This is a genomic window from Novosphingobium organovorum, from assembly GCF_022832435.1.
Classification (GTDB): Bacteria; Pseudomonadota; Alphaproteobacteria; order Sphingomonadales; family Sphingomonadaceae; genus Novosphingobium; species Novosphingobium organovorum.
On the sequence record NZ_JALHLF010000005.1, the window covers coordinates 1 to 55410 of the forward strand.

Here is a 55410-nt window from a genome sequence, read left to right on the forward strand (position 1 = left end):
GGCCGCGAGCGCGGCGCCCGGCCCCGAGGCCGCCGCCAGCAACCCCGTGGCGCCCGATACCGAACTGGCCGATACCCATTCGATCCCGCCGTTGCTGCGCGGACGCTGGGGGCTGGTCGCGGCCGACTGCACCAGCCAGCGCGGCGATGCCAAGGGCCTGATGACGGTGGGGCCCTCGCGGCTGCAATTCTACGAATCGGTGGCCGACCTTGGCCGCATCGAGAGTATTGCGGCCGATGCCGTGACCGCCGCCTTCGCGTTCGAGGGTGAAGGGCAGAACTGGACGCTCGACGTGACCCTCGCCACCAGGGACGCAGGCAAGACGCTCGTGCGCACCGATCGCGGCGCCGACGCGGCGCCCGGCCCGCTGACCTACACCAAATGCCCGTGACGGGCGCGCGACGATGAAGGACCCCACGAAGCGATGACCGCGACGACCCACCCCTTTGCCCTGAGCGACGATCAGCTGGCGATCCGCGCCATGGCCGAACGTTTCACCGCCGATCGCATTACCCCCTTCGCGGGCCAGTGGGACGACACCGGGCACTACCCCGTCGACGTCTGGAAGGCGGCGGGTGAACTGGGCTTCGGGGGGATCTACGTGTCCGAGGAGGGCGGCGGGATCGGGCTTGGCCGGCTCGATGCCGCGCTCATCATGGAGGCGATGGCCTACGGTTGCCCGGCGACGAGCGCCTATATCTCGATCCACAACATGGTCGCCTGGATGATCGACCGCTTCGGCGGGGACGAGCTCAAGGCGCGCTATCTGCCCGATCTTGTCGCCATGGAGACGATCGGTTCGTACTGCCTGACCGAACCGTCCTCGGGCTCGGACGCGGCGGCGCTGCGCACCAGCGCGCGGCGCCACGGCGAGGATTACGTGCTGACCGGAACCAAGCAGTTCATCTCGGGCGGCGGGGTCAACGACATCTACCTCGTCATGGCGCGCACGGGCGAGCACAAGACGCGCGGCATTTCGTGCTTCGTGCTGGAGAAGGGCATGGCAGGGCTCTCCTTTGGCGCGCCCGAGCGCAAGCTGGGCTGGAACGCCTCGCCCACCGCGCAGGTCATTCTGGAGGAGTGCCGGGTTCCGGCGAGCAATCTGCTAGGTGGCGAGGGCGAGGGCTTCAAGTTCGCGATGGCCGGGCTCGACGGTGGGCGGCTCAACATCGGCGCCTGTTCGCTGGGCGGCGCGCAGCGCTGTCTCGACGAGGCGATTGCCTACGTGAAGGAGCGCCGCCAGTTCGGGCAGCCGCTGGCCGATTTCCAGAACACCCAGTTCCGCCTCGCCGATATGGCGGCCGAACTCGAAGCCGCACGCGCGCTGCTCTATCTTGCCGCCGCCAAGGTCACGGCGGGCGCGCCCGACAAGACGCGCTTTGCCGCGATGGCCAAGATGATTGCCTCGGACACGGGTTCGTCGGTGGTCGACCGGGCGCTCCAGCTGTTCGGGGGCTACGGCTACTTGCGCGATTATCCGATCGAGCGTTTCTGGCGCGACTTGCGTGTCCATCGCATCCTCGAAGGCACCAACGAGGTCATGCGCATGATTATCGGTCGCGACCTGCTCCAGTAGGCGCTAGGACGGTTCCATGACCGATGAAGTGCTGACCCGGCGCGAGGGTGTCGCCGCCATTATCTCGCTCAACCGCCCCAAGGCGATCCACGCGCTGACGACGGCGATGTGCGAGGGCATGATTGCCGCGCTGCAGGCCTGGGCCGAGGATGACAGCGTGGGCGTGGTCATCATCGAACACGCCGAAGGGCGCGGATTTTGCGCGGGCGGGGACATCGCCATGCTGCGCCGCTCCGCGCTCGAGGATGGAGGGCTTTCGGGCCGCCGCTTCTTCCTCAACGAATACCGCCTCAACCATCTTTTGTTCACGTATCGCAAGCCGGTGGTTGCGTTCATGGACGGCATCACGATGGGCGGCGGGGTTGGCATATCGCAGCCCGCGCGCTTTCGCGTTGCGACCGAACACACCCGGTTTGCCATGCCCGAAAGCGGTATCGGGCTGTTTCCCGATGTTGGCGGGGGCTGGTATCTCTCGCGCCTGCCCGGACGCGTGGGGTACTTCCTGGCGCTGACCGGCGCGCGGCTCGATGGGGCGGAGTGCCTGTGGGCCGGGCTCGCCACGCACTACCTCGCCTCTGGCGATCTGGACGAGGCCAAGCGGCGCATCGCGGCGGGGCACGAGATCGAGGGCGTGCTTGCCGCGCTGGCTTCGAGCGCGCCCGAGGCGAAGATCGCCGCGCACGACGGCGCGATCCGCAAGCACTTCCGGTTTGCCACGCTCGAAGAGGTGATCGCCTCGCTCGACGGGGACAAGAGCGAATGGGCAATGAAGGAGCTTGCCACGCTGCGCTCCAAGAGCCCGCAGGCGTGCAAGGTGGCGCTGCGCGAGCTTGACACCTCGCTGACGCTTACGAGTTTCGCCGAGGAAATGGCGATGGAATACCGCATCGCCAGCCGGGTGCTCGTCCTGCCCGATTTTTCCGAAGGCGTGCGCGCGGTCATTGTCGACAAGGACAACGCGCCTAAATGGAACCCGGACACGCCCGAGGGTGTGCGCGAGGAAACGCTCGAGGCGATCTTCGCGCGCTTGCCCGCAACCGAGGAATGGAAACCGCTATGACCAAGGCCGCCACCTACGAAACGCTGCTTGTCGAAACGAAGGGCGCGGTCACCGTCATCACGCTCAACCGGCCCAAGGCGCTGAACGCCCTGAATTCGACCGTGATGGCTGAGATGGTCGCGGCGATGGCCGCGTTCGAGGCCGATGCCAGCCAGGGCTGCGCGATCGTGACCGGTTCGGGCGAAAAGGCCTTTGCCGCGGGCGCGGACATCAAGGAAATGGCCGAGATGCCCTCGGCGCAGTTCTTCGCGCAGGATTTCTTCGCCGACTGGACCTCCAAGGTCGTCAAGGCGACGCGCAAGCCGTGGATCGCGGCGGTGAACGGCTTTGCGCTGGGCGGCGGCTGCGAAGTGGCGATGATGGCCGACTTCATCATCGCTTCGGAGACGGCCAGATTCGGCCAGCCCGAGGTGACCCTGGGTGTCCTGCCGGGCATGGGCGGCTCGCAGCGCCTGACCCGCGCGGTGGGCAAGGCCAAGGCGATGGACCTGTGCCTGACGGGGCGCATGATGGGCGCCGAGGAAGCCGAACGCGCCGGGCTCGTCGCCCGCGTGGTCCCGGCGGCCGCGCTGATGGACGAGGCGATGAAGGCGGCCGAGAAGATCGCCTCGCTCCCTCCGCTCGCGATCAAGGCGAACAAGGAAGCGGTGAACCTGGCGTTCGAGACCACGCTCGACACCGGGCTGGTGATGGAGCGGCGCCTGTTCCAGGTGCTCACCGCGACCAGGGACAAGGAAGAAGGCATGGCTGCCTTCGTCGAAAAGCGCGCAGGGGTCTGGAAGGGCGAATAGTCGCTTGGCGTGCGCCCGGTTCCAAGGCGGGGCGCGCGCTCGGGCCTGAGCCGAAACGAAGGCGGGACGGGTCAGAACCTGCCGGCCAAGAGCGGGAGAGTACGCCATGAAGATCGCCTTTATCGGGCTTGGCAACATGGGGGGCGGCATGGCTGCGAACCTTGTGAAAGCCGGGCATGAGGTCGCCGCGTTCGACGTGTCCGAGGCCGCGCGGGCACGCGCGGCCGAGCAGGGCTGCACGCCGTTTCCCACCATCGGTGCGGCGCTGGCGGGGGCCGAGGCGGTCATCACCATGCTGCCCAACGGCGCGATCGTGCGGACGGTCTACACCGATGATGTGCTGCGCGTCGTCGCGCCGGGGACGGTGCTGATAGACAGTTCGACGATCGATCTCGATACCGCGCGCAGCGTCATCCAAATGGCCGCAGAGGCGGGCTGCGTCATGGTCGACGCACCGGTTTCGGGCGGGGTCGCAGCAGCAGCAGCGGGCACGCTGACCTTCATGGTCGGCGGGACGGACGCGGGGTTCGCGCGCGCGGCCCCGGTGCTTGAACCGATGGCTAAGGCGGTGATCCGCGCGGGCGAGAGCGGCGCAGGGCAGATCGCCAAGATGTGCAACAACATGCTTCTGGCGATCCACATGATCGGCACCTGCGAGGCGCTCAAACTGGCCGAGCGCGCCGGGCTCGATCCGCAGACGTTCTACGAGATTTCGTCGAGGTCGACCGGCTCGTGCTGGTCGCTCGATGCGTATACCCCGATGCCGGGGGTGGGCGCGGCGAGCCCGGCGGACAACGGCTATGCGGGCGGTTTTGCCTCGGCGCTGATGCTCAAGGACTTGCGGCTCGCGATGGCGGGCGCGGCGGGCGCGGGCGCGAACGTGGCGCTGGGCGAACACGCCACCGCCCTCTATGAAGCGTTCGTCGAGCAAGGGGGCGGCGCAAAGGATTTTGGCGCGATCTTCACCACCTTGTGAAGCCTTGGCTGTTTGAAAGGAGCATTGCGTAGGGGTGACGATTGTGCGTGACGATCCGGCCGCGCCGCATCTGGCCGCGCTGCTGGCGTTGCATGTCGGCGAAGTGCAGGCCGCGCTCGGCGAATTTGCTTACGCGCTCGACGCTTCGGGCCTGTCCTCTCCCGAGGTGACCTTCTGGAGCGCGTGGGACGGCGAGGAGCTGGCCGGGTTCGCGGGCCTGAAGCGCATCGATGCCCGCGCGTGCGAGGTCAAGTCGATGCGCGCCGCGCCATCGATGCGGGGCAAGGGCGTGGGCCGCGCGCTGATGGACCACCTGATCGCGGCGGCGCGCGAAGGCGGCTATGAAACCCTCTTCCTTGAAACGGCGGTAACGCCGATGCACGTGCCTGCGGTGGCGCTCTACCGCAGCGCGGGCTTCGTCGAATGTCCGGTGTTTGGCGACTATCGTCCGGGGCCGCACAGCCTGTTCATGCAGCTGGCGCTTTAGCGCCCCCTTGGCACCCATCTGTGAGCCCCGCCTGTCCCTCGCGGCTGTGGCCAGGAGAGGCGCGCTCTACAGTTCTGGGAGCCCGAGGGCGATGGCCCTCGGAAAACCGGTGTTGATCTGTTTGTCCCTTTGTTCAGGCTCACCCCCGGCCCCTCCCGCAAGCGGGAGGGGAGGAGTACGCGTTTCTAACCGTTCTTCGTGCGTCGGCGGGCGAGTTCGAAGGCGGGCAGTTTCATGCCCTTGGTGCGCGAGGTGAGATGGAACGCGCCGCACAGGCCGCAGCGGTAAGGGCGCAAGTGGAAGGGGGCCTTTTCGGCCACCGCCAGCGCCTCGGCCTCGCTCGCGAAGCGCTTCTTGCGCTGGCAGATACCGGGGCGGGTGCGCATGGCTCTTACCCGAGCCAATCGAGCAGCAGGATAGCGGTCCCGAGGGTGATTTGACCCACCCCTAGAAATCGCATGCGTCGGTCCGAGCGCGGGGGCGGATAGGCGTCGAGCGTGCGGCGTTCCTCGAAGTAGGTTTCAGGGGCTCCTGCGTCGATCGCAGCCATGCGTTCCGCGCGATCATGTAGGGCTTTTTCCCGGCGGCGGTGTGGCCAGACGGTCGGGGCAATGCCCGAAGCGATGGAACTTACTCCGATGAAGACGAAGAACACGTTTGCCATCGTGCGCGCGGCTTCAGACCCCCGCGGCCAGCAGCCCCGGCCCCAGCAGCGTGAGCAGTTTCACGTCCATCGCGTAGCCCTCGGCGCGAAAGTGGGCGATGGCCTCGGCGATACCCGAAAGCGGGATGCGGTGGACCAGGATGTCCTCGTCGTCCACCCCGCCGCCTTCGCCCACTTTGACGAGGTCGCGCGCGCGAAACAGCGTGAAGCTCTCGCTCACCATGCCGGGCGAGGAGAAGAACGTGCCGATCTTCTCCATCGTCCCGGCGCGGTAGCCGGTTTCCTCTTCCAGTTCGCGCGCGGCGGCGATCGCGGGGTCCTCGCCCGCGTTGGAGGTTTCATCGCCCACCAGTCCGGCGGGCAGTTCGAGACAGCGCGTTCCCAGCGGCACGCGGTACTGGTCGACGAGGATGACGTGATCCTCGGCGTCGACGGCGAGGATCACGGCGGCGTGGATGCCGCGCGCGCGGCCCACGAATTCCCAGCGGCCACGGGTCTTGGCGGTGATGAACCGGCCCTCCCACATGATCTGTTCGGGGGCATCATGGTCGGGGGGGAGTTTCATACTTCGATCAGCCTGTTGGGGAGTTCGTTGATTTCATCGTCGGCGCGCGGGAAGTGGGGGCGCACGATGTCGCCCACCTGTTCGACCGCGGCGCACAGGCCATCGGCGATGCGCCCTTCGCGCACGTGGGCGAGCATGGCCTGCATGGCATCGCCCCAGACCTGCGGGTCGACCTTGGTGGCGATGGCCTCGTCGGCGACGATTTCGGCGCGGTGTTCGCGCATCGAAAGGTAGATGAGCACCCCTGTGCGCCCGGTGGTGCGCCCTTGCGCGCCGATGCGAAAGGCGCGCACGGCGCGTTCGTGGACGCGCGCGGATTTGACGGGGCCAGGGATCAGCGCGAACTTGAGCGGGGGCCACAGCTGGATGAGCGCCATGCCCGCGAACTTGAGCGTGGCGATCGCGGCGGCGAGCGAAATGATCGCGCGCGGCGTCCATTCGTGCCCCCAGTCGGCCAGCAAGGCGTCGTAAGTGCCCATGAACGGCGCGGGGAAGGAAGCCATGACGCCGAGCGCGACGAGCGCGACGGCCGCGCTCCAGCTGAGCGCAATGTCGGTGTACCCGTCGGAGCGGTCGGCGAGGATTGTCACGATTTCGCCCGCGCTTTGCAGCTCGGCGCGGGTCACGGCTGCGCTGATCTTCTCGTGATCGGCCGGGGAAAGGGTGACGTGGGGCTGTTTCATGATCGTCCTTTCCTACCAGCTGCCGCTCGAGCCGCCACCGCCAAAGCTGCCGCCGCCACCGGAAAAGCCTCCACCGCCGCCGCCAAAGCCGCCACCGCCGCCCCAGCCACCGCCACCACCCCAGTGGTCGTCGTCATCGCCCCAGCCGCCGCCAGGCAGCCAGATGAAGCCCGGACCGCTCGACCGGCGCCGGCCGCGTCCGCCGCGCGCCTCGTTGATCATCGGGGCCACGACGAAGAAGACGATGAGCAGGATGAAGAAAATGGTGCCTGGCGAAATGCCGCCGCCGCTTTCGCTGCGCTTCTGATCGGCCTCCTTGGCCAGTTCCTTCGCCTGATCGGGCGGAAGCGTGAGCAGTTTGGCGATCGCCTGTACCCCGGCCGCGATGCCGCCGGGGTAGTCGTTTTCCTTGAAACGGGGCAGGATGGCACCGTTGATGATCTCATAACTCATGCCATCGGTGAGGATAGGCTCAAGCCCGTAGCCAACCTCGATGCGCACTTTGCGCTCATTCGGCGCGACGATCAGCAGGGCACCGTTGTTGGTGTCCTTCTGGCCGATGCCCCAGGCGCGACCAAGCTGATAGCCGTAGTCCGAAATCTCATAGCCATCGAGGCTGGGCAGCGTGACCACCACGACCTGCCGCCCCGACTGCTGTTCGAGCGCGGCAAGTTGCTGGGTGAGCTGGGCTTCCTCGGCCGGAGGGATGATGTTCGCATCATCGACCACCCGCCCGGTCAGCTTGGGAAACTGCGGTGCCGCTTGTGCGCCCTGCGGCAGGAGCAGGGCGCAGGCAAGCAGCGCAAAGAGGCCGAATAGCGCCTTGAAGCGGTTCACCGGATCACAGCTTGCCTTCGAGGGAAGGGGCCACTTCGGCGTTGGGGGTGGCCGCCTTGTAGGGCACCATCGGGCTCGCCCCGCGCAGTTGCGCACCGATCATCGTGGGGAAGGTGCGCACGGTGGTGTTGTAGTCCTGAACCGAGGCGTTGTAGTCGCGGATCGCGATGCGGATGCGGTTTTCCTGCCCTTCGAGCTGGCTTTGCAGCATCCGGTAGTTCTCGTTCGACTTGATATCGGGGTAGGCTTCCATGCTCACCAGCAGGCGCGAGAGGCCCGAGCCCAGCTCGCTCTGCGCGGCCGAGAACTGTTCCATCTTCTGCGGATCGTTGAGGTCATCGCCGGTGATCTGGATCGAGGTGGCCTTGGCGCGCGCTTCGACCACACCGGTCAGGATGCCCTTTTCCTGCTCGGCCGCGCCCTTGGCGACAGCGGCGAGGTTGGGGACCAGATTGGCGCGTTCCTGAAAGGCGGCCTCGACGTCGGCCCACTTGGCCTTGGCGGCTTCCTGCTTGGTCGGCACCGAGTTGAAGCCGCAAGCCGCCAGTGAAAGAGCGGCGAGCACGACGAAAAAGGCGCGTCCCTTGCGGGCTGCGTTCGACAGGGTCATGGGAAAGTTCATCCTCCACTGTGGCGCGCCGGAAGTCCGGGGCCTTGCGTTGCCTTACAAGATAGCGAGCGGTCGGGCCTCTTCAACGGTAAACCGTACCGGCGCGTGGTGACAAAGTGTGGTCGGGCGCGTTGCACCGGCCGCTGACCGGGGATGGAGCGGCATCAACAGCCGCGCTTCAAGCAGGGTTTATTTGCGCTCGCGCTTCATGCAAAGCCGGTCGGGTGCTTTCAGGAAAGGGCAAAGGCATGACACTTTTGGACGAATTCAAGAAATTCATCGCCCGAGGCAACGTGCTCGATCTCGCCGTGGGCGTGATCATCGGCGCGGCCTTCGGCAAGATCGTGACCGCGCTCAACGAGAACGTCATCATGCCGGTGATCGGCTGGCTGATCGGCGATCTCGACTTCACGCAGTACTTCATCCGGCTGAGCGACATTCCGGCCGGCTACACCGGCAGTCCTACCGATTACGTCGCGCTCAAGGCGGCGGGCGTGGCGATGATCGGCTATGGCATGTTTATCACCCAGATCATCAACTTCCTCATCATCGCCTTCATCCTGTTCATGCTCCTGCGCTCGGTGAACAAGGTCATCGACGAGATGGAAGCGAAGAAGAAGCAGGTCGAGGAAACCGCCGAGGCGCCCGCAGTGCCCACCGACCCGCAGCTCGACACGCTGCGCGAAATCCTCGCCGAACTGCGCAAGAACGAAGCCAGGTCCTGATCCGTGCAAGCCCGATCGTGCGGGGGCGGCGGGTTGCGGCGCCCTTCCACGATTGCGCGTGGGAAGGCGCATGCAGCCACTTCACATTCTGAATGAAAACCCTATATGGGCACTTGTCGGCTTCGGCCGACTATGACGATAAAGTGTGTCGTGCAATAGGCGCAGCGGACCCGGGGGCGGTACCCGGCGGCTCCACCACCACCCGTCCTGTCCCCTCGGCTGAGGGGCGGGGCAACCCAGTTGTCGCTGGGGTGATGACGGGGCCGAACTAGGATCGACGTGTGTTGAAAAGCGGTGCTTTCGTCCGGGCTGAGTAACCCGTTAAAGGCTCAAAACTCACAAGTGCCAACGACAACGAAGCACTCGCTCTCGCCGCGTAATTCTAGGGGCTAACGCCCTGAAGTTACAAAGCTAAAGCGCGGTTGGACCCACCGGGCAACAGAAGCGGATTCCAGGGGCCCGGGGTGAGCCTGTCAACAGAATCACCCCACCTTCCTTTTTCGCGTTCGATCCCGGCATTCGGGTCTTGGCGCACATGCGTTGCCTGCGGCGTGCGACGCTGTTAGCCTCCCTCGAAATGATGCGGGCAACCAAAGTCCGCGCAGGGCCTTGTCAGGCTTCGCCTTACGGTGCCGTCTATCGCCCGTGATCCGCTTCGTGCCGGAAGGATTTGCCGTGAGCCCGACTATTTTTGTCATCGTCCTGTGCGCCGCGCTGCTGCACGCAACCTGGAACGCCATGGTGAAGGGGGCCGGGGACAAGTACGTGTCGACCGCGGCGGTGGTGATCGGTCAGGCGCTCTTCGCGCTGCCCACGCTGTTCTTCGTGCCCGCGCCCGATGCGGCGAGCTACCCGCTGATCCTGGCCGGGATCGCGTTGCATCTGGGCTACCAGTTCTTCCTGATGGCAGCGTATAAGGTGGGCGATCTGACGCAGGTCTATCCGCTCGCACGCGGCAGCGCGCCGCTGATCGTGGCGCTGGTCTCGACCCTGTTCCTGGGTGTCGACCTCGCGCCCATGCAACTCGCCGCCATCGCGCTGATCGGGCTTGGCATCATGTCGATCACCTTCGTGCGCCGGGCCGATGGTATCCACAACCGCCGCGCGGCGCTGCTCGCGCTCGGAACGGGGCTGTTCATCGCCTCCTACTCGCTCGTCGATGGCTATGGTGCGCGCCACGCCGGGACCGCGATCGGGTTCTACGGCTGGCTGACGATCGGCAACGCGATCGCTTTCGTCGCGATTTCGGCTCTGCGCCGCCGCGATGCGCTGGCGCGGGTGGGCACCCAAGGCCTGCCGGTGCTGGTGGTGGGCGGAGCGGCGTCTTACGGCGCCTATGCGCTGGTCATCTGGTCGTTCACCCAGGCTCCCATCGCGCTGGTGACGGCGCTGCGCGAAACCTCGATCGTCTTCGCGCTGTTCATCGGGGTGTTCGCGCTGGGGGAAAAGCTGAACCTCGCCAAGGTCGTCTCGACGATGGCGACGCTCGCCGGGGTCATCCTGCTGCGTTTCAGCGCCCGGCAGGGCGGGTGACGCCGGAACGCGGGGCCAGGGGTATCTGCGCCTTGCTCCCGAAAGGGCGTGCTTCAGGCTGGCGTCGCGGTGGGGGCACTTCCCTTGCCCGTGCAGCACATCCGGTCTGCCCGCTTCAGGCGGCTTCCCGTCCGGTTTCGGCCATGGTCGGGGGCGGCGGGGACTGGGCATCGGCCCGTGCCAGCCTTTCGGCCTTTTCGTACTTGATGCAGTCGAGGATCTTGGCGCCGGCCATGAACACCGAGCCGGTGCAGGCGGCGAACAGCAGCTTGCCGCCAAAGCCGGGGAACTGCCCGAGGTAGACGCTGCCGCGCTCGATCGCGCCGGTCGCCAGGGCGTAGATGATCATGTACGCTTCCCAGTTGGTCTTGATTACAAACAGTCGGGCAACTTTGCGTAGCATTTTCATCCTCTTGTTCGAGACATGCCGCAGCAACGATCGTGCCAGTCGCGGGTTTGAGCCATTTGTAATGCCTAACAAACTCTTGTCTGTAAGCCATTCCGACTCATCGTGTAAGTGCAGGCTACACCATTCCGGTCGGATCCTTGCGCGAACCCGATCTGGCCTGTTGCTTTTGCCACCGCTTTGGGTCATAGCGCCCCTAATCCTCCCCAGGGCATCTATGGTAATGTCTCAGGCGCTTCGCACGATTCGCGTTCGCAGCCTGCAAATTGGTGTGAGGATTTATGACGAACAGGATCGAACGCTCCGGCCTGAAGGTCGATGCGGCACTGGCGCAGTTCATCGAGAAGGACGTTCTTCCCCCGATCGGTCAGGACGCCGAGGCGTTCTGGAACGCCTTCGCGATGCTCGCGGCCGAATTCGCCCCGCGCAACCGTGCGCTGCTCGCCCGGCGCGAGGATCTGCAGGCGCAGATCGACACCTGGCACACTGCGCGTGCGGGCAAGCCGCTCGATCAGGGCGAATACCAGGCCTTCCTGCGCGCGATCGGCTATCTCGTTCCCGAGCCTGATGATTTCACCATCGGCACCGACAACGTCGATCCCGAGATCGCGACGATGGCCGGGCCGCAACTGGTCGTGCCGGTGCTCAACGCGCGCTTCCTGCTCAACGCGGCGAACGCGCGCTGGGGCTCGCTCTACGATGCTTATTACGGCACCGACGCGCTCGACGCCGCGCCCGCCAAGGGGCCGGGATACGATCCGGCGCGCGGGCAGGCGGTGATCGCGGCGGGCCGCGCGTTCCTCGACACCGCGATCCCGCTCAAGAGCGGCTCGTGGGCGGATCTCGACGATCCCGAGGTCATCGAACTGGCGAACGACCGGCAGTACATCGGCGAAACCGAAAAGGGCCTGATGTTCGCCAACAACGGCCTCTCGATCGAACTGGTCTTCGATCCGTCGAGCCCGGTCGGCCAGGCGGACCGCATGGGGCTTTCGGACATCGTGCTCGAAGCGGCGCTGACGACGATCGTCGACCTTGAAGACTCGGTCGCCGCGGTCGACGCCGAGGACAAGCTGGCCGCCTATGCCAACTGGCTGGGCGTCATTCGCGGGGACCTGGCCGACACCTTCGAGAAGGGCGGCAAGACAATGACCCGCCGCCTTAACGCCGACAAGGACCTCGTCACCGTCGCGGGCAAGCGCATGGCTCTGCCCGGCCGCTCGCTGCTGTTCGTGCGCAACGTCGGCCACCTGATGACCAATCCCGCGATCCTGCTGCCCGATGGCTCGGAAATTCCCGAGGGGATCATGGATGCGGTCATCACCAGCGCCATCTCGACACAGGACGTCCAGGGGCTGACCAAGTACGGCAACAGCCGCAGCGGGTCGATCTACATCGTCAAGCCCAAGATGCACGGGCCGGAGGAATGCGCCTTCACCAACGACCTGTTCAACGCGGTCGAATCGCTGCTCGGGCTCGACCGTTTCACGATCAAGGTCGGCGTCATGGACGAGGAACGCCGCACGTCGGCGAACCTGGGCGCCTGCATCGAGGCGGTGAAGAACCGGATCGTGTTCATAAACACCGGCTTCCTCGATCGCACCGGGGACGAGATCCACACCTCGATGCGCGCGGGGCCGATGATCCGCAAGGCCGACATCAAGGGCTCGACCTGGATCGCGGCTTATGAAAAGCGCAATGTCGCGATCGGACTGCGGCACGGGTTGTCGGGCAGCGCGCAGATCGGCAAGGGCATGTGGGCCGCGCCCGACCGGATGCGCGACATGCTCGAGCAGAAGATCGGGCACCCGCGTACCGGGGCGAACACCGCCTGGGTGCCTTCGCCCACCGCTGCGACGCTCCATGCGATGCATTACCATCAGGTCGACGTGTTCGACCTGCGCGAAAGCATCGCGGCCGAGGATATTCCGGGCCTTGATCAGCTCCTTGCGGTTCCGCTGGCGCAGGGGGGCAACTGGTCCGAGGGCGAAGTGCGCGAGGAACTCGATAACAACGCGCAAGGCCTGCTCGGCTACGTCGTTCGCTGGATCGACCAGGGCGTGGGCTGTTCGAAGGTCCCCGACATCAACGATGTGGGCCTGATGGAAGACCGCGCGACCTTGCGCATTTCGAGCCAGCACATGGCCAACTGGCTGCTGCACGGGGTTTGCACGCAAGAGCAGGTCATGGATTCGCTGCACCGGATGGCCGCCAAGGTCGACGCGCAGAATGCCGGTGATCCGCTCTACGAACCGATGGCCGGAAACTGGGACACAAGCCTAGCCTTCAAGGCGGCCTGCGATCTGGTGTTCAAGGGCGTCGAGCAGCCGAGCGGCTATACCGAGCCCTTGCTGCACGCGTGGCGCCTGAAGAAGAAAGCGCTCGTTCCGGCGGTCTGCTGAGGACCGCTCTACGAGGCTTCCCTGAGGTCCGGCGCCCCTTGGCCGGACCGCAAGCAACGGGCTTCCCTCTGTCCAGGTGGGAGGCCCGTTCGCGGTTGAGCGCCTGCGAATGGCGTCCAGGCAAGGAGCCTGGTCATGCCGGGCGCGAGGGTTTGCGGGTCCCGTGCGTTGGCCTTGGAACAGGCCGTTACGCGAAATTAACTGTCTCCTAAGGGAATTTACCGAAGAATAGGGCTCGTTTCGAAGCGAATCGCGACAGTCGGGGGGGACACGGCGATGATGTTTCACAAGCAGCGCCTCGAAGCGCGTACGGTCCTTGCAGTGCAGGGCACGATGCGTTTCGGCGGGATCAGTCACGAAGTCACCTTGGGCAACGCCTCCTCACGCGGGGTGCTGGCGCTCATTGATACGCCGCCGCCGCGCGGCACGCCGGTGCAGGTCCAGATCGGGGATGTCGTGCTTGACGGGCAGGTGCGCTGGCGCGGGCCAGGGCGCTGCGGGATTTCGTTGAGCGAGCCGATCGACGTCAATCGGCTTCTTTCGGGGCGCATCGTTCCGCTCGCCTTCGTGCCGGCGCATCAGTTCGACAGTTATCGTGGTCCTCAAGGGATCTTTCGTACGATCGTCAACGAGGGGCCGCTGGCCAATCGGGCCTTCAACGCGGTTCTGCTCGTTGCCGCCGTTGCCAGCGCGGCGTTCGCGCTGGCGCGGCTTGGCACCTCGCTCGATACCGCGCTGTCGATCTCGACGCACGACCTGCAAAGCTCGTTCACGCAGGCGCCCTGAACAGCGTGCCAGCGAGGCGGTCAGCCGGTCGCATCGCCAGATCGGCCTTGCTCGGCCAGGTGCCGATCCCATTGGGCGATAAGGCGTGCGCGCGGTGTAGGGTAGCGCTCTGCCTGCAAGGTCATGCGCCGTAGCCGGTCGGCGCGAAAATGCCGAAAGGCGCAGCGTTTCTCGCACCAGCCCACGACAATGCGCACGTCTTCCATATAAGCTAGGAAAATCGGCCAGATCACGCGCTCGCTTTGCCGCTCTTGCGCATCGACATAGCTTATGGCCAGCTTGCGGCGGTCGCGGATGGCCTGGCGCAGCGTGCCAAGGTCGATCGTCTCGACCGGCGGGGGGACGAAGCTCACCGGCCTCAAGGTCGCGTCGAGGACGATCGGGCGCAGCGTTTCGGGGACGATTGCGGTGAGTTTGGCGATGAGATCGCGCGCGCCCTGCGCCAGTTGCGCATCGCCGCGCGCGGCAACCCAGGCCGCGCCGAGGACGGCGGCTTCCAGCTCGTCGGCGGTGAGCATCAGCGGCGGCAGGTCATAGCCCTTGTCAAGGACGTAGCCGGTTCCCGCCTCGCCGCGCACGGGCACGCCCTGGGCGAGCAGTTCGGCCATGTCGCGGTAGAGACTGCGCAAGGAAATCTCGAGTGTTTCTGCGAGCGAGGCCCCGGTGACCGGGCGCTGCGCGGCGCGCAGGATCTGGATGATCCGGAACAGCCGTTCGGTTCTACGCATTGTCTACCCTCCTGACACACTGCTGCCATAACGGTGGCAGCAGGCCTGTGGCAAGCCGGGCTTCCCGAACGTTTCGGTTCGATCACCAAAGGAGATTTCCATGCACCGCGAAGGAGGATGCGCCTGTGGCGCCATCCGTTTCACCACCCAGGTCGCGCCGGTCGGCACGGGCGCGTGCCACTGCACTCATTGCCAGAAGCTGGCGGGCGGCGGACCCAACTATGTCGCGTTGTTCGCCAAGGGCGCGGTGGCGGTGACGAAGGGGCTGCCGGGGGTGTACCATGATAGTGGCGACAGCGGCGGGGCTGTCGAGCGGGCGTTCTGCACCACGTGTGGCACGCCGCTGTGGAGCGTGCCCGAACACGCGCCGTTCATGACCGTCAAGGTCGGTGCGTTTGACGAAATCGGCGATCTGGGGCCGGCGATGCACATCTACACCGCATCGGCGCCAGGCTGGCATCCGATTCCTGACGACAGGCCGACCTTCGAACAGATGCCGCCGCGCGAAGCGGCGCCGATCTGAGGACAGGACTTGATCTGGGCGGTCGTCCGAGGGGCCATCCGGACCGCGCGCGCCTTAGCTGAGGGCGCGCGCGATGGTCACGAATTCGGCTACCGAAAGCGTCTCGGCGCGGCGTTGCGGGTCGATCCCCAGCGATTCGAGCGCCTCGAGCGCGCCGGGCACGCCCTTCAGGCTCTGGCGCAGCATCTTGCGGCGCTGGCCGAAAGCCGCTTCGGTGATCCGTTCGAGCTTGCGCATCGAGACGCCTTCGGGCGCATCGCCGGGGACCACGTGGACGATGGCGGACATGACTTTGGGCGGCGGGGTGAACGCGCTGCGGTGCACTTTCATCGCCAGCTTCGCCTTCGCGCGCCACTGCGCGAGGACGGCGAGGCGACCATAAGCCGAGGTGTCTTCTTCCGCGACGATACGGCGCGCCACTTCCTCCTGGAACATGAGCGTGAGCGAGCGCCACTGCGGCGGCCATTCCTCGCCCGAAAGCCAGCCGGTGAACAGCGCCGTGCCCACGTTGTAGGGCAGGTTGGCAACGATGTGGTAGGGGCCGTCGAACAAGCTGGCGGGAGCGATCTTCATCGCGTCGCCCTCGATCACGGTGAGCTGGCCGGGGAAGGCTGCCTCGACTTCGGCAAGTGCGGGCAGGCAGCGCCGGTCCATCTCGATCGCGGTGACCTTGGCGCCCGCGCGCAACAACGCGCGGGTCAGGCCACCGGGGCCGGGGCCGACTTCGAGCACGCTTTCGCCCTTGAGCGAGCCGGGAATCGCCGCGATCCGGTCGAGCAGCTGTTCGTCGAACAGGAAATTCTGGCCGAGTGCCTTCGAGGCCGAGAGGCCGTGGCGTGCGATGACCTCGCGCAGCGGGGGAAGCGCGCTCACGCGGGGGCTCCCTGGGCGCGGGCCACGGCGCATTCGCCCGCCATGCGCAGCGCGGCGATCATCGCGCCCGCGCTGGCCTTGCCTTGCCCGGCAATGCCGAAGGCGGTGCCATGGTCGGGTGAGGTGCGTACCAGCGGCAGGCCCAGGGTCACGTTCACGCCTTCCTCGAAATCGAGCGTCTTGATCGGGATCAGCGCCTGATCGTGGTACATGCACAGGGCAACATCGAAGCGCTCACGCTCGTGCGCGGCGAACAGCGCGTCGGCCGGGTGTGGGCCGGTGACGGCAAGCCCTTCGGCCTGGAGGCGGGCGATGGCGGGTGCAATGACCTCGATTTCCTCGCGGCCCATGCGTCCGTCCTCACCCGCGTGCGGGTTGAGCCCGGTCACCGCGATGCGCGCTGCGGGCAGGCCGTAGTCGCGCGCAAGAGCGCGTGCGACGATACGCGCCTTGGCGCATATCAGCTCGGCGGTGATGAGGCCGGGGACGGCGCTGAGCGGCTCGTGCACGGTCAGCGGCACAGTGCGCAGGCTGGGTCCGGCAAGCATCATGACCGCCGCCTCGTGCGCCATCGCGCAGGCATCGGCGAGAAATTCGGTCTGGCCGGGCTGGGTGAAACCGATCGCGGCGAGCCGGATCTTGGCGATCGGGCCGGTGACGATGGCGCTGGCCGCGCCGGTGCGGGCAAGCTGGGTTGCCTCGGTCAGCGAATGGAGCGCCAGACGCGCGCCCGAATCGTCGGGCGCGCCGAAGCTGGGCGCACAGTCGGCTTCGCCAAGCACCGGCAGCGCTTCGTCGAACACCGAAAAGGCGTCCGCAGGGCGTTCGATCTGGCGCACGGGAAGGGTGAGGCCGCGCGTTGCGGCGGCCATGCCCAGCGCGAGCGCGCCGCCGACCACGAAGAAAGGAGCGATCCCTGCCTCGCGCCGGCGCATCCACGCCTCGGCAATCAGCTCGGGCGCCACGCCCGCAGGATCGCCCAGCGACACCGCGATCGGAGCCGGTGGGCGCGCGGCCATTTCCTGCATCATGCGCGCAGCGCTTTCGGCGGCGTCAGTTGTATTCGATGACGGCATCGCGGCGCAGGTCGCGCAGGTAGATCTGCGCGCGCTTGTTGATGCGCTCGTCTTCCATCTGCGCCATGAGCTGATCGAAATTCGGGCCATCGTCGGCCTGCGGATCGTCGCGGCCGCACAGCATGAGGATGCGCACGCCGTCCTTGACCGAACCGAACGGCGGCAGCGTTTCACCCGGCGAGAGTTCGAGCAGCGGGCTCTGGATCGCGGCGGGCAGGTCGCGCGCCTTGACCTGGTCGTTGGTGACGACTTCGGCGCCGATGCCCTTGGCCACCGCGTCGACCGTGCCGCAGCCCTTGGCGGCCTTGATCGCGGTGGCGAACTCCTCGGCCTTCTTGGCCGCCTGCGCGTCGGTGGTGCCGGCGGGGAAGTTGATCGAGATCTGCTTGAGCGCGAGCACCGCGTCACGCGGATCGGCGGTGAGCACCTGACGCTTGTCGATCAGGTAGAGGATGTCGAAACCGCCGGGAACCTCGATCGGGCCGACCAGCTGGCCGGGCTGCATGGTCTTGGCAACGCTCGAGAGCTGCTCGGGCAGCTGGGCGAGGCGAATCCAGCCAAGGTCGCCGCCGACCGCCGCGGTCGAAGCCTGCGAATACTGGCGGGCGTAGGCGACGAAGCTGCCGCCTTCCTTGATCTGCTGCACGATCTGCGAGGCGTTGGTGTAGACCTGCTCGCGCGAGTCCGCGGGCGCGGCGAGGTAGATTTCGCCGATGCGGTATTCCTCGGTGCCCTTGGAGGCCTGGAGGCGCTGGATGGTCTCGTTCACTTCGTCTTCCGAGACGTTGATGAACGGTGCGATATTGCGCTGGAGCAGGCGCTGCCAGGACATTTCGCCGAGAATCTGGCGCTTGAGCGATTCGGGCGAGGAGCCGATGCGCTTGAGGTAGGCGTCCATCGCGCTGGTGTTCTGGCCGAAGTTGCGCGAGGCGACGCGGGCGTAGGATTCATCCACCTCGGCCTGCGAGACTTCGACGTCGTTGGCCTTGGCTTCCTGGATTTCGAGCGATTCGTCGATCAGGTTGCGCAGGACCTGAAGGCGCAGGCGCTTCTGCTCCTCGTCGCTCAGCTTGTTCTGGTTTGCCGCCAGGACGAGCGCGAGGCGCTGGTCGACGTCGGTTCCGGTGATGACGTCCCCGTTTACCACGGCGGTGGCCTTGCGCACGTTGGGATTGTCGTTGCCGAAGATCTTGACGTTGTCGGGGATCACGATCTCGCCCTGGGGTGCCGATTGCGCCCTGGCCACGCCCGTGCCGAGCAGGCCGGCGATCACCGCCAGTGAGGCGAAGCCGGTCAGCGTGCGCTTCACGAACCTGTTGCGATTGACTGCTACCACCGTGATTTCAATCCCGTATTCTGCCGGCCTCGACCGGTCCCGCAAGAGCGGGAGAAATGTTGTGCGCAAGGTACGCGCATCGGACCCTCGCGTTTGCCGCAGGGCGGCTGAACCCAAATTCGCCGCAGAACGGCTTAACCTAAATTTGCCGCGGGGCGGCTTAACCCAAAATGAGTGCACCCGATAGCGGCTTTGTGCCCCCCTGCCAACGTTCGCGCTGCCCGCTGCGAGGGCGGGCGCGCCAGGCCAGGCGGGCGCGATCAATGCATGCCGATGTTCTTGAGGCGGAAGCGAATCAGGAACGAGTCTCCGCTTTTCGCGTCGCCGTTGGTGACGTAGTTGCGCTTCCAGGTGAGCGAAATCTGCAGGCAGTCGTCCTCATAGGCAGCACCAAGGCGCGTGCGCAGCGGCTGGAAGCCGTCCGAGCCCGAGGTCGGGTCCTCTGTGCTGTCGGTCAGGTTGATGACCGCCGAGCCGAACAGCGAATAGTGGCTGGCGAAGGCGATGCGTCCCGCAGCGCGCACTTCCTCGCGGTCGCGAAGGTCCTCGGCTTCGGTGTCGTCGGTCGTGGTGGTGTCGCTCGAGGTATCGCTGGCGGAGTAGATGTTGCGATTGAGCTTGGTGTAGCCCATCTCGAGGTAGGTGCGGTTGTTGCCCAGGACCGCGTCGAATTCGTTGCGCCGAATCGCGAAGCTGTCCTTGTCGAGCCGGAAGCGGTGGATGACGTGGACAAAATCGCGGTAGCGCACTTCGGTGCGGCCCACGATGTCGGAGACCTTGCCGCTCAGGCCCGTGCCATCAAGGGCGATGGTGTCGCTTCCGGCGAGGTAGCGGCTCTGCCCGATCTGTGCGGTGACGCGCCAGCGCGGCCGTTCGAAGCGCCAGTCGAGCCCATAGGTCACGCGGGTGCCGTCCTCGATCCGGTCGTAGCCGGGGAAGCGATTGAGCGCGAAGAGATTGCTCGTTTCCAGTTCGACTGCGCGCGAATCCTCATCGGGGATGGAGAAATTGCGCACGTGCGGGGCGGCCACCACCTGCACGCGCGGGGTGAGCACTTGCGTGCCGCCTGCAAATTCGCCCACCAGTGGCCATTCGACGTCGACCGCGGCCAGCGCGATGGCGCGCGTCTGCCAGCCCGGATCGCCGCGATAGGATGTGGTTTCGGTCTCCAGATTCTCGTCGGAGTGATAGACGTCGCCGCGCAGCAGGCCGGTCACCGTGATGACCTGGCCCATGTCGGTCACTTCGCGCTTGGACCATTGCGCGCTGGCAAAGGCGCGCTGGGTGTCCTGCCCGTCGGTCCGGGTCAGCGCCAGGGCGTTGAGCTGGGTCTCGATCTTGCCGCCGAGCAGCGGGTCCTTGAACAGGTGGCGGTAGTCGACCGCGGGCAGGGCGATCGGCAACTGCCCCTGGTCGCGGGTCGATTGCATGGTCTGCGTGGCGTAGCCTGCGATCGACAGGTAGCTGTCCTCGTCGATCCGCTCGACATCGATCATCGAGCGCAGGCGGTCGTCGCTGCTGATGTCGTAGCGGCGCAGGAACGTGCGGTCGGTCGCGCGGCGGATCGAGGTCGTCACGCTCCACTTCTCGTCGAGCTGAAACGTGCCGTTGGCGAAGATGTAGCCGCGAAAGGCGTTGTTGCCCTGCGCATCGGTCGTGTCGCCGTAGATCGGGATGCGCTTGCTCGAGGTGGCGTAGCCGGTGATCTGGTAGGCGCCTTTCGAGGTCAGCGCGCGGTACTGAATCTCTCCCATCGGGGCCGCTTCGGTATAGACGTTGAGCGTGCCGGTGAGGTCGCGGTTCTTGTCGATCTTCCAGTAGAACGGCTGGGCGATCGAGATGCCGTTCGAGGCGGACGACTGGATGTCGGGGATCAGCAGGCCTGAAACCGCATCGCCGTTGGTGCTCACCGTAAGGCCGAACAGCGGAACCTTGACTGCGCCGAACACCTCGAGCCGGGCGTCGTTGAAGCGCACGCGCTGCTGCTGGTCCGAATAGATCACCGTCTTGGCAACGACTTTCCAGGTCGGCTCCTTGGGGCAGCCGTCGCCGTTTTCGACCGCGCAGCCGGTGTAGGCGGCATGGTCGAGGATGACGTCGCCGTTGGCCAGGCGCTTGCCGTCCTTGGCCGCGAGGCGTCCGCCCTCGCGCAGGACGAGCAGCAGGTTGTCCATCATCCCGCTCTTGAGCTCGTCGGTCAGCTCGACCTTGTCGGTGAACAGCTGGTTGCCGTTCTCGTCGACCATGCGGACATTGCCGGTGGCCTCGATCTTGCCGGTCTGGCGGTTCCAGGTGACCGAATCGGCGCGCACCGACTGGCCTTCCTTGCGCAGCACCACGTTGCCGGTGGCGGTGACCTGCTCGTTGTTCTGCGCGTATTCGACGACATCGGCCTCGAACGCGATCGGCACGGCGTCGGCGCTGGCGGCGGGCGGTTCGGCCGGAGCATCCTGGATCGGCGTTGATTCGCTGGGATGGGTACCAAGATCCTGCGCGCCGGCAGTCGAGGGTGCGAACGCCGCGACGGCGGCGCTGCCCAGCAGAAGGGCGAGCGTTGCGAGCGAAACAGGGTGCAAGCGACGGATCGGGGCGTGCAGATGGGACGATGCGGCTGGGAGCATGGCTTGCCTATCGCACTGCCTGTGCCTAACTGCAATCCATGCGTGCGGTAAAGCGAACAGCTGCCTGCGCCCGGCCGGGGCGGGCGGCGCTTGCGGACCGCATTTTGCGAGAATTCAGGAGAATCCATGAATATCCAGTTCCTTGACGCGGCAACGGCATCCAGCGCGCGTCTCGTCGTGCGTTTCGTCGATCAGGACGCGCTGCCCGGCACGCTCGAAACCGTGCTGGGCGAAGGCGCGGCGATGGCGCGCTTCACCGGCAAGACGGGCCAGCTGTTCGAAGGCTTCGTTGAGCGCGGCGGGCGCGTGGTGCGCGCGGTGCTGGCCGGGATCGGCAAGGCGGACGCCGAGGATCGCGCCGCATCGATCGAGCGCGCGGCGGCTGCGGTCGTGGGCAAGTACCTGACCTCGGGCGAGACGGCAGCCGCTTTCGACCTTTGCGAGGCTGGCTTTTCGGCCGAGGAAACCGTCCGCGCGCTGATCGGGGGCTGGCTGCGGTCGTGGCGCTGGGACGCCTACCGCACCACGCTCAAGGACGAGCAGAAGCCGAGCCTCGCCACCGTCGAGGTCATCGGCGCGCCCGCAGGTGCCCAGGCGCTTTGGGAGATCGAGGTGGGCGTCGCCGAAGGTGTCGCGCTGACCCGTGAACTGGTGACCGAACCGGCCAACACGATCTACCCTGAAAGCTTCGTCGAACGCTGCAAGGCGCGCATGGAAGGCACCGGCCTCACGCTGCGCGTGCTCGACGACAAGGAGATGGCCGAGCTCGGCATGGGCGCGCTGCTCGGCGTCGCGCAGGGCTCGGTGCGCCCCGCACGCCTCTTCGTGATGGAGTGGATGGGCGGTGAGCCCGGCGCCAGGCCGATCGCCTTCGTGGGCAAGGGCGTCACCTTCGACACCGGCGGCATCAGCCTCAAGCAGCCCGGCGGCATGGAAGACATGAAGTGGGACATGGGCGGCGCCGGTGCGGTTGCGGGCACCATGTTCGCGCTGGCAAAGCGCAAGGCCAAGGCCAACGTGGTGGGCCTGTGCGGCCTCGTCGAAAACATGCCTGACGGTAACGCGCAGCGTCCCGGTGACGTCGTCACCACCATGTCGGGCCAGACCGTCGAGGTCATCAACACCGACGCCGAAGGGCGCCTCGTGATGTGCGACGTGCTGACTTACGCGCAGAAGACCTATGCTCCGGTGCGGATCATGGATCTCGCCACGCTGACCGGTGCGATCATGATCTCGCTCGGCCAGGAACACGCCGGCCTGTTCTCGAACGACGATGCGCTCGCCGCCGATCTTGCCGCAGCCGGTCTTGCCACCGGCGAGAAGCTGTGGCGCATGCCGATGGGCCCGGCTTACGACAAGCTCATCGACAGCGCGATCGCGGACATGAAGAACGTCGGCCCGCGCTTTGGCGGTTCGATCACCGCGGCCCAGTTCCTCGAGCGGTTCATTGAGGACGGCCTGCCCTGGGCGCACCTCGACATCGCGGGCATGGTCTGGGCCGACAAGCCCGGCGCGACCTGGGACAAGGGGGCGACCGGCTTCGGCGTGCGCCTGCTCGACCGCTTCATTCGCGACACCGCGGAAGGCTGAAAGGGCTAGGGTGGGAAAGGGAACACGGCTGTGCGCGTGATGTTCTACCAGCTCAGCCGTGACCCTGCCCATGGCGTTGTCCCGCTTCTGGCGCGAAAGTCGCTGGAAGCGGGCGAGCGCGTGCTCGTCGTGGCCGAGACCGAGCCGCAGCGCGCGGCGATCGCGCGCGGGCTCTGGACCCAGGGCGCGACCAGCTTTCTGGCCAACGGCGAGGCGAGCGACCCGCACCCCGATCGCCAGCCGATCCTGCTATCCGACAGGCCCGAGCCTGCCAACGGAGCGAAGTTCCTGTTCCTCGCCGATGGCCACTGGCGCGAAGGCGAGACCGCGTTCGAGCGCGTGTTCTATCTCTTTGACAGCGAGACGCTGGCCGAGGCGCGCCAGGTCTGGAAGGATCTGCGCGGGCGCGAGGGCGTGACCAAGGAATACTGGGCGCAGGAAGACGGGCGCTGGATGCGCAAGGCCTCGGAATAGGGCCTGGGCCACGGGGGCAAACTTGGTGGGACGCGGACGGTGTGACCCGCCCATCCCGCTGCGACTAGGTTCGCCTGCGGCTCTCCAAGTCTCGCTGCCCCTCCCGCACCTGCGAGGGGAGATCACGCATTGTCCTCCCGCTGGCGGGAGGGCCGGAAGGCTTGGGACCGAAGGGGCCTGGCCGGACGGGGTGGGCTCACCACTACGAGCGCAACGGAATGAAACCGGACGTTCGAACTTGTCCACGCCGCCTATGAAAAACTACGTGCGTTGACAGGCGCGCGCCATCTTGGTCTAACCCCGGCCAGAGAACATAGAGTGGCGAGAGGATGATGGCATGGCGGGAGCTACCCGATTTACCGTGTGCATTGTGGCTGGACTTGTCCTGGGCGTGGCCTTCGGCAATCTGGCCATGGGACTGCTGGCCGGCGTGGTTGCCGCAGTTGGATTTGCCAACGTGAGCCTGAAGAACCTGCGATCCGATGAGGATGCGGGCTGAGGCCGGGGACGAGGCCGTTTGCGTGCATTGACAAGGCCGGGTGCGCCCCGCACAGGCTGGCGGCCCGGCACAGGCCACGACGGCCATTGCCGCCTTGCCGGAAGGGCCACTTTGCATGACTCCCCAGGAACAGCTTTCCCTGTTTGCCCGCGCGGTCGATGCGCTGGGCGGCGCAAGCGGCGTCGCGCGCACGCTGAGCTGCACGGAAAGCGCGGTGGGCGAAGTGCTCTCGGGTCAGGAAGCGCTTCACGAAGGCTGGCTGCGCGCGATTTCGAGCGCCCTGCTCGAACACGCCAACTTGTGCCGCAAGCTCGAACGCTCTCTCTCGCCTGATTTTCCCTCGAACCTGCTTGAAGGTCAGGCCCGCAGCGCGGTCCTGCGCGGGGGGCATTCGGGCTGAGGGGCGCGCCAACGCACCGCGGTTTCGGGCGGATCGGGGGCGGCAGGGGCAATGCAGGGGCCGCAGCGATGCACCTGCCGTGCGATCGGCGTGGGTTTGGATACAGCCGGTTCTTGCGGGAAGAGGCGATCCCGGCTAGGGGCGCGCGCAACAGTTCACCGTCCCACGTACAAGGATAGATCCCATGGCGGTTACCCGCACGTTCTCGATCATCAAGCCCGACGCCACCCGTCGCAACCTGACCGGCGCCATCACCAAGATGCTGGAAGAGGCTGGCCTTCGCGTCGTCGCTTCCAAGCGCATCCAGATGACCCAGGAGCAGGCCGAAGGCTTCTACGCGGTCCACAAGGAACGCCCCTTCTTCAACGACCTCGTCTCGTTCATGATCTCGGGCCCGGTGGTCGTGCAGGTCCTCGAGGGCGAAGACGCCGTCAAGGCCAACCGTGACGTGATGGGCGCCACCAACCCGGCCGATGCGGCCGAGGGCACCATCCGCAAGACTTTCGCCGAATCGATCGAAGCCAACTCGGCGCACGGTTCGGACTCGGAAGAGAACGCGGCGATCGAGATCGCCTACTTCTTCAAGCCCGAAGAAATCGTCGGCTGAACGCCATGATCGACCGCTGCCGCGCCGGACTTCGGGTTCGGCGCGGCGGGGCGACGACAAAAGAGGGAGCGGCCCGTCCGGGTGGCTCCCTTTTTTTGCGCCTGGCGCAGGTGGACATGGCGAAAGGGGTGAAAATCCCGAAAGGTTAACGCCAATTCACTTATTGAATCGATTGAAGCATGGAAGAGTGTATCCAATCGGCCCGTGTGGTGGGGGATGGGCTGGTGGCCTTGGCGCTTTGGGGGCGCATAAGGAATACAATCGAGGCGGGGGCTGATTGTCTATGCATATCAAAATGTTCTTGTGTGTTTCTACGGTGTCCTTCCTGGCGTCGGTTGCGGTGTCGCACGTCTCGGGCATGGGGGAAGGTGAGGGTGATCGCGCGCGCCACGCGCAGGCCAGCGCTTTGCCTCTGGCCCGTGCACCGCACCTGGCGAGTGCGGCGCGCTAGGGCTTTTGGGGCGCTTCTCGGTCGGTTCGCATCCGAGCGATCGTTCCGGATCGTCCCCTTGCGCCTTTTCCGAACTGTCGGGCGTCTCCATCTGGCTGGAAAGCCGGGGCAATACGAATCGCGGGCGACCGGCCAGTTTCGATTGGCCCGAGGTGATGGGATCAGGTGTGATCCACCGGGTCTGAGGACGGTTCGGGATGAACGGCATCCGCAGGCCTCCGGCGGCAGCCTTTTGGCCGCGCCGGGGCGTCTTCTCTCGAGGGGGCGTATCCGCCGCCCCGGGGGATGCCTTGTGTCTTTCGGCGTGGGTGCGGGGCCGCGTTCAGAACGCGTCGGCGGCATCCATCAGCCGGGTCAGCCGCTTGGGGGCGGTGCTGCGCCAGCTGCGTTCGAGCCATTCGCGCACCCCGTTCCAGTCCACGCCTTCGCGGTTGAGGATCATGCCGACCCAGCCTGATGCGCCATAATAGGCGGGCTTGAAGTATGTATCCGGGTCCATGTCGACGAGGCCGTCGATCTCGTCGAGGCCATCGGTGCGCACCAGCAGGGCAATGTGCGCGGTGCCGTGGTGCTGGTCGTTGAAATGGGCAAAGTACTTGCCCCCCACGCGCCAGCCCGGCGATCCGTGCGAGGGGCGTTCCTCGACTTCGGGCAGGGCCATGGCCAGTTCGTGGACACGCGCGAGCAGCCAGTCGGGATCGCGCTCCTGCGTGACGAGGCGGGCAAGGCAGCGCGAATAGAGCTGGTGTTCGGCGATAAGCACGCGGCTGGCAAGGGCGTCTGGGGTGTCGCCGGGCAGGATGGCGACCGGGGTCTGGCCAAGGACCGGTCCGTCGTCGAGTTCGGCGGTGACGAGGTGGACGGTGACGCCGCCATGGCTGTCGCCGGCCGCAATCGCGCGCTCATGGGTGTGGAGCCCGGTATACTTGGGCAGGAGCGAGGGGTGGATGTTGACCATCCGGCCAGCCCATCCGGCCACGAAGCCGGGGGTGAGGATACGCATGTAGCCTGCCAGCGCGACCCATTGCGCCCCGCTCTGGCGGATCGCGGCGTCCATCAGCGCGTCGTGTTCGGCGCGCTTCATGCCCTTGTGCGAATGGGCGAACGTTGCCACGCCTTCGGCCGCGGCGAGTTTCAGGCCTTTCGCCTCGGGATCGTTCGAGGCGACGAGGACGATCTCGTAAGGGCATTCGGGCGCGCGGCTGGCGTAGAGCAGGGCGGCCATGTTGGTGCCGCTGCCCGAGATGAGCACGGCGACCCTGGCCTTGATCCGCTCTGCGCCCCTGGCCACGTCAGCCCGCGCGTCCGAAGCCGTTTCAGCCAATGTGGACGGCCTGCCAGGTCTCGCGCGCCGACCAGGTGTCGGCCGAGCCCTGCACGGTGCAGCCCTTTTCGCCCGCCTCGATCGCGCCGATGACGTGGACGGTCTCCCCGGCGGCTTCGAGTTCGGCCTTGATCGCGGCGACATCGTCGGCGGCCACCGCGAGCACCATGCCGATGCCGCAGTTGAAGGTGCGCGCCATTTCGGCAGGCTCGATGTTGCCCTGCGCCTGGAGGAAGGCCATCAGGCGCGGCTGCGCCCAGGCGTCGGCGTCGATGCGCGCGTGCAGGCCCTTGGGCAGGACGCGCGGAATGTTTTCAAGCAGGCCGCCGCCGGTGATGTGGGCGAGCGCGTGGATGCGTGCGGGCTTGGCGTCCTGCGGGCGCACGAAGGGCAGCAGGCTCTTTACGTAGATGCGCGTGGGCGCGATCAGCGCGTCGATCAGCAGCGTTTCCTGGTCGAACAGCGCCGGGCGATCGAGCTTCCAGCTTTTGTCGGCGGCCAGGCGGCGCACCAGCGAATAGCCGTTGGAGTGGACGCCCGAGGACGCCAGGCCCAGCAGCACGTCGCCTTCCTGGACCGCTTCGCCGGTAAGCTGTTCGCCGCGTTCGACCGCACCGACGCAGAAACCCGCAAGGTCATAGTCACCCGCCGCGTACATGCCCGGCATTTCGGCGGTCTCGCCCCCGATCAGCGCGCAACCGGCGATCTTGCAGCCCTCGGCAATGCCCGCGATCACGCGCTCGGCAACGCCGTTCTCCAGCTTGCCGGTGGCGAAGTAGTCGAGGAACAGGAGCGGCTCGGCGCCCTGCACGATGAGATCGTTGACGCACATCGCGACCAGATCGATGCCGATCTGGTCGTGGCGGTCGTGGTCGATCGCCAGTTTGACCTTGGTTCCCACACCATCGTTGGCGGCGACCAGCAGCGGATCGGTGTAGCCCGCCGCCCTGGGATCGAAGAAACCGCCGAAGCCGCCAAGGTCGGCGTCGGCACCGGGGCGGGCCGTGGCGCGCGCCAGCGGGGCGATGGCTTTGACGAGCGCGTTACCAGCGGCAATCGACACGCCGGCCTGCTCGTAGGAGTAGCTCTGCTGAGAGTTATCGTCGGACATTGCGGCCGCATAATGCTTTGTGACTTGGATTTCCATTCCCGTTTGGGCAAAAGGCCCACGGTTTTGAACATGACTTTATCGATCCTCACTTCATCACCGCGGCCAGGCCGCGTGCGCGGCGGCTCTCAGAAGGGCCGAATTTCGCGCAAGACACTGGCCTTGAGCCTCGCAGGCGCGGCCGTTCTGGCGCTCACAATCGCTGGATTTACGCGGCTTCCCGCGCAAGTCGACGGCGATCGCGGCATCGCGCCGCTGGCCAATTCGTCCGACATCCAGGTGGACGGCATCCATGTCGACGAGACCGCGGCGACCGGCGCGGACGCGCGGCTCAAAGGCTGGAAGGATGCCGAAGTCCAGGCGTGGAAAAAGGCCGGTGGCCCCGACATGCCCGCCGAATCGATCGATGCGATGGTCTCCTCGATCGTGATCGAGAAGGAACAGGTTGGTCCGCATCGCTACATTGCGACTCTCGGCGTGATCTTCGACAAGGCCAAGGCCAGCCAGTTCGTCGGCGGTGCGGGCGCGATGCCGCGTTCGGCGCCGATGCTGGTGATCCCGGTGCTCATCCAGGGCGGTGTGCAGCAGGTTTTCGAGATGCGCGGCCCCTGGCAGAAGGCCTGGGCCGAATTCCAGGCCTCGGCCAGCCCGGTGGATTACGTGCGGCCGTCGGGCGCGGGCGGCGAATCGCTGATTCTCACCGCCGGTCAGCCCAGCCGCCGCAGCCGCCTGTGGTGGCGCACGGTGCTGGGGCAGTTCCACGCCTCGGACGTGCTGATCCCCGAAGCCCGGCTCGAACGCCAGTGGCCCGGTGGCCCGATCAAGGGCACGTTCACCGCGCGCTATGGCCCCGACAACACCTTCCTGGGCACCTTCTCGCTTCAGGCCTCGTCCGAACAGGCGCTCGATGCGATGATGGCGACGGCGGTCGAACGGACCGATGCGCTCTATCGCGACGCGCTCGCGCAAGGTCTGCTCAAGCCTGACGCTACGCTGAGCGCGGGCAACACCGCGCTCGAGGCCGCGTTCGCGCAGCTTCGCGCCAAGCTGCTGCCGGGTGGCAGCGCACCGGCGGTATCGGATGCGTCCGATGTGCCGATCCCGCCGCCCACGATCATGACCGAGGACGTCAGCGGCGTTCCGGCCGAGACGATCAACGTCCAGTTCGTCACCCCCGATGCGGCTGCGGTCGATGCCGCGCTTTCGGCGGTGCGCGGTGTTTCGGGCGTCGACGGGGCGGCGACGGTCAGCCTCGCGATCGGGGGAACTTCGGTCATGCGGGTCACCGTCAAGGGCGGCTCGGAGCGTCTGGCCTCGGCCTTGCGCGGGCAGGGCTGGCAGGTGTCGGGTTCCGGCAGCACGATCCGGATCAGCCGGTAAGGACGCTGGGGTGCCAAGGCAGATTGCTCTTCCCCTGTCGGCTTCGAACGACAGTCCGCCGCGCATCGTCGTGGGCGAGGCCAACGCGCCGGCGATCGACGCGCTGACCGATCCCGAACGCTGGCCTTTCCACACCGCGATTCTTTACGGCCCGCCGCGTTCGGGCAAGACGCTGCTGGGCCACTGGTTCGCCGATGGCGGTGCGGGCGAGGTGATCGACAACGCCGAGACGGTGGACGAGGACGTGCTGTTCCACGCCTGGAACCGGGCGCAGGAAACCGGCCGGGCGCTGTTGCTCATCACCAACCGCAAGCGGGGCAAGGGCAAGGGCAAATGGCAGGTGCGCCTGCCCGATCTTGCCTCCCGGCTGGGCGCTGCGCTTGATCTGGAAATCGAAGAGCCTGACGATGAGATGCTCGCCGAGCTGATCGACGTTCACGCGCAGATGCGCCACCTCGTGCTCGATCCTTCGGCGAGCGCCTATCTTGCAGCGCGCGCGGTGCGTAGCCATCTGGGCGCTGAAAGACTGGTCGCCGCGATCGACCGGCTGAGCCTGGAACGCAAGCAACCGCCCAACATGGCGATCTGGCGCGAGGCTCTGGCCGAATTCGGAAACGGGGCCCAGACGCCCGATTGAGCCTCGGGCCTTGCGGCCAGAGCGCGCAAAAGCTTGCAACGCGCGCCGATTGATGGGAGATTCGCTGCCATGTTTGGAAAGCTCGTCCGTTACCTGGATTCCATCGTCGCGCGCGACCCGGCCCCGCGTTCGCGCTGGGAAGTGCTGCTCTATCCGGGCGTATGGGCCTTGTTCTTCCATCGCATTTCGCACCGCCTGTTCAACGCCCGGCTGTTCTTCCTGGCGCGCGCGGTGAACCATTTCGCGCGTTTCACCACCGCGATCGACATTCATCCCGGCGCGACCATCGGCAAGAATTTCTTCATCGACCACGGCTTTACCGTGATCGGTGAGACCGCGCACATCGGTGACAACGTGACGATCTACCAGTGCGTGACGCTGGGCGGTTCGAACCCCACCAACGGCGTTGGCGGCAAGCGCCACCCGACGCTTGAGGACAACGTGATCGTGGGTTCGGGCGCGCAGATTATCGGCCCTGTGACGATCGGCAAGCGCGCGCGCATCGGGGCGAGCGCGGTGGTCACCGAAAGCGTGCCCGAAGGCGCGACGATGATCGGCGTCAAGGCCCGTTCGACGCTGGTCACGGCCGAGACCTACGCCAAGAAGTTCATTCCCTACGGCACGCCCTGCCGCGAGCCATGCGAACCGGCGCCCAACCAGCGGGTCGACGAGCTCGAAGAGCAGATCGAGGCGCTGCGCAAGGAAGTGGTGGCGATGACCCAGGCGCTCGGCGCCGCGCACGAGGCGCTCGAACGCGCCGCGCGCGCGCCCGAAGAGCCGGCCTGCAAGGGCGTTTGAGCGCCCGCGTGTCGGGACCTGTCGGACCGCTCGGCGCGCCGGATACGGGGGTAGGGGGCGGCATCGTCGCCTTTCCGGGGCGAAAGCCGCTGCAGATCGCCTTTGAGCGCGGTGAGCTGCAGAAGATCCTCAACCTCTACGGCCGCATGGTCGCCGCCGGGTTCTGGCGCGACTACGCGATGAATTTCGAAAAGGACGCGGCGCACTTCTCCGCCTTTCGCCGCGCGGCGGAGCGCCCGCAGGCGCGGATCGAAAAGCGCCCCGCTCTGCGCGCGCGGCAGGGCATGTGGACGCTGTTCGGCGAAGCGGGGCAGGTGCTCAAGCGCGGGCACGACCTCTCGGGCGTACTGAGCCCACTTGAGCGCAAGCTGCTCAAAGTCGTCGACTGAGCCGCTTTGAGCAAGAGGGCTATTTGCGCTTCCTGCGCACGCGTTTCCCGTTGAGATAGTGCCATACGAACGCTCCGGGCAGGGCCAGGCCAAGCACCCAGTGGGTCAGGCTGGACCCTGCGCGCAGCGTCTCTCCCCCGGCGTAGTAGAGCAGGTAGCCGCTGCTGACGAGTACGGTGAGAACGAGGCTCAACACGATCCCGGCAAGGCGCTGGGCGGTGTGGTTCCAGCCCTTGGGGACGTGCGCGACGAACAGCCCGCCAAGGCCGAGCAGCGCCGGGATCAGGCACAGCCCGTGCAGCTTCATCATCCACGGTTCGAGCGGGTTCACTTCAGGGCCGAACTCGCCTTCGACCTGCCCGTAATAATGGAGCAGCAGCCATCCCGCGCCGCTCAGCCACAGTCCGGTGCCGGACAGGCAAAGCAGCCAGATCTGCCAGGAAGCGAGCCGGGCGGTGCGGCGGTGGGGCATCGTTCGAACGTCTCCGGAAACAAAAGTCTTCAGTCGGCCAGAACCTGGCCGCCGTGCGGGGCAAGCAGACGCCCGGCCAGCGCGCGATCGGCCATGGCGATCTTGGTCATGGCATCGGCGATCACGCAGCGCGGTGCGATGACCGACACCCGCTCCTTGCAAAGAATGGGCTTGCGGCCAAAGCCGATGTGCGGGGTGACGCGCCGTCCCCAGCGGCGGTGGCGATTACCAAGGTTGGCCGAGGAGGCAATCGCGCAGTCGGCCAGTTCGATCGTGGTGCGCACGCGCCCATCGGCATCGCGCAGGCCCACCGGCCACCGACGCGGCCCGAACAGGCGCATGTCGCCGCCCGCGTTGACGAGCCCTTCGCAGGCACCCGCCGCGCGCAGCGCCGCAATCGCCTGGTCGACCGCATAACCCTTGGCGATGCCGCCCAGATCGATCAGCACCGGCCGGGTGCAGCGGACCCGGTTTCCCTCGAGCAGTTCGATGTCGGCCATGGTGGCACCGCGCTCCCCCCGAAATGGCCAGCCAAATGGCCCGCGAAATGGTCCGCGCGCGGGGCGCGGAAGAAAGCCGCCACGGACCAGTTCGCGGCCCACCGTCACATCGAACAGGCCGTTGCTGGCCCGGTGAAGTTCGCTCGCGATGCGCAGGACTTCGCAGGTTTCAGGCGCGATTTCGATGCATTCGCCGGGCTGCGCCACGCGGATGCGGGCAAGATCGCTGTCGGCGGCGTGAAACGACATCAGCGCCTGCACGCGCGCGATCGCGCCGAAAGCCGCATCGATCGCCGATGCGGCCTCGGGCGCGACCGTGATCTCGACGAAAGTGCCGAGAAGCGGGCGGCAGCGGGTCGGCAAGCCGGTCCGATCAGGCCTTGGCGAGCGCGACCTGGTGCAGCGCGAGCAGGCGCTTCACCCCGTCGGTCAGGTTGCGGCACGAAAGCGTCGCCCCCGAGATATTGGGGATGTCCTGGTTGAGCTTGAAGGCATCGCGCACCGTCTTGCCGCGAAACAGGCCGCGCCACTTGGGGTTGCGAACCTGATCGCCCTTGCTTTCGCGGTAGGACATGATCTCGACGCCAAGAACATGGCCGTCCATCGCGATGCCCGTCGCGTAGGTGATCATCTCGTGCTTGCCGATCACTTCGTCGACGATCACCCAGCCGGTCTGCCTTCCCCCCGCCATGGCTTTCCACACGCGCGGCTTGGTGGCGCGCTGGGGGACGTGGGCGATGGCCTTGATCTGCTTGAGCTGATCGGGGGTCAGCGTCACGGCGAAGGCGGCGAAGCTGCTTGCACCGGGGACCACGGCGCGCTGCGCCTGGTCAAGGTCGAGATAGTCGACCGCCTGCGCGGGCGCCGCCGCCGAGGTGAGCGCGGGCAGGCCGAGCAGCGCGGTCCAGAGGGAACGATTCATGAAACCCAGGCCTCCTTAGAAGTTGTAACCGAGCTTGAGCCGGAACTCGTCCTTGGTCTTTTCGATGAGGTGCAAGTGCTCGGTCTGGCCTTCGTAGGTTTCGCCGCCACCGGTGATCTGGCGAAACCAGGTCAGCGTCGCCCAGACTTTCTGGCCGCCGTAGTGGATGGTCGGGCCGGTGAACAGCGACCAGCGCTCGTTGCCGACTTCGGTTTCGTATTCCGACGTCCACTGTGTCTCCCCGCCGATGAACCAGTTGGGAGCGACGCGGTAGGACAGGCCGGTGCCCGCCGAAAGCTCGATCTCCATCTCGGGCGTGGTCGGCCAGTCGAAATCCTCGGGCAGATCGGCGATGGCGGAGCGGTCTTCGTACCCGGCCTTGAGGCCCAGGTTGCCGACCCAGATCAGCTGGCCTTGCATGAAGTACTTTTGTGCCGCGATCAGGGTATGGGCTTCGTACTCGATCTTCTTCTGCCCGCTGTGCGGGTCGAGCCGGTTGAATTCGGCCGAGGTGATGATCGCAAGGCCGAAATTGTCGAGCGCGGGGCTCAGCACGTTGAACTTGGCGGTAGCCTCGAAGCCCGAGAAGCGCGGTCCCTTGTCGATCGCCTTGGGCAGATAGCCGTCGATGGTCAGCCCGGCGGTGTCGATCGAGAGGATATTGGCGGCGAGCGAGAGCTGGATGCGATCGGTCACGCCGTATTCGCCCTCGATCTGCGTGTCGACGGCGCGGTAGTGCCCCTGTCCCTTGTCCGAGCGCACGGTGTTGAAGACATAGATCTCGCCCGAGCCCTTGGGCAGGACTTCGGCGCCGGTGTTGTAGCCGAACAGGTTCTCATCGGCGTGCCCTGCGACAGGCGCGACGAGGCAGGCGGCCGCAGCCGCCCAGGCGAATTGAATTTTCATAAACCCCCACTTTGTAATCCCGCCTTGCGAGCTACATTTGCTGCGAATGCGTCGCAACAGCTTTTTTTACAATCGATACACATCGGGGAAACAGAATGGCAAGAATGCCACAGGGGGCTCGGAAGGGACGGGGAACCTGGAGGCGCAACGACGCGCCCGCCGTCCCCTCGCGACAACGCTGGGGTGGTTGTGGGGTGCCGATCGAAAGAGCGGGCAGGGCGCGGGCAGCCCGACCGAAAGGCGCAAAAAAAAAAGCCTACTTCTTCAGGCGGGAAAGCGCGCGGTGCGATTGCTCCATGCCGTTTTCGAACACGCGCAAGGGCGCGCGCGCGTCGATCCGGTCCCAGGCCCGGGCGATGGCCTCAGGGGTCTGCTCGGACGGGGGGAGGAGCACGCCTTCGTTCATGGTGACATAGGCGCTCTGGTAAAGCCCCCCGCTCGCGCCGAGCACGGCATCGCTCGGCGCGTCGGGGCCGACGAGGAACAGCGCGGCGGGGACAACCGCCTCGGGGCTGAACACGGCGTAGGCTTCGTCGGGGAAGATGTCGGCGGTCATGCGCGTGCCGGCGGTCGGCGCGATGCAGTTGACGCGGATGCCGTACTTGGCGCCCTCGAGCCGCAGCGTGCGGGCAAGCCCGAGGATGCCCGCCTTGGCCGCGGCGTAGTTGGCTTGTCCAAAATTGCCGCCCAGCCCGCTCGATGAGGTGGTCATCAGCACGCGGCCGTAGCCTTGCGCGCGCATGGTGTCCCACACCGCCTTGGTGGCAAAGGCGCTGCCCATCAGGTTGACGCGCACCACCGCCTCGAAATCGGCCATGTCCATCTTGGCGAAGGTGCGGTCGCGCAGGATGCCCGCGTTGTTGATGAGGATGTGGATCGCGCCCCAGCGCTCGAGCGCGCGGCGGGCCATGGCCTGCATCTGTGCAAGGTCGCTGACGTCGCCGCCGTCGGCCATCGCCTCGCCGCCCGCCGCGCGGATTTCCCCGGCCACCTGCTCGGCCGGGGCCAATTCGGCCGGGTTCGAGGCGAGGTCGTTGACCACCACGCGCGCGCCGCGCCGCGCCAGTTCGAGCGCGTAGGCCCGCCCAAGGCCGGTGCCTGCGCCCGTGACGATGGCAACCTGATCGGCGAGGGACTGGGTCATGGGAAGCGTCTCCGGCAGGGCATGGCCTTCGCGATGGCACCAAGCGGGGCGGCATTCAACGCCCAAAGCCGCTTGCCGGGGGTAAAACGGGCCTTGCGCGCCCTGCCACCACTTGCCCCGGCGGCCTTGCAAGGCCATAGGCCCATTTTACCGAATCTGCCTGCTCATGCGAAAGGCCCCGAGATGAAAGTCCGCGTCCACGTCAGCCTCAAGCCCGGTGTCCTCGATCCGCAGGGCCGTGCGATCCACCACTCGCTCGAAGGTCTGGGCTTTGCGGGCGTCAACGACGTGCGCGCCGGCCGCCTGTTCGAACTCGACGTCGAGGACAGCGTGAGCGACGAAGCGCTCAGCGACATGTGCGAGAAGCTGCTGGCGAACATGGTGATCGAGAATTACCGCATCGAGAAGGTCGCCTCCTGATGGCTTTCCGGTCCGCCGTCATCACGTTCCCGGGTTCCAACTGCGACCGCGACATGGCGGTGGCGCTGGAAAAGGTCTCGGGTCAGCCCTGCACGCGCGTCTGGCACGGCGACAGCGATCTGCCCGAGGGGCTGGATTTCATCGCGCTGCCGGGCGGGTTCTCTTATGGCGATTACCTGCGCTGCGGGGCGATCGCTTCACGCTCGCCGGTCATGCAGGCGGTGATCGCCGCGGCCGAGCGCGGCGTGCCGGTGCTCGGCGTGTGCAACGGCTTCCAGGTGCTGACCGAAAGCGGCCTGCTGCCCGGCGCGCTGCTGCGCAACGCAACGATCCGCTTCGTGTGCCGCGACGTGACGCTTACCGTCGAGAACGCGACCTCGCTGTTCACCTCGGGATATGAGGCCGGGCAGGAGATCACGATCCCTGTCGCGCATCACGATGGCAACTACTTCGCCGACGCGGCGACGCTCGATCGTCTCGAGGGTGAGGGCCAGGTGGCGTTCCGCTACAAGGAAGACATCAACGGTTCGGCGCGTTCGATCGCGGGCGTGCTCAACGCCAGGGGCAACGTGCTGGGCATGATGCCGCACCCCGAACGCGCGATCGAAGCCACCCATGGCGGCACCGACGGTCGTGCGCTGTTCGAAAGCGCGATCAAGGCGCTGGTCGGGGCCTGACAGCAGGACCCGACACGGGGACCTGATCCCGTCGTTGCCCATCGGCGCGTCACGCCGCTGGGCCGATACGGCTCTTCCGGTGATCTTTGGACGCCTCAGGCGAACGGGTCACCGGGATAACCTCTTGAAATCTCCGCACCTGTGCACAGCTTGGTAGCGCAGACGAAATGCGCTCGGGCCGGTGCCCTGACCTCGGCTTTGCCGAGCGCATCGCAGGCGGAGATTTTCCTCGATGACCACCCAGCTTGAACTCGCCCCGACGGTGCAGTTGTCCGGCGGCGCGGCGATGCCGTGCCTCGGCCTTGGCACCTGGCCGCTCAAGGGGCAGGCCGCGGCCGATGCTGTCGCCAGCGCGATCGGCCTTGGCTATCGCCACATCGACACGGCCGAGAACTACCGCAACGAAGAGGCCGTGGGCGAGGGGGTACGTGCCTCGGGCCTGGCCCGCGAGGACCTTTGGCTGACGACCAAGTTCAACCGCGAGCATCACAGCGTCGCGGGCGTGCGCGAGGCGTGCGAAGCCAGCCTGAAGCGGCTGGGCACCGATTACATCGATCTTCTGCTGATCCATTGGCCCAACCCGGATCAGGACCGCTTCGTCGCGGCGTTCGAAGGGCTCGTCCAGCTGCGCGAAGCGGGGCTGGTGCGCGCGATCGGCACGTCCAATTTCAAGCCTGCCCATCTGGACAAGCTGTTCGCCGCGGGGCTCGTTCCCGAGGTCAACCAGATCCAGCTCGATCCCTACCACCGCCGCGACGACAATCTGGCGCTCCACGCGCAAAAGGGCATCGTGACCGAGGCGTGGAGCCCGATCGGGCAGGGCAGCGCGCTGCTTGATGATCCGGTGATCGGCGAAATTGCCGCTGCGCACGGGCGCACGGCGGCGCAGGTCGTGCTGCGCTGGCACGTTCAGCAGGGGCAGGTGGCGATCCCCAAGTCGGCCAATCCACAGCGTCAGGCGCAGAACCTGGCGGTGTTCGATTTCACGCTGAGCGATGCGCAGATGGTGCGGCTCGATGGTCTGGGGCGTCCCGACCCCGACATGCTCGACGCGGATCGCTTCGGGCACTGAGCCGAGTCCGGTTGCCCGGCTGGCGGTTGCGTCAGGCGACGCGCTGGCGGTCGAGGTAGTGGCGGCTCTTGAAGATTTCGCGGGCGTCCATCGCGCCCATCGGACGGCCGAAGAAATAGCCCTGGATCTTGCGGCAGCCCAGCTTGCGGATGATCTCGACCTCGCGGTCGGTTTCGGCCCCCTCGGCGGTGGTCGACATGTCGAGGCTTTCGGCCATGGCGACCACGGCGCGGATGATCGCGATGCTTTCCGCATTGCCCGAGGCCGCGCCCTGGACGAACGAGCGGTCGATCTTGATCGTCGAGAAGCGCAGCTTGCGCAGATAGCCGAGCGAGGAATAGCCGGTCCCGAAATCGTCGAGCGCGACCCCGCAGCCCAGCGACATGATCCGCTCGAGCACCTGGTTGGCCATCGTCCCGTCGCGCAGGAAGATGCTTTCGGTTACCTCGACCTCGAGCCGGTGTGGCGGCAACCCGCTTTCGGCCAGCGCGCTGACGACGCTCGCGGCGAAGTTGTGATCGAGCAGCTGCTCGCCCGAGACGTTGACCGCGACGCGCACGTGCGAAGGCCAGTTCATCGCTTCGTGGCAGGCTTCGCGCAGCACCCATTCGCCGATCGGGACGATCAGGCGGGTATCCTCGGCCAGCGGGATGAACTTGGCCGGGCTGACGAAGCCGTGTTCGGCGCTGTTCCAGCGCACCAGCGCTTCGAAACTGACCACGCTTTCGGTATCGGCATCGACCACCGGCTGGAAGGCGACCGACAGTTCGCGTCGCTCGAGCGCGTGGCGCAGCGAAAATTCGAGCTTGCGGCGTTCTTCGGCGCTGGCGTGCAGCGCGGGCTCGTAGCGGTGGTGGGCGTTGCCCCCGCCATCCTTGGCGCGGTAGAGCGCCAGGTCGGCGTTGCGCATCAGCGTTTCGACGTTGGCGCCGTCGTGCGGGCCGACCGCCGAGCCGATCGAGGCGCCGACGTAGAGCGTGTGGTGGTCAACCTCGTAGGGCTGGGCCAGCCGCTCGATCACCCGCACGGCCAGCGCCTCGACATAGCGCGCGTCGCTCGCATCGCGCACGACGATGGCGAATTCGTCGCCGCCCAGGCGCGCGCAGATATCGTGCTCGCCCATCTGTTCGCGCAGGCGTTCGGACACACGCGCGAGCAGCTGGTCGCCGACAAGGTGGCCCAGCGTGTCGTTGACCGCCTTGAAGCGGTCGAGGTCGATCATCAGGAAGGCGCAGCGCGTGCGCCAGGTCTCGGCATAGTCGAGCGCATCACCCAGTGCCTCGGTCAGCATCATCCGGTTGGGCAGGCCGGTCAGCGTGTCGTAACGGGCAAGATAGGCGATCTTGTCTGAACTCTCGCGCGCTTCGGTCTCGTCCGAGCCGACACCGCGGAAGCCGATGAAGGCGCCGTTCTCGTCGAGCTTGGGCGTGCCCGAAAGCTCCCACCAGCGCGTCTGGCCGCCGATCACCACCCGCACGAGGAGATTGGAAAAGCTTTCGCGCCGCTTGATCCGCTCGGCCAGTTCGCGCAGGCCCGCGTGAAAGTCACCGGTTTCCCAGCACGCGCCCGCGATCAGTTCGATGAAGGGCTTGCCTTCCAGCTCGCCCGCCTCGCGGCCGAGCGCGTAGGCAAAGCGCGGCGAGACCGAGCGCACGCGGCGCGCGGTGTCGGTCTGCCACAACCAGTCGGCCTCGCCTTCCTCGTATTCGCGCAGCAGCATCGAGACGACCTCGTCCTTTTCCGAGATGCCCGCTTCGGCGATCTTGGCGTGGAGGAAACGTTGCGCGCACTTGGCCGCGCCCCAGATCACGATGCCCGCGAGGACAAGGCTGATCGCGGCCATGTCGTAAGCGTGGGCGAAGAGGAAGAACAGCGCGCTCGATCCGCCGACCAGCACCCCGAAGAACAGCGCGGCCATCGGCACGGCGGGCATCAGCACGGCGGAGGCGGTCATCAGGACGGCGAGAATGGCCCAGATGCGCATCTGCAGCGCCGGGTCGATAAACGGGCCGAAAAGCGGCAGCGGCATCGCCCAGGCGAGCGCGTTGACCGCGCAGCCGGTGAGCAGCCGGTCGACTTCGCGCCGGTTTATGCCGCGGCGGTCGACCCCGGCGAGATTGCGCGTGATGCGATAGCTGCGCCACAGCACCGTGCCGGTGACCAGAAACCAGCCCGCCAGGACGAACGGCTCGACATGGCCGAAACACAGCGCGAAAACGGCAAGCATCGCGATGATCTGCGTGACGCGGCGCACCGCCGAGGCCTGGGGCAGGGCCGAAAACTGCATCCCCCGAAGCCGCACCCAGTCGCCGTCGTCGGGGTCGGTCAGGCCCATGATGGCGAGCGAGGGCAACTGCGTTGGCAGCGCCTTGGACGATCTGGAGGGCTTCGCGTTCGTGTTCACGGGGCCTGGCAATAAGGCCAACCCGTTAGCGCTCCGTAAAAAGACGTATATTTCCCTGCCGCCAAGGGCCCGCCGGGTGTATCCCCGCCGGGCCCGTTGCAATTACTCGACGGTCACGCTCTTGGCCAGGTTGCGCGGCTGATCGACATCGGTGCCCTTTACGCAGGCGACATGGTAGGCCAGCAGCTGCACCGGCACGGCATAGACCAGCGGCGCGATCAGCGGGTGGACCTTGGGCATCTCGATCGTGGCGATGCAGCCTTCGCCCGCTTCGGCGATACCCTCGGCGTCCGAGATCAGCACCACTTTGCCACCGCGCGCGCGCACTTCCTGCATGTTGCTCACGGTCTTCTCGAACAGCGGCCCGGAGGGAGCGAGGACGATCACCGGAACGGCCTCGTCGATCAGCGCGATGGGGCCGTGCTTCATCTCACCCGAAGCGTAACCTTCAGCGTGAATGTAACTGATTTCCTTGAGTTTCAAGGCGCCTTCAAGGGCCAGCGGAAAGTCCGGCCCGCGCCCCAGGTAGAGCACGTCGCGCGCCGGGGCGATGAGGTGCGCCATGCGCGCGATCTCATCGTCATGGGTAAGCGCGGCGTTGAGGCAGGCGGGGGTCTCGATCAGATGCTGGACGACGCGGGTCTCCTCCTCGCGGTCCATCCGGCCGCGCAGCACGGCGAGCCGCGCGGCAAGCGCGGCGAGCACCGACAGCTGGCAGGTGAAGGCCTTGGTCGAGGCGACACCGATTTCAGGCCCGGCGTGGGTGGGCAGCAGCAGGTCGGCCTCGCGCGCCATCGTGCTGGTGGGCACGTTGACGACTACGGCGATGGTCTGGTCGTGCGCCTTGCAGTGGCGCAGCGCGGCCAGCGTATCGGCGGTCTCGCCCGATTGCGAGATGAACAGCGCGAGCCCACCGGGTTCGAGCACCGGGTCGCGGTAGCGGAACTCGGAGGCCACATCGATGTCGACCGGCACGCGCGCGAACGTCTCGATCCAGTACTTGGCGACCATCCCGGCGTAATAGCTGGTGCCGCACGCGACGATGGTGATGCGCTTTACGCCCGCAAGGTCGAAGTCCATCTGCGGCAGCGTGACCGACTGGGTGACCTGACGGATGTAGCTGCTCAGCGTCTGGGCGACGACGGTGGGCTGCTCGAAGATTTCCTTCTGCATGAAGTGGCGATAATTGCCCTTCTCGATCGCCACGGCCGAGGCGCCCGAAGCCACGATCTCACGGGTGACGGGCTGGTTGTCCACATCGTAGATCTGCGCGCCCTCGCGGGTGATGACGACCCAGTCGCCTTCCTCCAGATAGCTGATGCGCTGGGTCAGCGGCGCGAGCGCGAGGGCATCCGAGCCCAGGAACGTCTCGCCCTCGCCATAGCCCACCACCAGCGGCGAGCCGAGCCGGGCGCCGATCAGCAGTTCGGGATGCTGGCGAAACGCGATCGCCAGCGCAAAGGCGCCGCGCAGCTGGGGCAGCGCCGCCTTGACCGCGTCCTGCGGGGAAAGACCGGCTTCGACCTGTTCGGAGACGAGATGGGCGACGACTTCGGTATCGGTCTGGCTTTCGAAGGTCCGGCCGCGCGCTTCGAGCGCCTCGCGCAAGGGACGGAAATTCTCGATGATGCCGTTGTGGACGAGCGCGATCTCGCCCGTCGCGTGGGGGTGCGCGTTGGCGGCGGTCGGTGCGCCGTGGGTCGCCCAGCGGGTGTGGGCGATGCCGGTGAGGCCGGGGGCGGGGTTGTGGGCCAGCTCCTTGACCAGATTGGCCAGCTTGCCTTCGGCGCGGCGGCGGATCAGATGCCCGTCCGCCACCGTGCAGACCCCGGCGCTGTCATAGCCGCGGTATTCCATCCGGCGCAGACCGTCGACCAGACGGTCCGCCACCTCTTCCTTGCCCACGATACCGATAATTCCACACATGGTGCGCGCATTCGTCCTGTTGGCCGGGGATCACCCGGCGCTGTTGCTGTGCTCGTCCAGCGTTAGTCGCAGCGCGCCGCCGCGACCAGCCCGGAATTTGTTCGAAGGGGGCGCCGTTCCGCCGCGGGAGCGGGCTCAGCGCGGGTCGGCATCCTGCACCCGGCGGGTGAGCGAAACCTTGATCCGGTCGGGCGTGGTGTCGCGCAGGGCGATCTCGCGCGCCTGCTGGCGACGGCGCTGGCGGTGATGCAGGCTGCTGATCACGAGCGCGAGGATCAGGCAGGTCACCCCGATCAGCGTGACGCAGTTGGCGAATTCGGCAATGGCGCGCGGGCCACAGGTCAGTGCCTCAACCGGCTGGCCTTCGATGCAGGGCTGGCCATAGGCGAACTTGAGGTAGCGATTGAGCGCGTAGCACAGGGCAAAGCCCAGCCAGCAGCCCCAGCGAATCGCCCGGCCAAGTCCTTGCGTCCAGTCCATGACCGCCTCGTGCCCGCCTCGGTGTTAATGATATGTGAAGGTTCATTTCATTGCGGCCGTTTGCGGGCATTGTTGCAGCGTCGCGCAAGGGGAGAGGGGGCGCGGCTCAGTCGCCGTCGATGAGATCGCCCAGGCCGCCCAGGATCGAGCCTTCGCCGCGGTTCTGCCCGCCGCGCGATCCGGCTGCGGCGAGCATGCGGCCCGCCAGGCGTGAGAAGGGCAGCGACTGGATCCACACTTTGCCCGGTCCGCGCAGGCGCGCGAAGAAGATGCCCTCGCCGCCGAAGAACATCGACTTGACCGACCCTGCGCGCACCAGGTCGAAATCCACGCCCTGGGTGAAGGCGGCGACGCAGCCGGTGTCGATATGCAGTTCCTCGCCCGGCTCCAGTTCACGCTCAACCACGGTGCCGCCCATCTGCACGAAGACCCAGCCATCGCCGTCGAGCCGCTGCATGATGAAGCCTTCGCCGCCGAACAGGCCGGTCATGATCTTCTGCTGGAAGTGAACCCCGATCGAGACCCCGCGCGCGGCGCACAGGAAGGCATCCTTCTGGCAGATCAGCCGCCCGCCGACATCGTCGAGCTTGATCGGCAGAATGGCGCCGGGAACCGGGGCGGCAAAGGCGACGCGCGCCTTGCCCTGGCCATGGTGGGTGAAGACCGTGGTGAACAGGCTCTCGCCCGTCACCAGCCGCTTGCCCGCGCCGAGCAGTTTGCCCATGAACCCGCCGTCCTGTCCGCCCGAACCGTCGCCGAACACGGTCGACATCCCGACGCTGGCGTCCTTCCAGACCATTGCGCCCGCTTCGGCGACCGCGCTTTCCCCCGGATCGAGTTCGATCTCGACGAATTGCAGTTCCTGACCCTTGATTTCGAAATCGACATCGTCGGCAACCGTCGATGTTCGGGTATGACTCCAAGGATTGTTGGACATGGTCGCTCCCATTCTTCGCCGAACAGACAAGAGTTTGCGTACAGGTACGATGTGTGCTGGCAATGTTTGCTTGTCAAACCGCGCTCATCGGATATTCTGGGCGCTTAAACGAACGAACGTCCAACGCACCAAAGACAGGCGCGCGAACAGCGCCGGGCAGGGCGTTCGTTCCGGGAGAAGGATAGCTGCCTTGGACGCCACGAATCCGATTTCAGGCCCGAATTCCCTTCAGCCGGTGCGCCGGGTGGGGCTGGCTGCGCTTGGTCTGGCGCTGGGGCTTGGCGTGTTCTCCCTGCCGGCCGCCGCGCGCGATGCGGCGCTGATCGAGCCGGGCGCCCGCGCGGCGCACCCTACCGCGCTGATCCATACGCCGTTGGCCTCTCCCGACCTCAAGGCCGATCTCGACAAGGGGTTCGCACGCCTGCGCAAGGGGGACAGCGAGAAAGCGGTGTCCTATTTCGACCGGGTCATCGCGGCGGCCGACAGCTATCTCGCCAACGATCCGCGCCCGCGCCGCTGCATCGCGACCGCGCGGCGCGACGGTGAGGCCGCGCGCGTGGCGCAGGCCGGTGAAGTCGTCGCGATCGACGATGCGCTGTGCGATGCGCATTTCGGGCGTGGCTTCGCGCTGATCGACCTTGGCCGTGGTGACCTTGCCGAAGCGGACTTGCGCGCGGCGACCGAAATGGCGCCGAGCGATGCGCATTTCGCCAACGAATACGCCGAACTCTACAAGTCGCGCCGTGATTGGCCGCAGGCCTATGCGCTGTTCGAACGCGCCTGGAAGATGTCCGACCAGACCATGGGCGGCCCCAACGCCGACATGGCGGCTCGCGCGCTGCGCGGCATGGGCTATGCGGCGGAAAAGATGGGCCACCTCGACGAAGCGCGCACTCTGCTGCAAAAGTCGCTGGCGTTCGAACCCGATAGCGAAGCGGGCCGGGTCCAGCTCTCGCATGTCGAGCGTATGCAGGCCATCGGCTCCTGACGCCAGCCCGCGGTGGGAGCGGGGATAGGGCCGGGGGGCCGATCACCGCCATTTGCTCGGGGGCTCTTGCGCTGGTGGGGGTGTTGACGGCAACGCCTGGCAGAGCCGAAGCGCAGGACCCGCGTCTGGTCGAGATCGTCGAATTGCTGCACCGGAACGAAGCGTTCGAGGCCCTGGCACAAGCCGTTGCGATGGACCCGACCAACGCGTTTTTCCTCAGCGAGCTGGGACTGGCCCAGGCCCTTGCCGGGCAACCGGGGAAGGCCTTGGACAATTACCGGCGCGCCCATCGGCTTGGCGCCGTACAAGCCGACGACCCATCGATGCGTGCGATCGATGCGCGCGCGCTGCGCGGCATGGGCAAGGCCGCGCGCGCAGGGCGATCTTGACGGGGCACAGGATTTCTTCGCGCAAGCGTTTGCGCTGGAAGGCGACGATACCCAAACGCGTGCCGCGCTCGCCGAAGTCGTGCGCGAACAGGCGGGAAAATGAGCCCTCGCGGTTTTGCCGCAGGTCAGGACTTCTCGATCGAATAGCCCGCGCCTTTGAGCGCCATGGCCACGGCAAGCGCCTGATAGTGGGCGGCGTGTTCGGGCTCGAACAGGTGCCCACTTTCCTTGCCCGTCCTGGCGATTGCCTCGCGGATCACGCGGTAGACATCCTGTGGTACGCTGCCCATGCGGGTCAGATCCTCAAGCGTGCGGTTCATGGGACCTCCCATCGTTGCGATGGAAAGAATGTAGGCACGCGTGGGGAAATGTCACCAGCAGGAGCAGGGTCTTCGCGCCGAACGGGCGCATTGGGCCGGGATCAGCTGGTCTTTTCGGCCTTTTTCTTCTTCATCGCGTCGTGGAAGCGGTCAGCCCAGCCCGGTTTCACCAGCTGTTCGCCGCGAACGAGGCGCAGTTCGCCATCGGCGACGTCGCGCGTGACGGTGCTTCCCGCCGCGACGATGGCATCGGCGCCAATCTTGACGGGCGCGACGAGCGCCGAATTCGAGCCGATGAAGGCGCGCGCGCCGATCACCGTGCGGTGCTTGAAGTAGCCGTCGTAGTTGCAGGTGATGGTGCCGGCACCGATGTTCGCGCCCGCGCCCACGCTCGCATCGCCCAGATAGGTGAGATGGTTGGCCTTGGCGCCTTCGCCCAGCTCGGCGTTCTTGATCTCGACGAAATTGCCGACCTTGGAGCCTTTGCGCAGCGCCGCGCCCGGCCGCAACCGTGCGTAGGGGCCGATCGCGACGCCGCTTTCGAGGACTGCGCCTTCAAGGTGCGAAAAGGCGTGAATCACCACCTCGCTCGCGACCGTGACACCCGGCCCGAAGACCACGTTGGGCTCGATCGTGACGTCCTGGCCAAGCTGCGTGTCCCAGGCGAAGAACACCGTTTCGGGGGCGATCAGGGTCACGCCCTCGGCCATGGCCTCCTCACGTCGACGGGCCTGCCAGCGCGCTTCGGCGGCGGCCAGTTCGGCCCGGCTGTTGATGCCGCCCACTTCGTCCGGATCGTCGGTCACGATGACCGCGCAGGAGCGCCCTTCCAGCGCGGCGACATTGACGATGTCGGTCAGGTAGTATTCGCCCGCAGCGTTGTCGTTTCCGACTTTCGCGAGCAGCGCGAACAGGTCGGCGGATTTCACCGCCATGAGCCCCGAATTGCACAAGGTGCAGGCGCGCTGTTCCTCGCTGGCGTCCTTGTATTCGACCATCATTGCGATGCGGCCGTCATCATGCGCGAGGATGCGGCCGTAGCGCAGCGGGTCCTCGGGCTCGAAGCCGAGCACCACCACGGCGGGGGCATCCTCGGCGTGGAGCCGCGCGATCATGGCGCGCATGGTTTCGGGGCGCACGAAGGGAACATCGCCGTAGAGGATCAGCACGTCGCCGGTGAAACCCTCCAGCGCGGCCTCGGCTTGCTGCACCGCGTGGCCGGTGCCCAGTTGCGGGTCCTGCACCGCGATCGCGGCGCGCTCTTTCAGGCGTGCCTCGAGCTGCTCGCGCCCGTGCCCGGCGACCACGACGCTGCGCGCGGGGGCAAGCGTGTCGGCGCTGGCGAGCAGGTGCTCGATCATGGGACGCCCCGCGATCGGGTGGAGCACTTTGTGGAGCGAGCTTTTCATGCGCGTGCCCTTGCCCGCGGCAAGAACGACGATAGCGAGCGGCGATGCGGTGTCAGTCATACCATCGCCATCTGCCAGCAATTTGTTGCAGTTTCCACTTCGACTTGTCAGGGATGCCCAAATGACCGAATTTCCTTACGACATTGTCGGCTTCGACCTCGACGGAACGCTTTTCGACACGCTTGGCGACCTGGGTAACGCGCTCAACCACGCGCTGGCGCTGGAGGGGCGCGCGCCGCTCGCGCGCCCGGTCGTGCGCACGCTCGTGGGCGGGGGCGTGCGCAAGCTGCTCCACCGTGGGCTCGAGATTTCGGGCGGGCTTCCCGAGGCGGGGCGGATCGAGGACCTTCAGGCCGCGCTCCTGGCCTTCTACGAAGCCAACATCGCACGGGAGACCGGGTTCTATCCTGGCGGCGAGGCGATGCTCGATGCGCTGGCCGCGCGCGGGGTCAAGGTGGCGCTCGTCACCAACAAGCTCGAACGCCTTGCGGTGCAACTGCTGCGCGAACTGGGGTTGAGCGAGCGGTTCTACACGGTGATCGGCGGCGATACGCTGGGGCCGGGCAAGGCCAAACCGCAGCCTGATCTGCTCGACCTCATGCTCGACCGGGCAGGCGGCGGCCGCGCGGTCTATGTGGGGGACACCAGTTTCGATACCGGCGCGGCGCGTGCGGCCGGCATCCCGTGCGTGGTGGTGAGCTTCGGCTTCAACGATGCGCTGCCCAGCGAACTGGACGGTGCGGCGGTGATCGATCATTTCGATGAACTGGTGCCGACGCTGGAAAGGATCGGGGCGCGGGCCGGGGTCTAGACGGCGGGGCACATTCAAACGACCGGTTTCGCCCCATGGCAGACGAAGAAGGAAGGGATTGAAGCAGGGGGCCATTGCCTCCTGCACCCCCGAAAATGGGCAGCGGTGCGCTCCACGTGCGCGTCGAGCCAGGGTTCGTCGGGAGACTTTTTAGAGCCTGCGGCGCCAGTCGTGCCGGACGGATGGGTCGTGCCCAATTCCGTCCTTCCGATTACCGCCAAATCGGACCACGCGGCCTGGCGGCTTTAAGCCAATGCTTTAAGCCTAATTGTTGACGCCCTCTGGAAGAACCCGAATTTCCAGCGCGGTGTCGGGATCGAGATAGCGCTGCGCCATGGCCTGCACATCGGCGGCGCTCAACGCTTCGAGGCGTTCGCGTCCCTTGAGGAAGCGGGTGATGCGCTCGGGTTCGCTCTGCGCGTTGTCGACCAGCGACATCCAGCCGCCGTTGGTCTTGAGCGCGTTGTCGAAGGCTTCGAGCATGGGCTGGCGCGCGCGCAGGAGCGTGTCGGCGCTGACCGGTGCGGCGCGCAGTGCAGCGATCACCCGGCGCATCGCGGTGCGCGTGGCGGCAAGCTCGCGGATGTCCACCGAAGCCGTGATCGCGAAGGTGCCGTAGCCTTTCCAGGCGTGCGACAGCGCGCTCGTGGCGCCGGGCGAGTAGGTCTTGCCCAGCGCTTCGCGCAGTTCGTCGGTCAGCGCGATGCGGGTCACCCGTTCGAGCAGTTCGAGGCGCAGCGTGTCGATCGGATCGGCGTCGTCGCGGGTGGGCCAGGTGAGGCGGAGCAGGGCCTGATCGCGCGGGCCAGTGTGGTGCAGCACGCGGGGCTGGCGGTCGCTGGTAAAGCGGCGCGGGGGCTGGTCGTTGTTGTCGTGGAAAGCGCTTTCGCGGGGAGGGAGAGCCCCGAAGGTGCGGGCGACCTCGGCGATCGCGGCGTCTTCGTCGATATCGCCGACCAGCGCGATCTCGATCGCGCCGTGGTCCAGCCGATCGCCGATGGCCTGCTTGAGCCCGGCGTAGCTCAGCGCATCGTACGTGGCGAGTGGTTGCAGGCTGAAGCGCGGGTCCTGGTCCGACAGGATCGCGCCGAGCCCGGCCTGCAGCGCCGAACCTGGAGTGCCGTCCCTTTGCGCGAAATACTGGCTGATCGCCTGATGGTACTGGACTTCGCCTTCGCGCCGATAGCCCGGATCGGTGACCAGCGCGGCGATCAGGTCGAGCTGGGTGGGCAGGTCCTGTGCGGTCGTCGTTGCCTTGGAAACGAAGCGGGTGGTCTGGCTGGCGAAATCGAAATCGAGCGTGTGCCCGGCGAAGATGGTGTCGAGATCGTCGCGGCTGTTCTTGCCCAGCCCGCCCTGGGGTAGATAGGCGGCCATTTCGGTGGCGGTCGGATTATCGAGGGTGTCGAGCCGGTCGCCCCCGTCGATCGCGACGCGCACGCGTACCTTGTCCTTTTCGAGCGCCGAGCGGTGCAGGTTAAGCATGACGCCGTTGGCGAAGCGGATCTCGCGGATACCCAGTTGCGGCTCGCGCCGTTCGCTGACGACAGTGCCCGGAACGCCGAACCCGGTATAGGCGAAGGGCGCGCTGGCCTGGGCGGGATCGTGCACGATGGGCGCGGCCATGGCCTGGTTCCAGGCTTCGCGCAGCGCCGCCGCGCCGCCCGCCGGAGCCTGGCGCCCTTCGAAGCGGATCAGGGGATTGTCGAGCGCGAGCGCTTCGCGTCGCATGGCGGCCAAAACGCGTTCGGGCGTCACGTCGGGGGCGAAGCGGGTGAAGCGGTCGAGCGCGGAAGCGGGTGTGGAGGGAACGAGATCGTCGCTCAGCAGCTGGAGCGCGGCGGCGGTCAAGGCCGCGTTGCTGCGCGTCTCGGCCGAATTGGCGGCGACCGTGAGGCTGGCGCGGATCGCGGCGAGCTGTTCGTCGACTTCGCCTTGGGTGAAACCCTGGGCCAGCGCACGGCGCACCTGGGCCAGCGCGGCGTCGAGCCCCTGCCGCCAGCCGCCATCGGTGCTGTCGATGACCAGGCGCGTGGTGCGCGCAGCCTTGAACACGTCGCCCGTGCCGAAGCCCGCGCCACGAAACGGCGGGCTGGGCAGGCGCGAGAGCTTTTGCAGGCGGCGGTTGACGATGTTGTAGCCGATCAGGCGCAGCAGGTTCTCCTGCCGCTGGGCGATCGAATCGGGTTCATCGAGCCAGGGCCCCGAGCGGACCACCGTGAGCCGTTCGGACAGGAGCGGGTCGATGTAGAGGTCGGTGCGCCCGGCATCGTGCGGCGCGATCGGCCCGGCGTCCGGCTGCGGGATCGGGGCGGGCCCTTGCCAGTCCGCGAAATGGCGCGCGATCGCGGCTTCGACCGCCTGCGTATCGACATCGCCGACGATGATGAGGGTGACGTTCGCGGGCACGTAGGTGCGTTCGTAGAGCCGCCGCAGGGCCTTGGCGCTGGCGCTCTTGACGGTGCTGGCTTTGCCGATCGCGAAGCGCTCGGCAAAGCGGGCGCGGGGGTAGAGGAAGCGGTAGGCTTCGCGCGTGTTGCGGAAGGAAAACGTGTTGCGATCGCGCATTTCGGAAAGGATCACGCCGCGCTCGCGGTCGATCGCGGCGGGGGCGAGGGTGAGGTTGCTCGCGGTTTCGCGCATAAGCATCAGCGCGGTGTCGAGCAGCGCCGGATCGCTGCGCGGCAGGTCGAGCTTGTAGGTGGTGTCCTCGAAGCCGGTCGAGGCGTTGGTATCGGCCCCGAAGGCGAGCCCCTCGCGTTCGAGCAGCGGCACCATCTGGCCTTCGGGCACGCGCTGCGAACCGTTGAAGGCCATGTGTTCGAGGAAGTGCGCCAGGCCGCGTTCCCGCGGCTTCTCGTCGAGCGAGCCGGTGTGGACGACCATGCGCACGAGCGCGGTGCCTGCCGGATAGGCGTTGTGGCGCACGATGTAGCGCAGCCCGTTGGGCAGCGTGCCGAAGTGGAACTGCGGGTCGAGCGCGATGTCGCTCTTCTCGAACGCCCAGGTCGGCGTCGGGGGGCTGGTGACGCGCGGCGCATCTGGCGCGGCGCCGTTCGCAAGAGCGGTATCGATCGGCGATACACAGAGCAGGAAAGGCAGGCAGGCCAGCAGGATAGGGTATCGCATGGACCTTGTAGTGCCCGAGCCACGCGCGCTTGCCAAGGGCGGCGCGCAACCGGCGGACCGATGCGAAAACCCCCTCGACCGGACGCACCGGACGAGGGGGCAAAGCTTTGGTGCGCGCCTTCAGGCGTCGCGCGGCGTTGCGGTAAGCTTACTTGCCGCGCAGCTTGCGGTGCTGCGAGAGGTCGAGCACTTCGCTGGGCGAGCCATCGTCCTGCAGCAGGCCCAGACGGCGCGCCACTTCCTGATAGGCCTCTTCCTCACCGCCCAGGTCGCGGCGGAAGCGGTCCTTGTCGAGCTTTTCGCCCGAGGTCATGTCCCACAGGCGGCAGCCGTCCGGGCTGATCTCGTCGGCGAGGATCACGCGGCTGTAATCGCCATCCCAGATGCGGCCGAATTCCAGCTTGAAGTCGACCAGGCGGATGTTGATCGCGGCGAACATGCCGGCCATGAAGTCGTTGACGCGGATGGCCATCGCGGAGATGTCCTGCATCTCTTCGTTGCTGGCCCAGCCAAAGCAGGCGATGTGCTCTTCGGCGATGAGCGGATCGCCCAGCGCATCGTCCTTGTAGCAGTATTCGATCAGCGTGTGGGGCAGCATCTCGCCTTCGGGGATGCCCAGGCGCTTGGAGATCGAGCCGGCGGCGACGTTGCGCACGACGACCTCGATCGGGATGATCTCGACCTGGCGCACGAGCTGCTCGCGCATGTTGAGGCGGCGAATGAAGTGGTTGGGCACGCCGATGTGGTTGAGGCGCGTGAACACATACTCGCTGATGCGGTTGTTGATGACGCCCTTGCCCTGGATCGTGCCCTTTTTCTGGGCGTTGAAGGCCGTGGCATCGTCCTTGAAGTACTGGATCAGGGTGCCGGGCTCGGGGCCTTCGTACAGGATCTTTGCCTTGCCTTCGTAGATCTGGCGGCGACGGGTCATTGAGGTGATCCTTGCATCGTGAAATTGCGCAACTGGAAAGAGCAAACCCCGGCTTTCGCGCCGCTTCGGCGACGGTTTGGGCCGGGGTTGTTCGCGGGCAGCATATAATGCAAGCGTCCGCAAAATCAAACTCTCGCGAGAAGGAGCAGGCGGGGCTTGGTCAACAGGCCTGAAAAGCCCGGATTTTCGTCTGGTTTGATGGGGTTTTCGGTGCGGCGTGCGCGGTTGGTAGGAGGATGGGGATGGCGGTTATGGTGACGGTTTTACGCGAGCGGCAGATCGCGCCGGTGCTCGACGCGCTGGCGCAGCTGCGCCAGGTGGTCTTTGCGCAATGGCCCTACCTCTACGACGGCGATGCTGCCTACGAGCGGGATTACGTGCGCGAATTCGCAGCCGAACCGGACAGCGTGCTGATCGCCGCGCGCGATGGCGCGCGGATCGTCGGCATGGCGACGGCTTCGCCGATGGGCGCACAAAAGGAGGCCTTCCGCGCGCCGTTCGCGGCGCGCGGGATCGATACCGGGGCGCTGTTCTACTTCGGCGAGTCGGTCCTGCTTGCGCCCTACCGGGGGCAGGGTATCGGCCACGCCTTCTTCGACCAGCGCGAGGCCTGTGCCCTTGCGGTCGGGGCGCGGGCGGCGTGCTTTGCCGCGGTGGTGCGGCCCGAGGACCATCCCGATCGCCCTGCGGATTATCGTGCGCTCGACGGGTTCTGGCGCAAGCGCGGCTACGCTCCGGTCGAAGGTCTGGTCACGCCGTTCGCGTGGAAGGACCACCGCGACGAGCACGAAAGCGAAAAGCCCATGCAGTTCTGGCTACGCCATTTCTGACCCTCCGCTCAGGAGGCAAGAAACCGCGCGACGATCGTTTCGGCGGCGCGTGTTACCTGATCCCAGGTCACGGCGAACCCTTCGGCACCGCCGTAATAGGGATCGGCGACATCGCGGCCTTCAAGCCCTGTGACATGGTCGAGCAGGAGCGAGAGGCGCGCGTGCGAGGCGGCGGGTTCGATGCGGCGCAGGTCGGCGAGGTTCTGCTGGTCCATTGCGATGATCGCGTCGAAGCGGGTGAAGTCGGCCCGGCTGACCTGCCGGGCGCGGTAGTGGCCGATGTCGATCCCGTGGCGCAGCGCTTCGGCGCGTGAGCGTGGGTCGGGCGGATTGCCGACGTGCCAGTTTCCGGTTCCTGCCGAATCGACGGTCATCGCCATTCCGGCGCGCTCGGCCGCGTCGCGCAGCGCGGCTTCGGCGAGCGGTGAGCGGCAGATATTGCCAAGGCACACGAAGAGGACCGAAGGCGATCGAGCGGAAGGTGCGGCGTTGGTCATGCCCGCTCCTCTACGCGATTGCAGCGGTGCGGTCATTCCCCGCCATGCCAGGTTGGCAGGACCTGTGTGGGTTCACTGGCGGCGCAGGGCGCGCGCGAGCTTTCCCAGCAATCCCGGCTCGTCCATCGGCCGGATCGGCCCGTAGAACAGGCGGCGTAACGAGGGATCGAGCGGCAGGCGCGGCGATGCGGCGCAGGCGCGCGTGAGCGGGGGGCGGGGGGACTGCGAACACAGGCGCGGGTGCATGGCGGCTCTTTCTCGGACAGGCGGTGCACGGGGCGGCATCGCACCGCGCGCGTCCGTTGGGGCGGAGGCGGGGTGGATGGTGGTGCCGACGCCCCCGGTTCGAGGCGCCGACCCGCGCAGTGTGGCGCACCGCGGGTAACCTCCAGCCTTGCACGCGGATCACGAGATTGCCGGAGCCACGCGAAGACGCGTGTTAACCCTCGTTCCCCGCAAAAGCGCCTATCCGGCGGTATCGCGCATTTCGTGGGCCAGCCGGGCGATCATGGCGTGGATCTCGCTGCCCAGGAACGGCTTGGCGAGCATCGGGCGGTGGCTGTGCCCGGCGGGAAGATGGCGCCGGTCATACCCGCTGACGAAGGCGAAGGGGGTGGCCCTTTCAGCCAGCGCGTCGGCGACCGAATCGATCCTCTCGCCGTTGAGGTTGCCGTCGAGCAACGCCAGGTCGGGGGTCGCGCGGGTGATGATGTCGATCGCCTGTTCGCACGAGGCGGCCGGGCCCAGCGGGATGCCGCCGTTGTCTTCGATCTCCATGGCCAGTTCCATCGCCACGAGAGGTTCGTCCTCGACGATGAGGATGCGCAAGTTCGCGAGTGAGGGGCCAGGCGCGCCCTCACTTTGCGTCGCCTCGCCCGCCTGGGCCGGAGCCTGTGCTGGTGCAGGTGCCGGGTCGCGAAGCGGTTCGGCCACCGCAGCGGACAGGGGCGCGGTTTGGCCCATGGCACAGCTGCAGGGCGGTTCGATCGGCGCGAGGCGTGGGGGCGATGTCCGATCGCGCTCGGACCCTGCGACGAGCGGAACGTCGAGATCCCAGACTACCCCGAAGGGCGCAAAATTGGCGGCGATGCGGGCGCCATCGGAAGCGAGACTGCCTTCGATCAGGCTCGATCCGAAACCGCGCCGCTCGGGCTGGATGACGGCTGGGCCGCCGCGTTCCTGCCAGCGCAGGCGCAGCCAGTCCCCTTCGCGCGTCCAGCTCAGCGAGACGGTGCCCATCTCGTTCGACAAGGCGCCGTACTTGTGCGCGTTGGTGGCCAGTTCGTGGAGGATGAGCGAAAAACGCAAAGCCAGTTCGGGGGGCAGATCGACATCGGGGCCCGAAAGCACCAGACGGTCTTCGCCCAGTGTGCCGATGGCGACCTGGTCCGCGATCAGATGGCGCAGGCTCGCGCTGTCCCAGGTCGTCGCGCTGAGCAGCGAATGGGCGCGCGAAAGCGCCTGGATGCGGCCCGAGAAAGCCTCCTGGAACTCCTCGGGCGAGCGGGCGTGGCGAAACCCCTGCGAGGCGATCGCCTGGACCGTGGCGAGGGTGTTCTTGACCCGGTGGTTGAGCTCGCCGATCAGCAGCTGCTGGGTGCTTTCGGCGCGGCGGCGCTCGGTCACGTCGATCATGGTGAGCAGCACGCTGCCGGGCATCCGCCCGCTTCCGGCGAGTGCGGTGACGTACCATTCGCCTTCGCGGCGGGTGCCGTCGGCGCGGCGGAAGCGATGATCGTGGACGGCGCGTCCGTCGCGGCTCTCGATCATCGAACGGATCGCGGCGATCGCGCGCTCGCGTTCGTCTTCGAGCAGGAAGGGCACCTCGTCGAGATGGCGCCCGATCATGTCCTGCGCGCTGTAGCCCATCGCGCGTTCCGCGCCCTTGAACCAGTTGGTGATGCGCAAGTCACCGTCGATCTCGATCGTGGCGAGCAGCGAGTTGTCGCTGTAGGCCCGCAGCCGCCCCAGCGCGATGCCCAGTTCGTCGCGCTGGCGGGCGATCTCGCGGCGCTGGCGGGCCAGTTCGACGAAGACCGCCGCCTTGGAATTGAGGATCGTGATGTCGAGCGGCTTGAGCAGGTAATCCACCGCGCCCGCCTCGAAACCACGGAAACGGCGCCGCTCGTCGGTTGCCACGGCGGTCAGGAACATGATCGGCACGCCCTTGGTCCGCTCGGTCCCGCGCATCAGTTCGGCCAGTTCGAAGCCGTCCATCTCGGGCATCTGGACGTCGAGCAGGGCGAGCGCGAAATCGTCGCGCAGCAGGAGTTCGAGCGCTTCGAAACCACTCGAGGCCGTCACCAGTTCGACACCGGGCTGGTCGAGCGCGGCTTCGAGCGCGATGAGGTTTTCACGCACGTCGTCGACGGCGAGAATCTTGAGCGGCTCATTCAGCATAAGCGGCCTCCTGGGTTTCGTGGGCACGGCGTCGCCAGACTTTCTCGTCGGGGGCGAATTCGGTGAAGTTTTCGCGCTCGGGCGAAAAGTGGACGGTCTCCTTGGAGCCGAGCCCGAGGAAGCCGCCAGGTGGCAGCGAGCGCGAGAACAGGCCCAGCGCGCGGTCTTGCAGCGTGCGGTCGAAGTAGATCAGCACGTTGCGGCTGGAGACGAACTGGACCTCGGAAAACACCGCGTCGCTGGCCAGGTTGTGGTCGGCGAAGACCGCGCGCTGGCGCAGGCTCGGGTCGAACCGGGCGACGCCATAGTGCGCGGTGTAGTAATCCGACAAAGAGGCCTTGCCGCCCGCCTCGCGGTAATTGCGCGAGAAGCCCGAGAGTCGCTCGATCTCGAAGATGCCGGCCTTGGCGCGTTCGAGCGCGGCGGTGTTGATGTCGGTGCAGTAGAACAAGGTGCGCTCCTCGAGCCCTTCCTCGCGAAAGAGGATGGCCATCGAGTAGAATTCCTCGCCATTGGCGCAGCCCGCGATCCACACCTTGATCGAGGGCCAGGTGCGCAAGTGCGGGATCACCCGTTCGCGGATTGCGCGAAAATATTCCGGATCGCGGAACATGTCGCTGACCTGGATGGTCATGAAGCCGATCAGTTCGGGCAGGCATTCGGGCTGGTGGAGCACGCGTTCGAGCAGGCCGGCAAGGTTGGCGTGGCCGAAGTGAACTTGCGCGCGCTGGAGGCGGCGCAGCACCGAAGTACGGGAATACTCGCGAAAATCGTACTGATAACGCCGCCAGATCGCCTCCACCAGCAGGTCGAGTTCGATCTCCTCCACGCTGTCGCCGCTGCGCATGACCATCATGGGCGGGGCATCCACACGCGCACGAGGCTGAGCAGCTTGTCGACGTCGAGCGGCTTTGGCAGGTAATCGTTGGCG

The 55410-nt window shown here is 66.7% G+C and carries 59 protein-coding genes and 1 other RNA gene (1 of these 60 only partly in view); 28 read left to right on the plus strand and 32 right to left on the minus strand.

Annotated features, from left to right (window positions below; translation table 11 throughout):
• From MTR62_RS02365 to MTR62_RS02390, 6 genes are all read left to right on the plus strand, one after another.
• Positions 1–391: hypothetical protein (locus MTR62_RS02365; RefSeq protein WP_268739622.1), on the plus strand; the 391-nt coding region annotated here is incomplete at its 5' end.
• A gap of 33 nt (positions 392–424) precedes the next feature.
• Entirely contained in the window at positions 425–1576 is a 1152-nt protein-coding gene (locus MTR62_RS02370; protein WP_244016682.1) for an acyl-CoA dehydrogenase family protein, read from the plus strand.
• A gap of 16 nt (positions 1577–1592) precedes the next feature.
• The gene (locus tag MTR62_RS02375) at positions 1593–2636 is read left to right on the plus strand and encodes an enoyl-CoA hydratase/isomerase family protein (protein WP_244016683.1); all 1044 of its coding nucleotides are present in this window, start codon (positions 1593–1595) and stop codon (positions 2634–2636) included.
• Entirely contained in the window at positions 2633–3427 is a 795-nt protein-coding gene (locus tag MTR62_RS02380) for an enoyl-CoA hydratase-related protein (protein WP_244016684.1), read from the plus strand. Before MTR62_RS02375 ends, MTR62_RS02380 begins: the two co-directional genes overlap by 4 nt.
• Before the next feature lie 106 nt (positions 3428–3533).
• A complete protein-coding gene (gene mmsB, locus MTR62_RS02385) occupies positions 3534–4403 on the plus strand; it encodes a 3-hydroxyisobutyrate dehydrogenase (protein ID WP_244016685.1) in 870 nt (289 codons plus the stop codon).
• Positions 4404–4437: 34 nt separating this feature from the next.
• Positions 4438–4890 (plus strand): GNAT family N-acetyltransferase, encoded by a 453-nt coding sequence (locus MTR62_RS02390; RefSeq protein WP_244016686.1) that lies wholly within the window; start codon positions 4438–4440, stop codon positions 4888–4890.
• Between the two features lie 185 nt (positions 4891–5075).
• On the opposite strand, the gene MTR62_RS02395 is transcribed toward MTR62_RS02390, so the two are convergent.
• The 6 genes from MTR62_RS02395 to MTR62_RS02420 are packed head-to-tail and all read right to left on the minus strand — an operon-like array spanning position 5076 to position 8249.
• Entirely contained in the window at positions 5076–5276 is a 201-nt protein-coding gene (locus MTR62_RS02395) for a hypothetical protein (RefSeq protein ID WP_244016687.1), read from the minus strand.
• 5 nt (positions 5277–5281) lie between these two features.
• Positions 5282–5554, minus strand: a complete 273-nt coding sequence (locus MTR62_RS02400; protein ID WP_244016688.1) for a hypothetical protein — start codon at positions 5552–5554, stop codon at positions 5282–5284.
• Positions 5555–5567: 13 nt separating this feature from the next.
• A complete protein-coding gene (locus MTR62_RS02405; RefSeq protein WP_244016689.1) occupies positions 5568–6119 on the minus strand; it encodes an NUDIX hydrolase in 552 nt (183 codons plus the stop codon).
• Positions 6116–6802 carry a TPM domain-containing protein gene (locus MTR62_RS02410; protein WP_244016690.1) on the minus strand — a complete coding sequence of 229 codons (687 nt, stop codon included), beginning with the start codon at positions 6800–6802 and terminating at the stop codon, positions 6116–6118. Before MTR62_RS02410 ends, MTR62_RS02405 begins: the two co-directional genes overlap by 4 nt.
• Positions 6803–6814: 12 nt before the next feature.
• Complete coding sequence (locus tag MTR62_RS02415; protein ID WP_407672580.1) at positions 6815–7639, minus strand: TPM domain-containing protein; 825 nt, start codon at positions 7637–7639, stop codon at positions 6815–6817.
• 4 nt (positions 7640–7643) lie between these two features.
• Complete coding sequence (locus tag MTR62_RS02420) at positions 7644–8249, minus strand: LemA family protein (protein WP_244016691.1); 606 nt, start codon at positions 8247–8249, stop codon at positions 7644–7646.
• A gap of 248 nt (positions 8250–8497) precedes the next feature.
• Between MTR62_RS02420 and mscL the strand changes: the two genes are divergently transcribed.
• From mscL to MTR62_RS21405, 3 genes are all read left to right on the plus strand, one after another.
• Positions 8498–8974, plus strand: a complete 477-nt coding sequence (mscL, locus tag MTR62_RS02425) for a large conductance mechanosensitive channel protein MscL (RefSeq protein ID WP_244016692.1) — start codon at positions 8498–8500, stop codon at positions 8972–8974.
• Positions 8975–9050: 76 nt separating this feature from the next.
• Positions 9051–9427: a transfer-messenger RNA gene (gene ssrA, locus MTR62_RS02430) on the plus strand.
• Positions 9428–9649: 222 nt separating this feature from the next.
• Complete coding sequence (locus MTR62_RS21405; protein ID WP_244016693.1) at positions 9650–10507, plus strand: EamA family transporter; 858 nt, start codon at positions 9650–9652, stop codon at positions 10505–10507.
• 115 nt (positions 10508–10622) lie between these two features.
• On the opposite strand, the gene MTR62_RS02440 is transcribed toward MTR62_RS21405, so the two are convergent.
• Entirely contained in the window at positions 10623–10856 is a 234-nt protein-coding gene (locus MTR62_RS02440; RefSeq protein ID WP_327194370.1) for a hypothetical protein, read from the minus strand.
• A gap of 338 nt (positions 10857–11194) precedes the next feature.
• Here MTR62_RS02440 and MTR62_RS02445 point away from each other — a divergent pair, with 338 nt between their 5' ends.
• Together MTR62_RS02445 and MTR62_RS02450 are read left to right on the plus strand one after the other, a co-directional pair.
• Complete coding sequence (locus tag MTR62_RS02445; protein WP_244016695.1) at positions 11195–13315, plus strand: malate synthase G; 2121 nt, start codon at positions 11195–11197, stop codon at positions 13313–13315.
• Between the two features lie 276 nt (positions 13316–13591).
• Positions 13592–14101, plus strand: coding sequence for a hypothetical protein (locus MTR62_RS02450; protein WP_244016696.1), 510 nt, complete (start codon positions 13592–13594; stop codon positions 14099–14101).
• 20 nt (positions 14102–14121) lie between these two features.
• On the opposite strand, the gene MTR62_RS02455 is transcribed toward MTR62_RS02450, so the two are convergent.
• Positions 14122–14829, minus strand: coding sequence for a helix-turn-helix transcriptional regulator (locus tag MTR62_RS02455; protein WP_244016697.1), 708 nt, complete (start codon positions 14827–14829; stop codon positions 14122–14124).
• Between the two features lie 100 nt (positions 14830–14929).
• Between MTR62_RS02455 and MTR62_RS02460 the strand changes: the two genes are divergently transcribed.
• On the plus strand, positions 14930–15352 hold the full coding sequence (locus tag MTR62_RS02460; RefSeq protein ID WP_244016698.1) for a GFA family protein: 423 nt from the start codon (positions 14930–14932) through the stop codon (positions 15350–15352).
• 54 nt (positions 15353–15406) lie between these two features.
• Here MTR62_RS02460 and rsmA read toward each other — a convergent pair whose 3' ends face one another.
• From rsmA to MTR62_RS02480, 4 genes are all read right to left on the minus strand, one after another.
• A complete protein-coding gene (gene rsmA, locus MTR62_RS02465) occupies positions 15407–16225 on the minus strand; it encodes a 16S rRNA (adenine(1518)-N(6)/adenine(1519)-N(6))-dimethyltransferase RsmA (RefSeq protein WP_244016699.1) in 819 nt (272 codons plus the stop codon).
• Positions 16222–17256: a 4-hydroxythreonine-4-phosphate dehydrogenase PdxA gene (gene pdxA, locus MTR62_RS02470; protein WP_244016700.1), complete on the minus strand. Its 1035-nt coding sequence runs from the start codon at positions 17254–17256 to the stop codon at positions 16222–16224. The genes rsmA and pdxA overlap by 4 nt, the downstream gene beginning before the upstream one ends.
• A gap of 22 nt (positions 17257–17278) precedes the next feature.
• Complete coding sequence (locus MTR62_RS02475) at positions 17279–18598, minus strand: peptidylprolyl isomerase (protein ID WP_407672585.1); 1320 nt, start codon at positions 18596–18598, stop codon at positions 17279–17281.
• 299 nt (positions 18599–18897) lie between these two features.
• Complete coding sequence (locus MTR62_RS02480) at positions 18898–21258, minus strand: LPS-assembly protein LptD (protein WP_407672581.1); 2361 nt, start codon at positions 21256–21258, stop codon at positions 18898–18900.
• Between the two features lie 126 nt (positions 21259–21384).
• Between MTR62_RS02480 and MTR62_RS02485 the strand changes: the two genes are divergently transcribed.
• The 5 genes from MTR62_RS02485 to ndk all read left to right on the plus strand — a co-directional run bounded on the left by MTR62_RS02485 (position 21385) and on the right by ndk (position 24828).
• Complete coding sequence (locus MTR62_RS02485) at positions 21385–22848, plus strand: leucyl aminopeptidase (protein WP_244016703.1); 1464 nt, start codon at positions 21385–21387, stop codon at positions 22846–22848.
• Between the two features lie 39 nt (positions 22849–22887).
• A complete protein-coding gene (locus MTR62_RS02490; RefSeq protein WP_268739629.1) occupies positions 22888–23322 on the plus strand; it encodes a DNA polymerase III subunit chi in 435 nt (144 codons plus the stop codon).
• Positions 23323–23659: 337 nt separating this feature from the next.
• Complete coding sequence (locus MTR62_RS02495; protein WP_244016705.1) at positions 23660–23821, plus strand: hypothetical protein; 162 nt, start codon at positions 23660–23662, stop codon at positions 23819–23821.
• Positions 23822–23936: 115 nt separating this feature from the next.
• A complete protein-coding gene (locus tag MTR62_RS02500; protein WP_244016706.1) occupies positions 23937–24221 on the plus strand; it encodes a hypothetical protein in 285 nt (94 codons plus the stop codon).
• 184 nt (positions 24222–24405) lie between these two features.
• Positions 24406–24828: a nucleoside-diphosphate kinase gene (ndk, locus tag MTR62_RS02505; protein WP_244016707.1), complete on the plus strand. Its 423-nt coding sequence runs from the start codon at positions 24406–24408 to the stop codon at positions 24826–24828.
• 773 nt (positions 24829–25601) lie between these two features.
• Here ndk and purN read toward each other — a convergent pair.
• Together purN and purM are read right to left on the minus strand one after the other, a co-directional pair.
• On the minus strand, positions 25602–26570 hold the full coding sequence (gene purN / locus MTR62_RS02510) for a phosphoribosylglycinamide formyltransferase (RefSeq protein ID WP_327194371.1): 969 nt from the start codon (positions 26568–26570) through the stop codon (positions 25602–25604).
• 25 nt (positions 26571–26595) lie between these two features.
• Positions 26596–27714: a phosphoribosylformylglycinamidine cyclo-ligase gene (gene purM / locus MTR62_RS02515; RefSeq protein ID WP_244016708.1), complete on the minus strand. Its 1119-nt coding sequence runs from the start codon at positions 27712–27714 to the stop codon at positions 26596–26598.
• Between the two features lie 69 nt (positions 27715–27783).
• On the opposite strand from purM, the gene MTR62_RS02520 reads away from it, so the two are divergent.
• The 4 genes from MTR62_RS02520 (at position 27784) to MTR62_RS02535 (ending at position 30915) form a co-directional block, all read left to right on the plus strand.
• Positions 27784–29091, plus strand: coding sequence for a heavy-metal-associated domain-containing protein (locus MTR62_RS02520; RefSeq protein ID WP_407672583.1), 1308 nt, complete (start codon positions 27784–27786; stop codon positions 29089–29091).
• A 10-nt stretch (positions 29092–29101) separates the two neighbouring features.
• Complete coding sequence (locus MTR62_RS02525; protein ID WP_244016710.1) at positions 29102–29728, plus strand: P-loop NTPase family protein; 627 nt, start codon at positions 29102–29104, stop codon at positions 29726–29728.
• A gap of 69 nt (positions 29729–29797) precedes the next feature.
• Complete coding sequence (gene epsC / locus MTR62_RS02530) at positions 29798–30526, plus strand: serine O-acetyltransferase EpsC (protein WP_244016711.1); 729 nt, start codon at positions 29798–29800, stop codon at positions 30524–30526.
• 8 nt (positions 30527–30534) lie between these two features.
• Positions 30535–30915, plus strand: coding sequence for a DUF2794 domain-containing protein (locus MTR62_RS02535; protein WP_407672584.1), 381 nt, complete (start codon positions 30535–30537; stop codon positions 30913–30915).
• Positions 30916–30934: 19 nt separating this feature from the next.
• Here the strand turns inward: MTR62_RS02535 and MTR62_RS02540 are convergent, their stop codons facing one another.
• The 5 genes from MTR62_RS02540 to MTR62_RS02560 all read right to left on the minus strand — a co-directional run bounded on the left by MTR62_RS02540 (position 30935) and on the right by MTR62_RS02560 (position 34859).
• Positions 30935–31387 carry a hypothetical protein gene (locus tag MTR62_RS02540; RefSeq protein WP_244016712.1) on the minus strand — a complete coding sequence of 151 codons (453 nt, stop codon included), beginning with the start codon at positions 31385–31387 and terminating at the stop codon, positions 30935–30937.
• Positions 31388–31416: 29 nt separating this feature from the next.
• Positions 31417–32250 (minus strand): FAD:protein FMN transferase, encoded by an 834-nt coding sequence (locus MTR62_RS02545; protein WP_244016713.1) that lies wholly within the window; start codon positions 32248–32250, stop codon positions 31417–31419.
• A 10-nt stretch (positions 32251–32260) separates the two neighbouring features.
• Positions 32261–32809, minus strand: coding sequence for an FMN-binding protein (locus tag MTR62_RS02550; RefSeq protein WP_244016714.1), 549 nt, complete (start codon positions 32807–32809; stop codon positions 32261–32263).
• A 15-nt stretch (positions 32810–32824) separates the two neighbouring features.
• Positions 32825–33715, minus strand: coding sequence for a DUF6662 family protein (locus MTR62_RS02555; RefSeq protein ID WP_244016715.1), 891 nt, complete (start codon positions 33713–33715; stop codon positions 32825–32827).
• Positions 33716–33971: 256 nt separating this feature from the next.
• Positions 33972–34859 (minus strand): SDR family NAD(P)-dependent oxidoreductase, encoded by an 888-nt coding sequence (locus tag MTR62_RS02560; protein WP_244016716.1) that lies wholly within the window; start codon positions 34857–34859, stop codon positions 33972–33974.
• 183 nt (positions 34860–35042) lie between these two features.
• On the opposite strand from MTR62_RS02560, the gene purS reads away from it, so the two are divergent.
• The 3 genes from purS (at position 35043) to MTR62_RS02575 (ending at position 37028) form a co-directional block, all read left to right on the plus strand.
• The gene (gene purS / locus MTR62_RS02565; RefSeq protein WP_244016717.1) at positions 35043–35279 is read left to right on the plus strand and encodes a phosphoribosylformylglycinamidine synthase subunit PurS; all 237 of its coding nucleotides are present in this window, start codon (positions 35043–35045) and stop codon (positions 35277–35279) included.
• Positions 35279–35956, plus strand: coding sequence for a phosphoribosylformylglycinamidine synthase subunit PurQ (gene purQ / locus MTR62_RS02570; RefSeq protein ID WP_244016718.1), 678 nt, complete (start codon positions 35279–35281; stop codon positions 35954–35956). The genes purS and purQ overlap by 1 nt, the downstream gene beginning before the upstream one ends.
• 232 nt (positions 35957–36188) lie before the next feature.
• On the plus strand, positions 36189–37028 hold the full coding sequence (locus MTR62_RS02575) for an aldo/keto reductase (protein WP_244016719.1): 840 nt from the start codon (positions 36189–36191) through the stop codon (positions 37026–37028).
• 31 nt (positions 37029–37059) lie between these two features.
• Here MTR62_RS02575 and MTR62_RS02580 read toward each other — a convergent pair whose 3' ends face one another.
• The 4 genes from MTR62_RS02580 to MTR62_RS02595 form a co-directional block, all read right to left on the minus strand.
• On the minus strand, positions 37060–39363 hold the full coding sequence (locus tag MTR62_RS02580) for a putative bifunctional diguanylate cyclase/phosphodiesterase (RefSeq protein WP_244016774.1): 2304 nt from the start codon (positions 39361–39363) through the stop codon (positions 37060–37062).
• 171 nt (positions 39364–39534) lie between these two features.
• Positions 39535–41358 carry a glutamine--fructose-6-phosphate transaminase (isomerizing) gene (glmS, locus tag MTR62_RS02585; RefSeq protein ID WP_244016720.1) on the minus strand — a complete coding sequence of 608 codons (1824 nt, stop codon included), beginning with the start codon at positions 41356–41358 and terminating at the stop codon, positions 39535–39537.
• 135 nt (positions 41359–41493) lie between these two features.
• On the minus strand, positions 41494–41838 hold the full coding sequence (locus MTR62_RS02590; protein WP_244016721.1) for a hypothetical protein: 345 nt from the start codon (positions 41836–41838) through the stop codon (positions 41494–41496).
• 106 nt (positions 41839–41944) lie between these two features.
• Positions 41945–42775 (minus strand): TIGR00266 family protein, encoded by an 831-nt coding sequence (locus MTR62_RS02595; protein ID WP_244016722.1) that lies wholly within the window; start codon positions 42773–42775, stop codon positions 41945–41947.
• Positions 42776–42965: 190 nt separating this feature from the next.
• Here MTR62_RS02595 and MTR62_RS02600 point away from each other — a divergent pair, with 190 nt between their 5' ends.
• Together MTR62_RS02600 and MTR62_RS02605 are read left to right on the plus strand one after the other, a co-directional pair.
• Positions 42966–43763 carry a tetratricopeptide repeat protein gene (locus MTR62_RS02600; RefSeq protein WP_244016723.1) on the plus strand — a complete coding sequence of 266 codons (798 nt, stop codon included), beginning with the start codon at positions 42966–42968 and terminating at the stop codon, positions 43761–43763.
• 74 nt (positions 43764–43837) lie between these two features.
• Positions 43838–44152: a hypothetical protein gene (locus MTR62_RS02605; protein ID WP_244016724.1), complete on the plus strand. Its 315-nt coding sequence runs from the start codon at positions 43838–43840 to the stop codon at positions 44150–44152.
• Positions 44153–44277: 125 nt separating this feature from the next.
• On the opposite strand, the gene MTR62_RS02610 is transcribed toward MTR62_RS02605, so the two are convergent.
• Together MTR62_RS02610 and glmU are read right to left on the minus strand one after the other, a co-directional pair.
• Complete coding sequence (locus MTR62_RS02610; protein WP_244016725.1) at positions 44278–44472, minus strand: hypothetical protein; 195 nt, start codon at positions 44470–44472, stop codon at positions 44278–44280.
• Between the two features lie 101 nt (positions 44473–44573).
• A complete protein-coding gene (glmU, locus tag MTR62_RS02615) occupies positions 44574–45941 on the minus strand; it encodes a bifunctional UDP-N-acetylglucosamine diphosphorylase/glucosamine-1-phosphate N-acetyltransferase GlmU (RefSeq protein WP_244016726.1) in 1368 nt (455 codons plus the stop codon).
• A 61-nt stretch (positions 45942–46002) separates the two neighbouring features.
• Here glmU and MTR62_RS02620 point away from each other — a divergent pair, with 61 nt between their 5' ends.
• Positions 46003–46692, plus strand: a complete 690-nt coding sequence (locus tag MTR62_RS02620; protein WP_244016727.1) for an HAD-IA family hydrolase — start codon at positions 46003–46005, stop codon at positions 46690–46692.
• Positions 46693–46956: 264 nt separating this feature from the next.
• Here MTR62_RS02620 and MTR62_RS02625 read toward each other — a convergent pair whose 3' ends face one another.
• On the minus strand, positions 46957–49821 hold the full coding sequence (locus tag MTR62_RS02625; RefSeq protein ID WP_244016728.1) for a M16 family metallopeptidase: 2865 nt from the start codon (positions 49819–49821) through the stop codon (positions 46957–46959).
• A gap of 148 nt (positions 49822–49969) precedes the next feature.
• Positions 49970–50752 carry a phosphoribosylaminoimidazolesuccinocarboxamide synthase gene (gene purC / locus MTR62_RS02630; RefSeq protein ID WP_244016729.1) on the minus strand — a complete coding sequence of 261 codons (783 nt, stop codon included), beginning with the start codon at positions 50750–50752 and terminating at the stop codon, positions 49970–49972.
• Positions 50753–50994: 242 nt separating this feature from the next.
• On the opposite strand from purC, the gene MTR62_RS02635 reads away from it, so the two are divergent.
• Complete coding sequence (locus MTR62_RS02635; RefSeq protein WP_244016730.1) at positions 50995–51582, plus strand: GNAT family N-acetyltransferase; 588 nt, start codon at positions 50995–50997, stop codon at positions 51580–51582.
• Between the two features lie 8 nt (positions 51583–51590).
• Here the strand turns inward: MTR62_RS02635 and MTR62_RS02640 are convergent, their stop codons facing one another.
• The 5 genes from MTR62_RS02640 to MTR62_RS02660 form a co-directional block, all read right to left on the minus strand.
• A complete protein-coding gene (locus MTR62_RS02640) occupies positions 51591–52079 on the minus strand; it encodes a low molecular weight protein-tyrosine-phosphatase (RefSeq protein WP_244016731.1) in 489 nt (162 codons plus the stop codon).
• A gap of 72 nt (positions 52080–52151) precedes the next feature.
• Positions 52152–52325 (minus strand): hypothetical protein, encoded by a 174-nt coding sequence (locus tag MTR62_RS02645; RefSeq protein WP_244016732.1) that lies wholly within the window; start codon positions 52323–52325, stop codon positions 52152–52154.
• Between the two features lie 219 nt (positions 52326–52544).
• Complete coding sequence (locus tag MTR62_RS02650) at positions 52545–54479, minus strand: response regulator (RefSeq protein WP_244016733.1); 1935 nt, start codon at positions 54477–54479, stop codon at positions 52545–52547.
• Entirely contained in the window at positions 54469–55335 is an 867-nt protein-coding gene (locus MTR62_RS02655) for a CheR family methyltransferase (RefSeq protein WP_244016734.1), read from the minus strand. The genes MTR62_RS02650 and MTR62_RS02655 overlap by 11 nt, the downstream gene beginning before the upstream one ends.
• Positions 55332–55410, minus strand: the final stretch of a protein-coding gene (locus tag MTR62_RS02660; protein ID WP_244016735.1) for a response regulator. 3041 nt of this gene lie beyond the right edge of the window; the window shows 79 of its 3120 coding nt (coding positions 3042–3120); the start codon falls outside the window, past its right edge; the stop codon is at positions 55332–55334. Before MTR62_RS02660 ends, MTR62_RS02655 begins: the two co-directional genes overlap by 4 nt.

Coding starts and splice junctions, on each gene's coding strand:
- MTR62_RS02490 (WP_268739629.1), top strand. CDS start 22,888: ATGTTCTACCAGCTCAGCCGTGACCCTGCCCATGGCGTTGTCCCGCTT.
- MTR62_RS02590 (WP_244016721.1), bottom strand. CDS start 41,838: ATGGACTGGACGCAAGGACTTGGCCGGGCGATTCGCTGGGGCTGCTGG.
- mmsB (WP_244016685.1), top strand. CDS start 3,534: ATGAAGATCGCCTTTATCGGGCTTGGCAACATGGGGGGCGGCATGGCT.
- MTR62_RS02495 (WP_244016705.1), top strand. CDS start 23,660: ATGGCGGGAGCTACCCGATTTACCGTGTGCATTGTGGCTGGACTTGTC.
- MTR62_RS02555 (WP_244016715.1), bottom strand. CDS start 33,715: ATGAAAATTCAATTCGCCTGGGCGGCTGCGGCCGCCTGCCTCGTCGCG.
- MTR62_RS02440 (WP_327194370.1), bottom strand. CDS start 10,856: ATGATCATCTACGCCCTGGCGACCGGCGCGATCGAGCGCGGCAGCGTC.
- MTR62_RS02480 (WP_407672581.1), bottom strand. CDS start 21,258: ATGCTCCCAGCCGCATCGTCCCATCTGCACGCCCCGATCCGTCGCTTG.
- MTR62_RS02610 (WP_244016725.1), bottom strand. CDS start 44,472: ATGAACCGCACGCTTGAGGATCTGACCCGCATGGGCAGCGTACCACAG.
- MTR62_RS02500 (WP_244016706.1), top strand. CDS start 23,937: ATGACTCCCCAGGAACAGCTTTCCCTGTTTGCCCGCGCGGTCGATGCG.
- MTR62_RS02410 (WP_244016690.1), bottom strand. CDS start 6,802: ATGAAACAGCCCCACGTCACCCTTTCCCCGGCCGATCACGAGAAGATC.
- MTR62_RS02395 (WP_244016687.1), bottom strand. CDS start 5,276: ATGCGCACCCGCCCCGGTATCTGCCAGCGCAAGAAGCGCTTCGCGAGC.
- purC (WP_244016729.1), bottom strand. CDS start 50,752: ATGACCCGTCGCCGCCAGATCTACGAAGGCAAGGCAAAGATCCTGTAC.
- MTR62_RS02550 (WP_244016714.1), bottom strand. CDS start 32,809: ATGAATCGTTCCCTCTGGACCGCGCTGCTCGGCCTGCCCGCGCTCACC.
- ndk (WP_244016707.1), top strand. CDS start 24,406: ATGGCGGTTACCCGCACGTTCTCGATCATCAAGCCCGACGCCACCCGT.
- MTR62_RS02420 (WP_244016691.1), bottom strand. CDS start 8,249: ATGACCCTGTCGAACGCAGCCCGCAAGGGACGCGCCTTTTTCGTCGTG.
- MTR62_RS02460 (WP_244016698.1), top strand. CDS start 14,930: ATGCACCGCGAAGGAGGATGCGCCTGTGGCGCCATCCGTTTCACCACC.
- MTR62_RS02375 (WP_244016683.1), top strand. CDS start 1,593: ATGACCGATGAAGTGCTGACCCGGCGCGAGGGTGTCGCCGCCATTATC.
- MTR62_RS02580 (WP_244016774.1), bottom strand. CDS start 39,363: ATGGGCCTGACCGACCCCGACGACGGCGACTGGGTGCGGCTTCGGGGG.
- MTR62_RS02575 (WP_244016719.1), top strand. CDS start 36,189: ATGACCACCCAGCTTGAACTCGCCCCGACGGTGCAGTTGTCCGGCGGC.
- MTR62_RS02635 (WP_244016730.1), top strand. CDS start 50,995: ATGGCGGTTATGGTGACGGTTTTACGCGAGCGGCAGATCGCGCCGGTG.
- mscL (WP_244016692.1), top strand. CDS start 8,498: ATGACACTTTTGGACGAATTCAAGAAATTCATCGCCCGAGGCAACGTG.
- MTR62_RS02650 (WP_244016733.1), bottom strand. CDS start 54,479: ATGCTGAATGAGCCGCTCAAGATTCTCGCCGTCGACGACGTGCGTGAA.
- MTR62_RS02455 (WP_244016697.1), bottom strand. CDS start 14,829: ATGCGTAGAACCGAACGGCTGTTCCGGATCATCCAGATCCTGCGCGCC.
- pdxA (WP_244016700.1), bottom strand. CDS start 17,256: ATGATGCAGGAAATGGCCGCGCGCCCACCGGCTCCGATCGCGGTGTCG.
- MTR62_RS02655 (WP_244016734.1), bottom strand. CDS start 55,335: ATGATGGTCATGCGCAGCGGCGACAGCGTGGAGGAGATCGAACTCGAC.
- MTR62_RS02625 (WP_244016728.1), bottom strand. CDS start 49,821: ATGCGATACCCTATCCTGCTGGCCTGCCTGCCTTTCCTGCTCTGTGTA.
- purQ (WP_244016718.1), top strand. CDS start 35,279: ATGGCTTTCCGGTCCGCCGTCATCACGTTCCCGGGTTCCAACTGCGAC.
- MTR62_RS02620 (WP_244016727.1), top strand. CDS start 46,003: ATGACCGAATTTCCTTACGACATTGTCGGCTTCGACCTCGACGGAACG.
- purM (WP_244016708.1), bottom strand. CDS start 27,714: ATGTCCGACGATAACTCTCAGCAGAGCTACTCCTACGAGCAGGCCGGC.
- MTR62_RS02380 (WP_244016684.1), top strand. CDS start 2,633: ATGACCAAGGCCGCCACCTACGAAACGCTGCTTGTCGAAACGAAGGGC.
- MTR62_RS02560 (WP_244016716.1), bottom strand. CDS start 34,859: ATGACCCAGTCCCTCGCCGATCAGGTTGCCATCGTCACGGGCGCAGGC.
- MTR62_RS02405 (WP_244016689.1), bottom strand. CDS start 6,119: ATGAAACTCCCCCCCGACCATGATGCCCCCGAACAGATCATGTGGGAG.
- MTR62_RS02595 (WP_244016722.1), bottom strand. CDS start 42,775: ATGTCCAACAATCCTTGGAGTCATACCCGAACATCGACGGTTGCCGAC.
- MTR62_RS02450 (WP_244016696.1), top strand. CDS start 13,592: ATGATGTTTCACAAGCAGCGCCTCGAAGCGCGTACGGTCCTTGCAGTG.
- MTR62_RS02485 (WP_244016703.1), top strand. CDS start 21,385: ATGAATATCCAGTTCCTTGACGCGGCAACGGCATCCAGCGCGCGTCTC.
- glmU (WP_244016726.1), bottom strand. CDS start 45,941: ATGACTGACACCGCATCGCCGCTCGCTATCGTCGTTCTTGCCGCGGGC.
- MTR62_RS02540 (WP_244016712.1), bottom strand. CDS start 31,387: ATGCCCCACCGCCGCACCGCCCGGCTCGCTTCCTGGCAGATCTGGCTG.
- MTR62_RS02520 (WP_407672583.1), top strand. CDS start 27,784: ATGACTTTATCGATCCTCACTTCATCACCGCGGCCAGGCCGCGTGCGC.
- MTR62_RS02370 (WP_244016682.1), top strand. CDS start 425: ATGACCGCGACGACCCACCCCTTTGCCCTGAGCGACGATCAGCTGGCG.
- MTR62_RS02400 (WP_244016688.1), bottom strand. CDS start 5,554: ATGGCAAACGTGTTCTTCGTCTTCATCGGAGTAAGTTCCATCGCTTCG.
- MTR62_RS02445 (WP_244016695.1), top strand. CDS start 11,195: ATGACGAACAGGATCGAACGCTCCGGCCTGAAGGTCGATGCGGCACTG.
- MTR62_RS02640 (WP_244016731.1), bottom strand. CDS start 52,079: ATGACCAACGCCGCACCTTCCGCTCGATCGCCTTCGGTCCTCTTCGTG.
- purS (WP_244016717.1), top strand. CDS start 35,043: ATGAAAGTCCGCGTCCACGTCAGCCTCAAGCCCGGTGTCCTCGATCCG.
- epsC (WP_244016711.1), top strand. CDS start 29,798: ATGTTTGGAAAGCTCGTCCGTTACCTGGATTCCATCGTCGCGCGCGAC.
- MTR62_RS02645 (WP_244016732.1), bottom strand. CDS start 52,325: ATGCACCCGCGCCTGTGTTCGCAGTCCCCCCGCCCCCCGCTCACGCGC.
- glmS (WP_244016720.1), bottom strand. CDS start 41,358: ATGTGTGGAATTATCGGTATCGTGGGCAAGGAAGAGGTGGCGGACCGT.